At 74.2% G+C, this 55,997-nt stretch carries 53 protein-coding genes and 1 tRNA gene; 33 read left to right on the top strand and 21 right to left on the bottom strand.

Features of this window, described 5'->3' with window-relative positions; translation table 11 throughout:
* Positions 1–25: 25 nt before the first annotated feature.
* On the bottom strand, positions 26–1,612 hold the full coding sequence (locus ABD899_RS16435) for a DEAD/DEAH box helicase (RefSeq protein WP_425474986.1): 1,587 nt from the start codon (positions 1,610–1,612) through the stop codon (positions 26–28).
* A 176-nt stretch (positions 1,613–1,788) separates the two neighbouring features.
* Here ABD899_RS16435 and ABD899_RS16430 point away from each other — a divergent pair, with 176 nt between their 5' ends.
* Positions 1,789–2,457 (top strand): ferritin-like fold-containing protein, encoded by a 669-nt coding sequence (locus tag ABD899_RS16430; protein ID WP_345207971.1) that lies wholly within the window; start codon positions 1,789–1,791, stop codon positions 2,455–2,457.
* Positions 2,458–2,526: 69 nt separating this feature from the next.
* Here the strand turns inward: ABD899_RS16430 and ABD899_RS16425 are convergent, their stop codons facing one another.
* The 3 genes from ABD899_RS16425 to ABD899_RS16415 all read right to left on the bottom strand — a co-directional run bounded on the left by ABD899_RS16425 (position 2,527) and on the right by ABD899_RS16415 (position 3,948).
* Entirely contained in the window at positions 2,527–2,796 is a 270-nt protein-coding gene (locus tag ABD899_RS16425) for a GlsB/YeaQ/YmgE family stress response membrane protein (RefSeq protein ID WP_345207969.1), read from the bottom strand.
* Positions 2,797–2,984: 188 nt separating this feature from the next.
* A complete protein-coding gene (locus ABD899_RS16420; protein ID WP_345207966.1) occupies positions 2,985–3,206 on the bottom strand; it encodes a DUF3107 domain-containing protein in 222 nt (73 codons plus the stop codon).
* A 121-nt stretch (positions 3,207–3,327) separates the two neighbouring features.
* Positions 3,328–3,948 (bottom strand): TetR/AcrR family transcriptional regulator, encoded by a 621-nt coding sequence (locus tag ABD899_RS16415; protein ID WP_345207964.1) that lies wholly within the window; start codon positions 3,946–3,948, stop codon positions 3,328–3,330.
* A 93-nt stretch (positions 3,949–4,041) separates the two neighbouring features.
* On the opposite strand from ABD899_RS16415, the gene moeB reads away from it, so the two are divergent.
* From moeB to ABD899_RS16400, 3 genes are all read left to right on the top strand, one after another.
* Positions 4,042–5,241, top strand: coding sequence for a molybdopterin-synthase adenylyltransferase MoeB (gene moeB / locus ABD899_RS16410; protein ID WP_345207962.1), 1,200 nt, complete (start codon positions 4,042–4,044; stop codon positions 5,239–5,241).
* Between the two features lie 93 nt (positions 5,242–5,334).
* On the top strand, positions 5,335–8,427 hold the full coding sequence (locus ABD899_RS16405; RefSeq protein ID WP_345207960.1) for an ATP-dependent helicase: 3,093 nt from the start codon (positions 5,335–5,337) through the stop codon (positions 8,425–8,427).
* Positions 8,424–11,726 carry an ATP-dependent helicase gene (locus ABD899_RS16400; RefSeq protein ID WP_345207958.1) on the top strand — a complete coding sequence of 1,101 codons (3,303 nt, stop codon included), beginning with the start codon at positions 8,424–8,426 and terminating at the stop codon, positions 11,724–11,726. The genes ABD899_RS16405 and ABD899_RS16400 overlap by 4 nt, the downstream gene beginning before the upstream one ends.
* Here ABD899_RS16400 and ABD899_RS16395 read toward each other — a convergent pair.
* Positions 11,692–13,074 carry a phosphotransferase gene (locus tag ABD899_RS16395; protein ID WP_345207956.1) on the bottom strand — a complete coding sequence of 461 codons (1,383 nt, stop codon included), beginning with the start codon at positions 13,072–13,074 and terminating at the stop codon, positions 11,692–11,694. The genes ABD899_RS16400 and ABD899_RS16395 overlap by 35 nt on opposite strands.
* 41 nt (positions 13,075–13,115) lie before the next feature.
* Here ABD899_RS16395 and nudC point away from each other — a divergent pair, with 41 nt between their 5' ends.
* Positions 13,116–14,051, top strand: a complete 936-nt coding sequence (nudC, locus tag ABD899_RS16390; RefSeq protein ID WP_345207954.1) for an NAD(+) diphosphatase — start codon at positions 13,116–13,118, stop codon at positions 14,049–14,051.
* 24 nt (positions 14,052–14,075) lie between these two features.
* Here the strand turns inward: nudC and ABD899_RS16385 are convergent, their stop codons facing one another.
* On the bottom strand, positions 14,076–14,345 hold the full coding sequence (locus ABD899_RS16385; protein ID WP_345207952.1) for a mycoredoxin: 270 nt from the start codon (positions 14,343–14,345) through the stop codon (positions 14,076–14,078).
* Between the two features lie 201 nt (positions 14,346–14,546).
* Here ABD899_RS16385 and ABD899_RS16380 point away from each other — a divergent pair, with 201 nt between their 5' ends.
* The 4 genes from ABD899_RS16380 (at position 14,547) to ABD899_RS16365 (ending at position 17,812) form a co-directional block, all read left to right on the top strand.
* Positions 14,547–16,667 (top strand): ATP-dependent DNA helicase UvrD2, encoded by a 2,121-nt coding sequence (locus tag ABD899_RS16380; RefSeq protein WP_345207950.1) that lies wholly within the window; start codon positions 14,547–14,549, stop codon positions 16,665–16,667.
* A gap of 177 nt (positions 16,668–16,844) precedes the next feature.
* Positions 16,845–17,075, top strand: a complete 231-nt coding sequence (locus ABD899_RS16375) for a hypothetical protein (protein ID WP_345207948.1) — start codon at positions 16,845–16,847, stop codon at positions 17,073–17,075.
* A gap of 152 nt (positions 17,076–17,227) precedes the next feature.
* Positions 17,228–17,635: a WhiB family transcriptional regulator gene (locus ABD899_RS16370; RefSeq protein ID WP_425474985.1), complete on the top strand. Its 408-nt coding sequence runs from the start codon at positions 17,228–17,230 to the stop codon at positions 17,633–17,635.
* 45 nt (positions 17,636–17,680) lie between these two features.
* Positions 17,681–17,812 carry a hypothetical protein gene (locus ABD899_RS16365; RefSeq protein ID WP_345207946.1) on the top strand — a complete coding sequence of 44 codons (132 nt, stop codon included), beginning with the start codon at positions 17,681–17,683 and terminating at the stop codon, positions 17,810–17,812.
* Positions 17,813–17,892: 80 nt separating this feature from the next.
* On the opposite strand, the gene ABD899_RS16360 is transcribed toward ABD899_RS16365, so the two are convergent.
* Entirely contained in the window at positions 17,893–18,642 is a 750-nt protein-coding gene (locus ABD899_RS16360) for an SDR family oxidoreductase (protein WP_345207944.1), read from the bottom strand.
* Between the two features lie 79 nt (positions 18,643–18,721).
* Here ABD899_RS16360 and ABD899_RS16355 point away from each other — a divergent pair, with 79 nt between their 5' ends.
* On the top strand, positions 18,722–19,294 hold the full coding sequence (locus ABD899_RS16355) for an HhH-GPD-type base excision DNA repair protein (RefSeq protein WP_345207942.1): 573 nt from the start codon (positions 18,722–18,724) through the stop codon (positions 19,292–19,294).
* Between the two features lie 2 nt (positions 19,295–19,296).
* The gene (locus ABD899_RS16350; RefSeq protein ID WP_345207940.1) at positions 19,297–19,539 is read left to right on the top strand and encodes a hypothetical protein; all 243 of its coding nucleotides are present in this window, start codon (positions 19,297–19,299) and stop codon (positions 19,537–19,539) included.
* Between the two features lie 4 nt (positions 19,540–19,543).
* On the opposite strand, the gene ABD899_RS16345 is transcribed toward ABD899_RS16350, so the two are convergent.
* From ABD899_RS16345 to ABD899_RS16335, 3 genes are all read right to left on the bottom strand, one after another.
* Positions 19,544–20,878 (bottom strand): ABC1 kinase family protein, encoded by a 1,335-nt coding sequence (locus ABD899_RS16345; protein ID WP_345207938.1) that lies wholly within the window; start codon positions 20,876–20,878, stop codon positions 19,544–19,546.
* Positions 20,875–21,405: a hypothetical protein gene (locus ABD899_RS16340; RefSeq protein WP_345207936.1), complete on the bottom strand. Its 531-nt coding sequence runs from the start codon at positions 21,403–21,405 to the stop codon at positions 20,875–20,877. The genes ABD899_RS16345 and ABD899_RS16340 overlap by 4 nt, the downstream gene beginning before the upstream one ends.
* 137 nt (positions 21,406–21,542) lie before the next feature.
* Positions 21,543–21,704, bottom strand: a complete 162-nt coding sequence (locus ABD899_RS16335; RefSeq protein WP_013493366.1) for a DUF5679 domain-containing protein — start codon at positions 21,702–21,704, stop codon at positions 21,543–21,545.
* Between the two features lie 204 nt (positions 21,705–21,908).
* Here ABD899_RS16335 and ABD899_RS16330 point away from each other — a divergent pair, with 204 nt between their 5' ends.
* Positions 21,909–22,445, top strand: coding sequence for a M48 metallopeptidase family protein (locus tag ABD899_RS16330; protein WP_345207930.1), 537 nt, complete (start codon positions 21,909–21,911; stop codon positions 22,443–22,445).
* On the opposite strand, the gene ABD899_RS16325 is transcribed toward ABD899_RS16330, so the two are convergent.
* Both ABD899_RS16325 and ABD899_RS16320 read right to left on the bottom strand, forming a co-directional pair.
* Positions 22,413–23,030, bottom strand: coding sequence for an NUDIX domain-containing protein (locus ABD899_RS16325; protein WP_345207928.1), 618 nt, complete (start codon positions 23,028–23,030; stop codon positions 22,413–22,415). The genes ABD899_RS16330 and ABD899_RS16325 overlap by 33 nt on opposite strands.
* Positions 23,027–24,388, bottom strand: a complete 1,362-nt coding sequence (locus tag ABD899_RS16320; RefSeq protein ID WP_345207926.1) for a zinc-dependent metalloprotease — start codon at positions 24,386–24,388, stop codon at positions 23,027–23,029. Before ABD899_RS16320 ends, ABD899_RS16325 begins: the two co-directional genes overlap by 4 nt.
* Positions 24,389–24,487: 99 nt before the next feature.
* Here ABD899_RS16320 and ABD899_RS16315 point away from each other — a divergent pair, with 99 nt between their 5' ends.
* Together ABD899_RS16315 and ABD899_RS16310 are read left to right on the top strand one after the other, a co-directional pair.
* The gene (locus ABD899_RS16315; RefSeq protein WP_345207924.1) at positions 24,488–24,922 is read left to right on the top strand and encodes a molybdenum cofactor biosynthesis protein MoaE; all 435 of its coding nucleotides are present in this window, start codon (positions 24,488–24,490) and stop codon (positions 24,920–24,922) included.
* On the top strand, positions 24,919–26,082 hold the full coding sequence (locus tag ABD899_RS16310) for a YlbL family protein (protein ID WP_345207922.1): 1,164 nt from the start codon (positions 24,919–24,921) through the stop codon (positions 26,080–26,082). Before ABD899_RS16315 ends, ABD899_RS16310 begins: the two co-directional genes overlap by 4 nt.
* Before the next feature lie 10 nt (positions 26,083–26,092).
* Here the strand turns inward: ABD899_RS16310 and ABD899_RS16305 are convergent, their stop codons facing one another.
* Complete coding sequence (locus ABD899_RS16305; protein WP_345207920.1) at positions 26,093–26,632, bottom strand: PPA1309 family protein; 540 nt, start codon at positions 26,630–26,632, stop codon at positions 26,093–26,095.
* Between the two features lie 125 nt (positions 26,633–26,757).
* Between ABD899_RS16305 and ABD899_RS16300 the strand changes: the two genes are divergently transcribed.
* Together ABD899_RS16300 and ABD899_RS16295 are read left to right on the top strand one after the other, a co-directional pair.
* Entirely contained in the window at positions 26,758–29,796 is a 3,039-nt protein-coding gene (locus ABD899_RS16300; RefSeq protein WP_425474988.1) for a UPF0182 family membrane protein, read from the top strand.
* 103 nt (positions 29,797–29,899) lie between these two features.
* Positions 29,900–29,973 (top strand) — tRNA-Met (locus ABD899_RS16295).
* 72 nt (positions 29,974–30,045) lie between these two features.
* Here ABD899_RS16295 and ABD899_RS16290 read toward each other — a convergent pair.
* Together ABD899_RS16290 and ABD899_RS16285 are read right to left on the bottom strand one after the other, a co-directional pair.
* Positions 30,046–30,876, bottom strand: coding sequence for a class II glutamine amidotransferase (locus tag ABD899_RS16290; RefSeq protein WP_345207916.1), 831 nt, complete (start codon positions 30,874–30,876; stop codon positions 30,046–30,048).
* A gap of 94 nt (positions 30,877–30,970) precedes the next feature.
* On the bottom strand, positions 30,971–33,817 hold the full coding sequence (locus ABD899_RS16285) for a cation-translocating P-type ATPase (protein ID WP_345207914.1): 2,847 nt from the start codon (positions 33,815–33,817) through the stop codon (positions 30,971–30,973).
* Between the two features lie 101 nt (positions 33,818–33,918).
* On the opposite strand from ABD899_RS16285, the gene ABD899_RS16280 reads away from it, so the two are divergent.
* From ABD899_RS16280 to ABD899_RS16265, 4 genes are read left to right on the top strand one after another with little or no spacing between them, the layout of a single operon-like run.
* Positions 33,919–35,316, top strand: a complete 1,398-nt coding sequence (locus ABD899_RS16280) for an NAD(P)/FAD-dependent oxidoreductase (protein ID WP_345207912.1) — start codon at positions 33,919–33,921, stop codon at positions 35,314–35,316.
* Between the two features lie 25 nt (positions 35,317–35,341).
* On the top strand, positions 35,342–36,658 hold the full coding sequence (locus tag ABD899_RS16275) for a M16 family metallopeptidase (RefSeq protein WP_345207910.1): 1,317 nt from the start codon (positions 35,342–35,344) through the stop codon (positions 36,656–36,658).
* A complete protein-coding gene (locus tag ABD899_RS16270) occupies positions 36,655–38,004 on the top strand; it encodes a M16 family metallopeptidase (RefSeq protein WP_345207908.1) in 1,350 nt (449 codons plus the stop codon). The genes ABD899_RS16275 and ABD899_RS16270 overlap by 4 nt, the downstream gene beginning before the upstream one ends.
* Positions 38,005–38,022: 18 nt before the next feature.
* Positions 38,023–38,520, top strand: a complete 498-nt coding sequence (locus ABD899_RS16265) for a methylated-DNA--[protein]-cysteine S-methyltransferase (RefSeq protein ID WP_425474984.1) — start codon at positions 38,023–38,025, stop codon at positions 38,518–38,520.
* Positions 38,521–38,535: 15 nt separating this feature from the next.
* Here the strand turns inward: ABD899_RS16265 and hisN are convergent, their stop codons facing one another.
* Entirely contained in the window at positions 38,536–39,321 is a 786-nt protein-coding gene (hisN, locus tag ABD899_RS16260; RefSeq protein WP_345207906.1) for a histidinol-phosphatase, read from the bottom strand.
* A 242-nt stretch (positions 39,322–39,563) separates the two neighbouring features.
* On the opposite strand from hisN, the gene ABD899_RS16255 reads away from it, so the two are divergent.
* The 5 genes from ABD899_RS16255 (at position 39,564) to ABD899_RS16235 (ending at position 45,579) form a co-directional block, all read left to right on the top strand.
* The gene (locus ABD899_RS16255; RefSeq protein ID WP_345207904.1) at positions 39,564–41,222 is read left to right on the top strand and encodes a peptide ABC transporter substrate-binding protein; all 1,659 of its coding nucleotides are present in this window, start codon (positions 39,564–39,566) and stop codon (positions 41,220–41,222) included.
* A gap of 212 nt (positions 41,223–41,434) precedes the next feature.
* Positions 41,435–42,364, top strand: a complete 930-nt coding sequence (locus ABD899_RS16250; protein ID WP_345207902.1) for an ABC transporter permease — start codon at positions 41,435–41,437, stop codon at positions 42,362–42,364.
* The gene (locus ABD899_RS16245; protein WP_345207900.1) at positions 42,357–43,283 is read left to right on the top strand and encodes an ABC transporter permease; all 927 of its coding nucleotides are present in this window, start codon (positions 42,357–42,359) and stop codon (positions 43,281–43,283) included. Before ABD899_RS16250 ends, ABD899_RS16245 begins: the two co-directional genes overlap by 8 nt.
* 15 nt (positions 43,284–43,298) lie before the next feature.
* Positions 43,299–44,345, top strand: a complete 1,047-nt coding sequence (locus ABD899_RS16240; RefSeq protein WP_345207898.1) for an ABC transporter ATP-binding protein — start codon at positions 43,299–43,301, stop codon at positions 44,343–44,345.
* On the top strand, positions 44,338–45,579 hold the full coding sequence (locus ABD899_RS16235) for an ABC transporter ATP-binding protein (protein WP_345207897.1): 1,242 nt from the start codon (positions 44,338–44,340) through the stop codon (positions 45,577–45,579). Before ABD899_RS16240 ends, ABD899_RS16235 begins: the two co-directional genes overlap by 8 nt.
* Before the next feature lie 46 nt (positions 45,580–45,625).
* Here the strand turns inward: ABD899_RS16235 and rsgA are convergent, their stop codons facing one another.
* From rsgA to ABD899_RS16220, 3 genes are read right to left on the bottom strand one after another with little or no spacing between them, the layout of a single operon-like run.
* On the bottom strand, positions 45,626–46,648 hold the full coding sequence (rsgA, locus tag ABD899_RS16230; protein ID WP_345207896.1) for a ribosome small subunit-dependent GTPase A: 1,023 nt from the start codon (positions 46,646–46,648) through the stop codon (positions 45,626–45,628).
* Positions 46,648–47,940, bottom strand: a complete 1,293-nt coding sequence (aroA, locus tag ABD899_RS16225) for a 3-phosphoshikimate 1-carboxyvinyltransferase (protein WP_345207895.1) — start codon at positions 47,938–47,940, stop codon at positions 46,648–46,650. Before aroA ends, rsgA begins: the two co-directional genes overlap by 1 nt.
* The gene (locus ABD899_RS16220) at positions 47,927–48,469 is read right to left on the bottom strand and encodes a DoxX family protein (protein WP_345207893.1); all 543 of its coding nucleotides are present in this window, start codon (positions 48,467–48,469) and stop codon (positions 47,927–47,929) included. Before ABD899_RS16220 ends, aroA begins: the two co-directional genes overlap by 14 nt.
* 83 nt (positions 48,470–48,552) lie before the next feature.
* Between ABD899_RS16220 and ABD899_RS16215 the strand changes: the two genes are divergently transcribed.
* The 4 genes from ABD899_RS16215 to rsrA all read left to right on the top strand — a co-directional run bounded on the left by ABD899_RS16215 (position 48,553) and on the right by rsrA (position 51,106).
* On the top strand, positions 48,553–49,386 hold the full coding sequence (locus ABD899_RS16215; protein WP_345207891.1) for an SOS response-associated peptidase: 834 nt from the start codon (positions 48,553–48,555) through the stop codon (positions 49,384–49,386).
* Positions 49,383–50,069 carry an alpha/beta hydrolase family protein gene (locus ABD899_RS16210; RefSeq protein WP_345207889.1) on the top strand — a complete coding sequence of 229 codons (687 nt, stop codon included), beginning with the start codon at positions 49,383–49,385 and terminating at the stop codon, positions 50,067–50,069. Before ABD899_RS16215 ends, ABD899_RS16210 begins: the two co-directional genes overlap by 4 nt.
* 135 nt (positions 50,070–50,204) lie before the next feature.
* Positions 50,205–50,840, top strand: coding sequence for a sigma-70 family RNA polymerase sigma factor (locus tag ABD899_RS16205; protein ID WP_345207887.1), 636 nt, complete (start codon positions 50,205–50,207; stop codon positions 50,838–50,840).
* Positions 50,837–51,106, top strand: coding sequence for a mycothiol system anti-sigma-R factor (rsrA, locus tag ABD899_RS16200; protein ID WP_345207885.1), 270 nt, complete (start codon positions 50,837–50,839; stop codon positions 51,104–51,106). Before ABD899_RS16205 ends, rsrA begins: the two co-directional genes overlap by 4 nt.
* A gap of 227 nt (positions 51,107–51,333) precedes the next feature.
* On the opposite strand, the gene ABD899_RS18995 is transcribed toward rsrA, so the two are convergent.
* The gene (locus ABD899_RS18995) at positions 51,334–51,408 is read right to left on the bottom strand and encodes a 50S ribosomal protein bL37 (RefSeq protein WP_009775747.1); all 75 of its coding nucleotides are present in this window, start codon (positions 51,406–51,408) and stop codon (positions 51,334–51,336) included.
* Between the two features lie 159 nt (positions 51,409–51,567).
* Here ABD899_RS18995 and ABD899_RS16195 point away from each other — a divergent pair, with 159 nt between their 5' ends.
* The 4 genes from ABD899_RS16195 to manA are packed head-to-tail and all read left to right on the top strand — an operon-like array spanning position 51,568 to position 55,522.
* On the top strand, positions 51,568–51,705 hold the full coding sequence (locus tag ABD899_RS16195) for a hypothetical protein (RefSeq protein ID WP_345207884.1): 138 nt from the start codon (positions 51,568–51,570) through the stop codon (positions 51,703–51,705).
* Between the two features lie 14 nt (positions 51,706–51,719).
* Entirely contained in the window at positions 51,720–53,006 is a 1,287-nt protein-coding gene (locus ABD899_RS16190; protein ID WP_345207882.1) for an HD-GYP domain-containing protein, read from the top strand.
* Positions 53,003–54,334, top strand: a complete 1,332-nt coding sequence (locus tag ABD899_RS16185; protein ID WP_345207880.1) for an HD-GYP domain-containing protein — start codon at positions 53,003–53,005, stop codon at positions 54,332–54,334. The genes ABD899_RS16190 and ABD899_RS16185 overlap by 4 nt, the downstream gene beginning before the upstream one ends.
* Before the next feature lie 33 nt (positions 54,335–54,367).
* Positions 54,368–55,522 (top strand): mannose-6-phosphate isomerase, class I, encoded by a 1,155-nt coding sequence (gene manA, locus ABD899_RS16180; RefSeq protein WP_345207878.1) that lies wholly within the window; start codon positions 54,368–54,370, stop codon positions 55,520–55,522.
* 59 nt (positions 55,523–55,581) lie between these two features.
* On the opposite strand, the gene ABD899_RS16175 is transcribed toward manA, so the two are convergent.
* A partial coding sequence (locus ABD899_RS16175) for a hypothetical protein (protein ID WP_345207875.1) occupies positions 55,582–55,997 on the bottom strand: 416 nt, incomplete at its 5' end.

Here is a 55,997-nt window from a genome sequence, read left to right as displayed (position 1 = left end):
CGACGACCGCGCCGAGCCGGGTCGGTCAGCCCGAGGACTCGCCCGCGGGTCGGCCGCCGCGGGTGCGGCGACGGGTGCGGCCGCGTGCGGGCCGGTCGGCGCCGCCCTCGGGGCGGGTCGCTCCGCTGCCCTCGCGGGACTCACCCCGCGCGTCGCGCGACTCGCCGCGACCGCCCGCCCGACCCCCGGGACGGGCTCCGGCGCGACCGCGGCCCCCCGGCCCGGACCCGCCCGCACCGGCCGCCGACCCGCGACGCCCGGCACCCTTGCCGGTCTCGCCGAGGTCCTCGAGCACCTCGGCGTCCAGGCCCTCCCGCGTCTGCCGGGACCGGGGCAGGCGTCCCTTGGTGCCCGCGGGGATGTCGAGGTCGGAGAACAGGTGCGCACTCGAGGAGTACGTCTCGAGCGGCTCGGGGATGCCGAGGTCGAGGACCTTGTTGATCATCGCCCAGCGGTGCAGGTCGTCCCAGTCGACGAAGGTGACCGCGATGCCGGTGTTGCCGGCGCGGGCGGTGCGCCCGATGCGGTGCAGGTAGGTCTTCTCGTCCTCGGGGCACTGGTAGTTGATGACGTGCGTGACGTTCTCGACGTCGATGCCGCGCGCGGCGACGTCGGTGGCGACGAGGATGTCGACCTTGCCGTTGCGGAAGGCCCGCAGCGCCTGCTCGCGGGCGCCCTGGCCGAGGTCGCCGTGGATGGCCGCCGCGGCGAACCCACGGTCGGCGAGCTCGTCGGCGACCTTGGCCGCGGTGCGCTTCGTGCGGCTGAAGATGATGGTCAGCCCCCGGTCCGTGGCCTGGAGCATCCGGGCGAGCATCTCGACCTTGTCCATCGCGTGGGCGCGGTAGACGAACTGCTCGACGGCCTTGACCGTGTGCGCGTTCTCCTGGTCGTCGCCCATGGCGCGGATGTGGGTCGGCTGGCTCATGTACCGGCGGGCGAGCGCGACGACGGCGCCCGGCATCGTCGCCGAGAACAGCATCGTCTGGCGGGCGGCCGGGGTGAGGGACAGCAGCCGCTCGACGTCGGGGAGGAAGCCGAGGTCGAGCATCTCGTCGGCCTCGTCGAGCACGACGATGCGCGCGTGCCCGAGGTCGAGGTGGCCCTGCTTCGCGAGGTCGATGAGGCGCCCGGGGGTGCCGACGACGACCTCGACGCCCCGCTGCAGCGCCTCGACCTGCGGCTCGTAGGCGCGCCCGCCGTAGACGGTGAGCACCCGGATGCCGCGCTTCCTCCCGGCCCGCTCGAGGTCGCTCGCGACCTGCACGGCGAGCTCGCGGGTCGGTGCCACCGCGAGCGCCTGCGGCTTCCCCGGGGCCGCCAGCGTCTCGAAGGCCTCGTCGCGCGGGGAGACGACCCGGTTGAGGATCGGGATGCCGAAGCCGAGGGTCTTGCCCGTGCCGGTCTTGGCCTGTCCGATGATGTCGTGCCCGGAGAGCGCGACCGGCAGGGTCATCGCCTGGATCGGGAAGGGGCTCGTGATGTCGTGCTCGGCGAGCGCGGCGACGATGTCGGGGTGGATCGGGAAGTCGGAGAAGGAGGGGGCCGCCGCGACCGTGGGGGAGGCGGCGTCGGCCCCGTCGGTCGTGGGGGTGTCGGTGACGTCGGTCAAGTCGGTCTCTTCCGGTCGGCCGGCGCGGGCGCGCCGGCGCAGGGGCTGCGGGCCGATCGGAGGTCTTCGGGGGGGGCGGGCCGCGCCGGGACACCGGGCGTCCGCCACGTCAAGCTGCTCTGCGTGCCGACCGGGCACCGTGGACGCTCGCCACTCTACCGTTAGGCTCCGAGGACATGGAGCACACGCCGACCGGGGACCCCGCCTACCACGCCGCCGTCGTGGACCTCCTGGGCGTCCTCGCCTACGGGGAGCTCACGGCCTTCATCCGGATGGCGGTCGACTCCGACCTCGCCCCGACCCTGTCGCTCAAGTCGGCGATGGCCGGCCTCGCGCACGCCGAGTACGTCCAGTACACCCAGCTCGTCGAGCACATGCGGGCGCGTGGCATCGACCCCGAGGCGGCCATGGCGCCGTTCGTCGTGCCGTTCGCGTCCTACCACGAGCGCACCCGGCCCCGCGGCTGGATCGAGGGGCTCGTCAAGGCCTTCGTCGGCGACGGCATCGCGAAGGACTTCTACCGCGAGATGAGCGCCTTCGTCGACGACGACACCCGCGCCGTCATGGGCCACGCCCTCGACGACGCCGGCCAGGCCGACTTCGTCGTCGGGGTCGTGCGCGACACCCTCAAGACCGACCGCACCGCGGCCGGGCGCCTCGCGCTGTGGGGGCGCCGGCTGCTCGGCGAGGCGCTGTCCCAGGCGCAGGCGGTGGCGGTCGAGCGCGACGCGATGTCGGCGCTGCTCGTCGGCGGTGGTGTCGACCTCGCCGAGGTGGGTCAGATGTTCACCCGGCTCACCGACAACCACCAGAAGCGGATGGCCCTCATGGGCCTGTCCGCCTGAGCGACCCCACACCGGACACGGTGCGGCCCCCGCCCGGACGGACGGGGGCCGCACCGGCGTGCGCTGGGGTCAGACCTGCTTCCTGCCCGTGATCGACCCGTAGGCGACGACGAGCAGCGCTGCGGCCGCGATCGAGATGAACCAGCGGATCCAGTCGATGCCGCTGGTGTCGCCGCCACCGACGAGTCCCCACAGCCAGTAGCCGATGAGCGCGCCGAGGATGCCGAGGATGACGGTGATGACCGCGCTGATGTTCTGCTTGCCGGGCAGCACCAGACGCGCGAGGACGCCGATGACGGCACCGAAGATGATCGTGCCGATGATCTCGCCGATGTCCATGGGGTCGAGCTCCTTCCGAAGGTCAGGCGGACCTGACGTGCGGTCCGACACCGCGGCGGGTGCCGCGCGTGACACCCGTTTCGACCGGGTGCGTCCAGAATGTATTCCCGTCGGGGCCGCGGATGGGGGATGCCGACCGACCGACGTCGCGTCGGCCGGTCAGACTGCGCAGGATGCCGGGCCCGTCGTCAGGGCGTGAAACCGACGCGGCCCTTCTCGGAGTCCCCGACCTGGACCCAGCCGATGACCCCGGCCGGGACGAAGACCGACCGGCCGCGGGTGTCGGTGAGGCGGAGCACCCCCCCGTCGGCGAGGGCCTTCTCGACCGCCGCGTTGACCTCTGCGGTGGGGGACTCGGTCTCGACCGTCAGCTCGCGGGCGACGTTCTGGACGCCGATGGTGACCTCCACGGGTGCACACCTTTCGTCGGGGCGGGTGCGGTCGGGCCGCACCCCTTCGGCTCAGGCTAACCCGAGCGTCCCGGACGGCATTCCGGCATCCGCCACGAGCGAACAGCGCGCGGTTGGGCCGTCAGCCGTCGATCTTGGGGAACGAGCCGAGACCGCGCCACGCGAGGGTGCTGATCATCGCCGCCGCCTCGCCCTCGGGCACCTCGCCGCCCTGGGCCAGCCAGTGCCGGGCCGCGACCTGGGCCATGCCGGCGAGGGCGGAGCCGAGCAGGAGGGCGCGTTCGTCGTCGACGCCGGTGTCCTCCGCGATGACCTCGGCGATGGCCTCCGCGCAGCTCATCTCGACGCCGTCGAGCCGGGCGCGCACCTGCGGCACGCTCGTGAGGTCGGACTCGAAGACCATCCGGAAGGCCGCCCCCTCGCGGGTCACGAACTCGAAGTACGCGGCGACGGTGCGCTCGACGCGCAGCTCGTTGTCGCCCCCGACCTCGAGCGCGGCGCGCACGAGCGACTCGAGGGTGTCGCAGTGCTTGTCGAGCAGGGCGAGGTAGAGGTCGAGCTTGCCGGGGAAGTGCTGGTAGAGCACGGGTTTGGAGACACCGGCCCGGTCGGCGATCTCGTCCATCGCGGCGGCGTGGTAGCCGGACTGGACGAAGACGGCCTGGGCGGCCTCGAGCAGCTGGGCGCGGCGCTCGCTGCGCGGCATCCGCTGACCGCGGGGGGGAGTGTGCGTCGTCGTCATGGGTGTCCTTCGGGCCGGCGTCAGGCCAGCATCCTACGGACGGGTGTCACCCGGGACCCGCAGGTGGGGACGGCCGGTTGTTATCGTCGCGCCATGGCACGTCCGCCGCTGGTGCCACCGGGTCCCGACCTCACCGCGCAGGAGCGCACGCGCTACGCCCGGCACCTCCTCCTGCCCGACCTCGGCGTCGACGGCCAGCGGCGGCTGCGGGCCGCCCGGGTGCTCGTCGTCGGGGCCGGTGGGCTCGGCTCGCCCGCGCTGCTCTACCTCGCCGCCGCCGGGGTGGGCACGATCGGCGTCGTCGACGACGACGTCGTCGACGTGACGAACCTCCAGCGCCAGGTCGTCCACGGCGTCGCCGACGTCGGCCGGCCCAAGACCGGGTCCGCCGCCGACGCCGTGCACGCGATCAGCCCGTCGACCGAGGTCGTGCAGCACACCGCGCGCCTCGACGCCTCGACGGCGCTGTCCGTCGTCGCCGACTACGACCTCGTCCTCGACGGGGCCGACAACTTCCCCACCCGCTACCTCGTCGGCGACGCCTGCGCCCGCCTCGGCGTGCCGCACGTGTGGGGCTCGGTGTTCCGCTTCGACGGCCAGGCCAGCGTGTGGTGGGCGGGCGAGGGGCCCTGCTACGCGTGCGTGTTCCCGCGCCAGCCCCCGCCGGACGCCGTGCCGTCCTGCGCGGTCGGCGGCGTCCTCGGCGCGGTGTGCGCGAGCATCGGCGCGGTCATGGCCACCGAGGCGGTCAAGCTCGTCACGGGCGCCGGTGAGCCGCTCGTCGGACGGCTGCTCGTCCACGACGCGCTGCGCCAGACGTGGGATGCCGTGCCCGTCGCCGCCGACCCCGGATGCCGGGTCTGCGGGTCGGGCGCGGACGCCACGCGGCCGCTCGGCTGGGCGACGACGCCCGCCGTCACCGAGGGCGCGCCGGGGGCGGGAGGCGACGACCCGGCATCCGTCCGCCCGGCCGTCGGGGTCGAGGACCTGCGCGTGCTGCTCGAGGACGGCGCGCTCGACGGCTCGCGCGGGCTGCTCCTCGACGTGCGCGAGGCGGGGGAGCGCGAGATCGTGACCATCCCCGGGGCCGTCTGGCTCACGATGGGCGACCTTCGGGCGGGGGCGCCGGTGCCCGTGCCCGACGGGGGGCGGGTCTACGTCCACTGCAAGACCGGGGCCCGCTCGGCGGAGGCGGTCGACCTGCTCCGGGCGCGGGGGGTCGACGCGGTGAACGTCGAGGGCGGCGTGCTCGCCTGGGTCCGTGACGTCGACCCGCACCTGCCGACGTACTGACGCCGCCTCGGAGGCCGGGCGGACGGGGGCCGACCCGCGCGACCGCCGTGCCCGCTCCCGGCCGGTGTCGGTGCGTCGTGGTGGAATCCGGGGGTGCTCGTCCTCCGCCGTCCCGTCGTCGCCGCGGCCACCGCGCCGTCGCTCGACGCTGCGCAGCGGGCCGCCGTCGCCGCCGGCGGGCCGGTGGTGCGGGTGCTCGGCGCTCCCGGCACCGGCAAGAGCACCGTGGCCGTCGAGCGGGTCGTGCGGGCCGTGGGCGACGGGGTGGCGGCCGACGCGTGCCTCCTGCTGGCCCCGACCCGGGTCGCCGCGGCCAGGCTGCGCGACGCCGTCACGGCCCGGCTCGGGGGCACGACGACCACCCCGCTCGCCCGCTCGCACCAGTCCTTCGGCTTCGGCGTGCTCCGCGAGGCCGCCGCGCTCGCCGGGGAGCCGGCGCCGCGGCTGCTCAGCGGCCCCGAGCAGGACGTCATCCTGCGCGAGCTGCTCGCCGGGCACGCCGGGGGCGCGAGCCCCGCCCCGCCGTGGCCGGCATCGCTCGAGCCCGCGCTGGCCACGCGCGGCTTCCGGGCCGAGCTGCGCGACCTGCTCATGCGCGCCGTCGAGCTCGGACTCGAGCCGGGCGACCTCGCCGCCCTCGGCACCGCCCACGACCGCCCGGAGTGGGTGGCGGGGGCCGCGGTGCTGCGCGAGTACGACGAGGTCACCGCGCTCTCGGCGGCGGGGGCCTACGACCCGGCGTGGGTGCTCACCGCCGCGGCCGACCTCCTCGACGACGACCCCGACGCCCTCGACCGGCTGCGCGCCGCGCTGCGCCTCGTCGTCGTCGACGACGCCCAGGAGCTCACCCCGTCGGCCCGCCGGCTGCTGGCCACCGTCGCCGGCGACGGTGCCGTGCCGCTCGTCCTCGTCGGCGACCCCGACGCCGCCACCCAGACCTTCCGGGGGGCCGACCCACGGCTGTTCTCCGACGCGTGGCCGACCGCGCGCACCCTCGTCCTCGACCGCGGCCACCGCTGCGGGGGCGAGGTGGCGGTGGCGGCCACCCGGGTCGTCGGGCACATCGGTGTCGTCGGGACCCCGGCCCACCGCGAGCCCACCCCCCGACCGGGTGGGCCGGGGTCCGTCGAGGCGCACCTCCTGCGCACCGTCGCCCAGGAGGCCGCGTTCGTCGCCGGGGTGCTGCGCGAGGCCCACCTGCTCGAGGGCACGCCGTGGTCGCGGATGGCGGTCGTCGTGCGCGGTGGGGCGCGCACGGCCACGCTGCGCCGGGTGCTGCGTGGCGCCGGGGTCCCCGTCGACACCGCGGCGGCCGAGCTGCCGGTGCGTGACGAGGCGGCCGTGCGCCCCTTCCTCGCGCTCCTGCGCTGTGCCCTCGACGTCGTCGCGGGGGCCGAGCAGCTCGACCCCGGCGTCGTCGTCGACGTGCTCGGGTCGCCGGTCGGGGGCGCGGATGCCGTCGGGCTGCGACGGCTGCGCCGGTCGCTGCGCCGCGTCGAGCTCGACGCCGGGGGCGGACGCCCGAGCGACGTCCTGCTCGCCGAGGCGGTGCTCGCGCCGTTCTCCCTCGGGCGGATCGGCCCGGAGGCGGCTCCGGCCCGCCGGGTCCACCGCGTGCTCGCCGCCGCCGTCGACGCGCTCCGCGACGGCGCGGGTGCCGAGGAGGTGCTGTGGGCGATGTGGACCGCGTCCCGGCTGGCCGGGCCGTGGCGCGACACCGCCCTGGCCGGCGGCCCCGCGGGCGGACGGGCCGACCGCGACCTCGACGCCGTGCTGGGGCTGTTCGACGCGGCCGCCCGCTTCACCGACCGGCTCCCGGCATCCGGTCCGGTCGACTTCCTCGAGCACGTGCTCGGCCAGGACGTCGCCGGCGACACCCTCGTCGCGCGGGCCCCCGCGGGCGAGTCGGTCGCGCTGCTCACCCCGGCGGCGGCCGCGGGCCTCGGGTGGGACCTCGTCGTCGTCGCCGGGGTCCAGGACGGGGTGTGGCCAGACCTGCGCCTGCGCGGCTCGGTCCTCGGCTCGAGCGAGCTCGTCGACGTCGTCACGGGTCGACCCACCGAGCCCCGGGCCGCCCGCGCCCAGGTCCGCCACGACGAGACCAGGCTGTTCCACGTCGCCGTGACCCGGGCCTCCCGGCGGCTCGTCGTCACCGCCGTGCGCAGCGAGGACGAGCAGCCCTCCCCGTACCTCGACGTCGTCGACCCCCGGTCCGAGGCCCGCCCCTTCACCGACGTCCCTCGCCCGTTCACCCTCGCCGGCCTCGTCGCCGAGCTGCGGCGCTCCCTGCTCGACCCCGAGCCGGCCACCCGCGGCGCGGCCGTCACGACCCTCGCCCGGCTCGCCCGCGAGGGGGTGCCCGGGGCCGACCCCGCTCAGTGGTGGGCGCTGCGCGGCGTCAGCGACGACCGCCCGCGGCGCGAGCCCGGCGCCCCCGTGCGGGTCTCGCCGTCGGCCATCGACCCCTTCGCCCGCTGCGGCCTGCAGTGGGTGCTGCGGGCCAGCGGCGGCGACGGCCCCTCGATGGGCGCCCAGGACATCGGCACCCTCGTCCACGAGCTGGCCCACGAGCTCGGCGACACCGACGCCGCGACCTACGCCGCCGAGCTCGAGCGCCGGTGGGGGCGCCTCGGCCTGGCGCCGGGGTGGCTCTCGCGGCGCGACCTGTCCCTCGCGACCCGGATGACCGAGCGCCTCGTCCGGTACACGGGCGAGGCCCCCGCGGAGGGGTGGCGCCGAGCCGCGTCCGAGGAGCGCCTGCGAGTGGCCCTCGGGCGGGCCGTCGTGAGCGGCACCGTCGACCGCGTCGAGGTCGGACCGGGCGGGCAGGTCCGCGTCGTCGACCTCAAGACGGGCAGCACCAAGCCGACCCGCGACGAGGTGCGCCGCCACGGCCAGCTCGGCGCCTACCAGCTCGCCGTCGAGGCCGGGGCGTTCGCCCGGCACGGCGAGCGGGCGGGCGGGGCCGCGCTCCTGCAGCTCGGCAGGGCGGCCACGACGACGACGACCCTGCAGGCCCAGGTGCCCCTCGCCGACGACGACGACCCGCACTGGGCGCACGAGCTGCTCGCGGGCACCGCCGACGCCATGGCGGCCGCGACGTTCAGCGCGACCCCGGGCAGCCACTGCGGCACCTGCCAGGTCAAGGACTCGTGCCCGGCGCTGCCCGAAGGGCGGCGGCTGTGACCACCTCCACGACGTCGGGGGTGGCCACCGGCATCCGGTGGTCCGCGGTCGAGCTCGCGCGGGCCCTCGGCCAGCCCCACGCACCGACGCCGGAGCAGGCCGAGGTCATCGAGGCCCCCCTGCGCCCGCTCCTCGTCGTTGCGGGAGCCGGCTCGGGCAAGACCGAGACGATGGCGGCCCGCGTCGTCTGGCTCGTCGCCAACGGGCTCGTGCGCCCCGACGAGGTGCTCGGTCTCACCTTCACCCGCAAGGCGGCCGGCGAGCTCGCCGAGCGGCTCGCGGCCCGGCTGGCCACCCTGCGCGAGACCGGGCTGTGGACGCCGGACGACGACGACGGCGCTGCCGTGCTCGACGACGTGCCCACCGTCTCGACCTACCACGCGTACGCCGGCCGGATCGTGCGCGAGCACGGGCTGCGGCTCGGCGTCGAGCCCGAGAGCCGGCTGCTCACCGAGGCCGCGGCGTGGCAGGTGGCGCACGAGGCCGTCGTGTCGTGGGACGGGCCGATGGACGGCGTCGACAAGGCCGAGTCGACCGTGACGACCGCCGTCGTCGACCTCGCCGGCGAGATGGCCGAGCACCTCGTCGACGCCGACGCCCTCGCGGCCCACCTCGACGAGGTCTGCGCGGCGCTCGACGCCGTGCCGAAGGGGGAGGGCACGCGCAAGCGCGCCAACCCGATGCGTGCGGTCGCGAGCGTGCTCCGGGAGCGGGCCGCGGTCGTGCCGCTCGTGCGCCGCTACGCCGAGCTCAAGCGGTCGCGCGACGCCCTGGACTTCGCCGACCAGATGGCGCTCGCGGCCCGCATCGCCACGACCGTCCCGCAGGTCGGCGCGGCCGAGCGGGGTCGCTTCAGGGCCGTGCTCCTCGACGAGTTCCAGGACACCTCGGAGGCCCAGCTGCAGCTGCTGCGCGCGCTGTTCGTCGCGGCCGACGAGCCGGTGCCGGTCACGGCCGTCGGCGACCCCCACCAGTCCATCTACGGGTGGCGCGGCGCCTCGTCGACGACCCTCGACCGCTTCCGCACCGACTTCCACGACGACGCGGGCCCGGCCCGGGTGCTGCACCTGTCGACGAGCTGGCGCAACGACCGGGCGGTGCTCGACGCGGCGAACGTCGTCGCGGGCCCGCTCACGGCGACGAGCCGGGTCGCCGTGCGTCCGCTCGCCGTGCGCGAGGACGCCGGCCCGGGCCACGTCGCCGTCGCACGCCTCACGACGACCGAGGCCGAGGCACGCCACGTCGCGCGGTGGGTGCGGGCCCGGCTCGAGCGCCCCGGCCGGCGCACCGCGGCCGTGCTGTGCCGCCGGCGCTCGCAGTTCTCCCCCGTCGTCGACGCCCTCGAGGCCGAGGGCGTGCCCTACGAGGTCGTCGGCCTCGGTGGCCTGCTCCACATGCCCGAGGTCGCCGACCTCGTGGCCCTCCTCCACGTCGTCCAGGACCCGACCCGGGGCGACCGGCTCATGCGGCTGCTCACCGGCCCGTCGTGCCGGCTCGGTGCCGCCGACCTCGACGGCCTCGGCGCCTGGGCGCGCACCCGGCAGCGCCCGGGCGGGCGGGCCCGCGGCGCCGACCTCGCCCCGGACGCCAGTGAGCGGGCGAGCGTCGTCGAGGCGCTCGACGACCTGCCTCCCGCCGGCTGGGTCGGCGACGACGGCGAGCGGCTCGGCCCGGTGGCCCTCGAGCGGCTGAGCGGTCTCGGCGCCACGGTCCGGCGCCTGCGGGCGCTCACCGGCCTCGGGCTCGCCGAGCTCGTCGCCGAGGCCGAGGTCGCCCTCGGGCTCGACATCGAGGTGCTCGCCCGCCCGGGGTGGACCCCCGGCGCGGCCCGGGCCCACCTCGACGCGTTCGCCGACGTCGCGGCGACCTTCTCGGCGAGCGCCGACCGGCCGACGCTCGGCGGCTTCCTCGCGTGGCTCGAGGCCGCCGTCGACGAGGAGCGCGGCCTCGACCTCGGATGGGTCGAGACGCGGACCGACGCCGTCCAGGTCATGACCGTGCACGCGGCCAAGGGCCTGGAGTGGGACGTCGTCGCCGTGCCCGGGCTCGTGGAGTCCTGCTTCCCGGCCCACTCGGCCACCCAGGGCAAGGTCGTCGCAGACGCCTGGGGTCATGCCGAGCCGAGCGACAAGGGGTGGCTCGTCGGGCTCGCCTCGCTCCCGTACGACCTGCGCGGGGATGCCGCGGGCCTGCCCCGCTTCCGCTGGGATGCCGACCTCGACTGGGACACCGCGGCCGAGGCGCTCGAGCGGTTCACCTCGGCGGTCGCCGACCACGGCATCACCGAGGAACGGCGCCTCGCCTACGTCGCCCTGACCCGTGCCCGGCTCGACCTGCTGCTCACCGCGCACGTCTGGGGCGCGGCGACGACGCCGCGGGTCACCTCACGCTTCCTGGACGAGCTGCGCGACAGCGCGCTGCCCCTCGCCCGGGGCCCGTGGGACGACCTGCCGCCCACCGACGACCCGAAGCCCCAGAACCCCCGCACCGCGCGGGCGGTCAGCGTGCTGTGGCCGACCGATGACCACGTCGAGCGACGCGGCCTGCTGCTCGGGCCCGCACAGGCGGTCGCCGACGCGGTCGCCGACGGGAGCCCACCGGATCCCGGCGCGCCCGCCACGCCGTGGGACGCCGAGGTGGCGATGCTGCTCGGGGAGCGGGCCCGCCGCCGGGCGGGGGGAGACGTCCCCGTCGAGCTCCCGCCGCACCTGTCGACCTCCGCGCTCGTCTCGCTCGCCGAGGACCCCGATCGGTTCACCCTCGACCTGCGGCGTCCGATGCCGTCGCCTCCGGCCCCGGCCGCCCGCCGGGGCACGGCGTTCCACGCCTGGGTCGAGGAGCACTACGCCCGGGCCGCCATCGTCGACGTCGACGAGCTGCCCGGGTCCGCCGACGACGGGGCGGGGGACGACGACCTCGCGGCCCTGCGGGCCGCGTTCACGACGAGCGAGTGGGCCGACCGCACCCCGGTCGAGGTGGAGACGAGCGTCGAGACCGTCGTCGACGGCATCGCGGTCCGGGGACGGATCGACGCCGTCTTCGAGGAGCCCACCCCCGACGGCGAGCCGGGATGGGTCGTCGTCGACTGGAAGACCGGCGCCCCGGCGTCGGGGGCGCGGGCGGTGGCGCGCGCCCTGCAGCTCGGCGCCTACCGGCTCGCGTGGGCGCGGGTCCGGGGGGTGCCCGAGGAGCGGGTTCGGGGCGCGTTCTTCCACGCGGCCACGGGTGAGACGGTGTGGCCCGAGCTGCCCGGCGCCGACGAGATCACTCGGGTGCTGCGCGCCGCTCGCCCGGGGTGACCTCGTCCTCGGCGTGCTCGATCTCGAGCCACGCCGGGACCTCGCGGTCGGTGTCACCGGGTGAGCCGCCGACGTCCTCCGGCTCCGCATCCGGGTCCGCGTCGTCCGCCGGCCGCTCGGGGTCCGCGTCGGCGTCTGGCTCCGCCTGGTCGGCCGGCCGCTCGGGGTCCGCGTCGGCGTCCGGCTTCGCTCGGTCGGCCCGCCGCTCGGGGTCCGGCTCCGCCTGGTCGGCCGGCCTCTCGGGTTCCGCGTCGGCGTCCGGCTCCGCGTGGTCCGCCCCGCGCCCGGCATCCGGCTCGGCGCCACCCACTTCCGGCAGCTCCTCCTCGTCATCGTCGTCGACGAGGGCCGGCGGGCGGGTCGTGCGGCGCGCGACACCGACGGGGGCGAGCGAGGTGCGGCGGTAGTCGTCCGGCTGCTCGTCCGCGTGGACGGCGTCGTCGAGGCGGCGCAGCTGGGTCGTCAGCACCTCGACCACCCCGGCGTCCTTGCGCGTCAGGGCCGCCATGAGCGTCGCGAGGAGACCGAGCTCGGCGACGAGGCGGGCGCGCACGAGCAGGTTGGGGTCGGGGCGCTCGACCCGGGCGTGGGCATACGCCTCGAGGACGGTCTCGACCGCCTCGGGACGGCCATCGGCGACGAGCGCCGCGAAGTCGTCGGCCGGGTCGGCGACCTTGGCGTCCTCCCACCCCGTCATCGCCCGGATGCGGCCCGTCGAGGCGTCGGAGTCGTCGGTGAACACAGCGAGCACCTGGTCACCCGTGAGGTCGCCGTGGGTGGGGGTGGGCGCGAACCGCCACAGGCTGACGTCCTCGAGCGCGGTCTCCCACCGGGTGAGCAGCGTCGTCGGGACCCGCCCGCTCTCGGCGGCCCGGTCGAGCTCGGCGAGCCGGCGGCTGCGGTAGGCGTCGGCGTCGTAGCTCGGCAGGCCGGCCTCCTCGAAGACCGCGGGGTCGGTGTTGTGGAGGGCGGCGATCGCGCGCCCCAGCTCCGCCGCGATGCCCGGGCCCGGCGGCAGCTCGGCGAAGTCGAGGTGGAGTCCCGGCAGGTACGGGTAGACCGCGGCGCGGCCGCCCTCGGCGAGGGCGACGAACCCCTTGGGCGCGGGCACCGCGAACGGGAGCCGGCGGCCGAGGAGCCCGAGGAGCGGGACGGTGCGGTCCATCTCGGCACCGGCGACGTCGGTGCGCGGGGCCCGCACGACCCAGCGGCGGTGCTCGCCGTCCTGGACGAACGCGACGTCGAACGACTGCTCCGGGGTGCTCGGGAGGGCCTCGACGCTCACCGGGTCGAGCCCGGGGACCGCCGCGCTGGCGAGGGCGGCGAGGAAGGCGGGGCTGCGGTCCACGTGCCCACGGTAGGCCGTGCGCCCCCCATAGGCTGGGAAGCGTGCCCCGAGCCGACCGAATCCTTCCCGGCCTGCCCCCGGGCCGGGCCCTCCTCGACCGCCGCGGGGACCTGCGGGCCGACCCCGGCCTGCTGCCCCGGCTGCTGCGCGACCCGGGCACCCGGGTCCTGCGCCTCGCCGGCGACCGGGCCCCGGTCGAGCACGCCGGCCCCGGCCGCGCCCGCCTCGTGCTCGGCGCCGCGGACGACGCCGATGCGGCTCGCCTCGCCCTCTACCTCGGGGAGGCCGGCGGCACGGCGTACGTCGGGGTCGTCGTGGCCGACGCACCGGCCCCGGACGAGGACGACCCGGGCTGGCGCACGCTGCGGCAGGTCGGGGCCGACCTCGACCCGCTGGGCGCGGAGGTCCTCACGACGACGCTCGCGCTCGCGAACTGGCACGCGACGCACACGCACTGCCCGCGCTGCGGCGCCCCGACCGAGCCGAGCCTCGGCGGCTGGATCCGGCGTTGTGCCGTCGACGGCAGCGAGCACTACCCGCGCACCGACATGGCCGTCATCGTCGCCGTCGTCGACGCCGACGACCGGCTGCTCCTCGCGCGCGGGCGCGGGTTCCGACCGGGAGGGATGTCGGTGCTCGCCGGGTTCGTCGAACCCGGCGAGCCGCTCGCCGCGGCGGTCGTGCGGGAGGTGGAGGAGGAGAGCGGGGTGCGGGTCACCGACGTCACGTACCTCGGCGACCAGCCGTGGCCGTTCCCGGCCTCGCTCATGATCGGCTTCACCGCGCGGGCCGAGACGACCGAGCTGCGGTTGCAGGAGGACGAGATCGAGGACGCGCGCTGGTTCAGCCGCGACGAGCTCGTGGGCGCCGTCGAGGCCGGCTCGGTCCACCTCCCGGGTCGGCTGTCGATCGCGCGCAAGCTCGTCGAGCACTGGTTCGGTGGCCCGGTCGACGCCCCCGAGGTGCCGCTGCGGTGACCCCGAGCGACGCCGAGGCCGGCGTCAGGCGAGCCGCTCGCGGACCTGCGCGATCGTCGGGTTCGTCGCGGCCGAGCCGTCGGGGAAGAGCAGGGTCGGGACGGTCTGGTTGCCGCCGTTGACCGACATGACGAAGCGCGCGGTGTCGGGCTCGTGCTCGATGTCGACCTCGGTGAAGCCGATGCCCTCGCGCTGCAGCTGCGACTTGAGGCGGCGGCAGTAACCGCACCACGTCGTCGTGAACATCGTGACGGTGCCCGGCTCGGGCAGGGTCCGGGTCGACGTGTCGGGCATGCAGGGCTCCTCGGGCGGGGTCGTGGGTGCGGCGGCTCGGTGGTGGTGAACGCGCCGGGACCGCTGATCCTTCCCGGGTCGTGCCACGGGCGGCGGGCCCTCGACGCGGTGGGCCCTCGACGCGGTGGGCCCTCGACGCCGTCCCCAGGGCCGGCCCGGGTCGGTGCCGTGCCGTCGGTGACCCCACCTAGGATCGAGCCGATGACGAGCCTGCCCGTGCACCCCGGCGCCGACGCGGTCCTCGACGCGCTCGACCCCGAGCAGCGCGAGGTCGCGCAGCACCCGAGCGGCCCGATGTGCGTGCTTGCCGGGGCCGGCACCGGCAAGACCCGCGCCATCACCCACCGCATCGCCTACGGCGTGCTCTCCGGCGTCCACCAGCCGCAGCGGGTGCTCGCCGTGACGTTCACGGCGCGCGCGGCCGGCGAGATGCGCACCCGACTGCGCGACCTGGGTGTCGGGGGGGTCCAGGCGCGCACCTTCCATGCGGCCGCGCTGCGCCAGCTCCACTACTTCTGGCCCCAGGCCGTCGGGGGAGCCTCACCCGAGGTCATGCCGCACAAGGCCAGTGCGGTCGCCGAGGCGGGGGCGCGCCTGCGCCTGCGCCTCGACGGCCCCGCCGTGCGCGACCTCGCGGCCGAGATCGAGTGGTCGAAGGTGTCGCTGCTCACCCCCGACTCCTACCCCGCGGCTGCCGCCGCCCAGCGCCGTGAGCCGCCCGCGGGGCTCGACCCCACGGCGATGGCGCGGCTCGTCTCCGCCTACGAGGACGTCAAGACCGAGCGGGGGGCCATCGACTTCGAGGACGTCCTGCTCCTCATGGTCGGCATCCTGAGCGAGCACGAGGAGGTCGCACGGGCGGTGCGCAGCCAGTACCGCCACTTCGTCGTCGACGAGTACCAGGACGTCAACCGGCTGCAGCAGTCCCTCCTCGACCTGTGGCTCGGCGAGCGGCGCGACATCTGCGTCGTCGGCGACCCCGCGCAGACGATCTACTCCTTCACCGGGGCCTCCCCCGAGCACCTGCTGTCCTTCCGCACCCGGCATCCCGATGCCCGCACCGTCGAGCTCGTGCGCAACTACCGCTCGACCCCGCAGGTCGTCGGCCTCGCGAACCTCGTCCTGCGCGGTCCGGGTGGCCAGCGCCGCTCCGGCTCGGTCGAGCTGCGGGCCCAGCGGCCCGACGGCCCGCCGCCGGAGCTCGTCGTCGCCGACAACGACCCCGAGGAGGCCGCGGCCGTCGCCACCCGCATCACGGCCCTGCTCGACGCGGGTCACCCGCCCTCCGAGATCGCCGTGCTCTTCCGGACCAACGGGCAGAGCGAGTCCTTCGAGTCCGCGCTCGCCGAGCGCGGCATCCCCTACCTCGTCCGGGGCGGTGAACGCTTCTTCTCGCGCAAGGAGGTCCGCGACGCGATCGTCCTCCTGCGCGGGTCCGCACGCTCCGACGACGGGTCGGTCCCGCTGCCCGACCTCGCCCGTGACGTCCTCCTCGGGGCGGGCTGGAGCCGGAAGGCGCCGACGGCTGGCGGTGCCGCACGTGAGCGCTGGGAGTCGCTCTCGGCCCTCGCCGCTCTCGCCGACGACCTCCACGCACTCGACCCGGAGGCGCAGATGCCGGCGCTCGTGCGTGAGCTCGACGAGCGGGCCGCCGCGAGCCACGCACCGACGGTCCAGGGCGTCACCCTCGCGTCGTTCCACGCTGCGAAGGGCCTGGAGTGGGACACCGTCTTCCTCGCCGGCTGCTCCGACGGACTGCTGCCCATCACGATGGCCGACACCCCCGAGGCCGTCGAGGAGGAGCGAAGGCTCCTCTACGTCGGCGTGACCCGGGCCCGGGAGCGGCTCGTCCTGTCGTACGCCGCCGCCCGCACCCCCGGCGCGAGGGCCACGCGGCGGCCGTCGCGGTTCCTCGACGGCACCGCCGCGGTGCTCGGGGACGCCGCGCGGGCGCAGACCCGACGCCGGTCGGCCCCCGGCTCGGGGCGTGGGGGACGGCCGGCGGCGCGGTCGACGTGCCGCAGCTGCGGTACCGGCCTGGGGACGGCTCGTGAGCGCACGATCGGCCGCTGTGCCGCCTGCCCGCCCACGTTGGACGAGCGGCTCTTCGAGGCCCTTCGCGAGTGGCGGCTCGAGACCGCGCGGGAGGCCGACGTGCCGGCGTTCGTCGTCTTCACCGACGCCACCCTCACGGCCATCGCCGAGCAGCTCCCGGCCGACGTGGCGGCCCTGTCGAGGATCACGGGCGTCGGACCGGCCAAGCTGGAACGTCACGGAGCCGCCGTCCTCGAGGTTCTCCGACAATTTTCAGACGGTGGATAGCGTTGTGGGGCAGCGGTTCTCGTGGATCCTGGGTAGGCCCCCGCCACATTCTCCGTTTAATTCCGTTGCCACCCGCCACGCGCCTCCCCTAACCTGATCGGCATACCTCGTGTGCCCCTGTCGGGCGCGCGGACGGACCGAGACACGGTGAGGAGGTTGGCCCTGATGGAGACGACGATGACCACGGACCTGGCGATGACCGCTGTCCGCGAGACCTGCGAGCGTCCCTGGCGCGGCGCCGACACCACTCACGCAGGCACCGGCCGGGCCGTCCAGGGGCGCACTGTGCCCTTCGCCGGGTCCACCCGTTGTGACGTCCTCGTGACGGACGTCCGTCCCGCCGGCGTCGTCGGCGCCACCCCGATCACGGGAGTCGTGTATCCACGCCTCGAGGCACCACCTGTCTGACACCACGACAGGTCACCTCGAGGCCGCGGATCCCGACACCGGGATCCGCGGCCTTTCTCGTACCCGACGCAGGCCGCACCGCACCCGCACCGCACCGCACCCGCACCGCACCGCATCCGTACCGACCGAGACGACACCCGAGGCCGACGCCCATGACCACCACTGTTGAGCGGACCGACACCGACCGCCCACCGAGTACCCCGCGCCCCACCCGGCGCACCGAGAAGACCGAGCGCCCGACCGGGCGCGACGACCGAGGAGGTGACCACCCGATGCAGCTGACCGAGCTCCTCGACCTGCACGAGGCGTCCACGACGACCCGCGAGGGCATCCCGTGCCGCGAGAACGACGCCGAGCTGTGGTTCGCCGACACCCCGCAGGGTGTCGAGTTCGCCAAGGCCCTGTGCGGGACGTGCCCGGCGCGCGCCGCGTGCCTCTCGGGTGCCCTCGGACGTGGGGAGCCCTGGGGGGTCTGGGGCGGCGAGCTCTTCGTCCAGGGCGTCATCGTCGCCCGCAAGCGTCCGCGGGGCCGTCCCCGCAAGACCGAGGTCGCGGCGTAGCGCGGCCCATCCATCGAGAACCAGTGACCACCAAGGAGATCCGAGATGTACAGCAGGCGAATGCAGCGCATCCGTCGCACCGCGCACCAGCGCCGCGTCCACGAGGCGCAGCGTCAGGTGCAGGTCGCGGCCGAGCGCGAGCAGATGCGGGCCATCATCCACGCGCACGCGCGATGAGCCCGGCGTGAGGCCCGAGCGCGCCGCCCCCGACGAAGCGTCGGGGCGGCGCGCTCGGGCGGCTCACGCGCTCGGTCGGCTCACCAGGCGCAGAACCCCCCGTCGACGAGCAGGTCGGTGCCGGTGACGAACGAGGCCCGGTCGCCGAGCAGGAACACGACCGGTTCGGCGACCTCCTCGACCTGGGCCAGCCGCCCGAGCGGCGTCTGGGCGGCGAAGCCGGCGTTCACCTCCGGGGGGTTGCGCCGCGTCATGGCGGTGAGCGTGTACCCCGGGCTGAGCGAGTTGACCCGGATGCCGAGCGGGGCCCACTCGACCGCGAGCGCCTTGCTGAGGTGGATCACCCCGGCCTTGGCGGCGCTGTAGGCCGCGTGGGTCACACCCCGGTTGACGATGTGACCCGACATCGAGGCGATGTTGACGATGGAGCCGCCGAGCCGGCCCATGGCGTCGTGCTCGGCCTGGCACGCGTACATGACGCCGTCGAGGTCGACGTCGACGACCCGGTTCCACTCCGAGGCGCTCATCCCCGCCGACTCGACGAGACCGTCGACGCCCGCGCAGTTGACCGCGTACGACACCCGCCCGAGGTCTCGAGCCCCGGCGACGGCGTCACGCACGGCGGCCTGGTCGCGCACGTCGACCCCGACGCCCCGCGAGGCCACCCCCGCGGCTCGGCATGCCGCATCGAAGCCGTCGAGGTCGGCGTCGGGCGTGTCGAGGCACACGACGGCCACCCCTCGGGCCGCGATCGCCTCCACGACGGCGAGGCCGATGCCCCGGGCTCCTCCGGTGACCACGGCCACCCGCCCTGCGATGAGCTCGTCCACGTGGTCCTCCTGCTCGCCGCCGTCGCGCCCGCACCTCGCAGGGTAGGGGCCCGGCCACGTGCGATGGCTACCCTGAGTCATGGTCTCGCTGACGATCGCCCAGGACCCCACGGCCGACCGCGTCCTCTCCGAGGACCCCTTCGCCCTCCTCGTCGGCATGCTGCTCGACCAGCAGTTCCCCATGGAGCGCGCGTTCGCCGGTCCGGCGAAGGTCCTCGAGCGGTTCGGGACCCTCGAGCCGGCTGCCGTGGCCGGGGCCGACCCCGAGGCGTTCGCCGACCTGTGCGCGACGCCGCCCGCGGTCCACCGCTACGGGCGCTCGATGGCGGGACGGATCCAGGCCCTCGCGGCCGTCGTGCGCGACGGCTACGGCGGTGATGCCGCGGCGATCTGGCGTGACGCCGCCACCGGGGCCGAGCTCGTCGCCCGACTGCGGGCGCTACCGGGCTTCGGCGAGCAGAAGGCGAGGATCTTCGCGGCCCTGCTCGGCAAGCAGCTCGGCGTACGCCCACCGGGCTGGCAGGAGGCGTGCGGCGCCTACGCCGACAGCGGGTCGTTCCGCTCGGTGGCCGACGTCGTCGACGCGGACTCGCTCCAGAAGGTCCGCGACTTCAAGAAGGCCGCGAAGGCCGCGGCCAGGGCCGGGAGCTGACGGTGTCGGACGGGGGCAAGGACCGCGAGCCCGGTGCCGGGCCGGACGCCACGGCATCCGATGCCGGCCGTGACGTCGTGTGTGCGACGTGCGGTGCCGCTCCGGGCGACGAGGACGCCCTCGCCCTCGCGCGCATCACGTGGACGCGGGGGGTCGAGAACGGGCGCGACACGTGGACGTGCGACACGTGCAGCCGCCGGCACCTGCGCAGCATCGAGGGGAAGCTCGACTCGGCCTGGTGGTGACCGCTCAGGGCGACGGTGGCAGACGTGCCTCGTCGATGCCCGGGAGGTGGGCGCACACGAGCTCGCGCAGCGGCACCGTGCCGCCGACCTGGCTGAGCACCCCGATCCCGCCGAGCCACACCCGGTGGATGAGGAGGTACTCGGGCGGCAGGTTGAGCTTGAGCCCGATGAGGAACTGTGGCCGGCGGGGGTCCTGCAGCGTCGCCGCCGCCCCGCGCAGCCACTCGCGCGACGGGGTGAACTCGTCGTGGAGCAGCGGCTCGACGAGGGGGCTGAGGTAGGCGAGGAGGGCCTCGGGGTCGACGTCGATGTTCCGGCGGATGAACCCCTCCTCGCGCAGCACGGCCTCGAGCGCGTGGGCGTCGCCGGCGAGCGCCTCGGTGAGCACCCGGCCGAGGGACGTCGGCAGCCCGTGGGGCAGCCGGTTGACCGCGCCGAAGTCGAACACGGCGAGCCGGCCGTCGTCGGTGATCCGGAAGTTGCCGGGGTGCGGGTCCGCGTGCAGCATGCGGGCCCGGTTCGGTGCCCGCAGGAGGAACTCGAGGTAGAGGGTGGCCGCCTCGTCGCGCTCCGCCTGCGTGCCGCGGGTGATGACGTCGGCCAGGGGGGTGCCGTCGACCCACTCGGTGACGATGACGTGGGTGGAGTCGACGAGCACGTCCGGCACGAGGACGTCCTCGTCGCCCCGGAAGGCGCTCGCGAAGTGCCGCTGGTTGCGGGCCTCGAGGTGGTAGTCGAGCTCTTCGCTCATCCGTGCCTTGAGCTCGTCCATGATCGGCTTGATGTCGATGCCCGGCACCCACGACCCGGCGAGGCGCGCGACGCGGGAGAGCTGGTTGAGGTCGGAGAGCAGGGCCTCCGCGGCGCCGGGGTACTGGAGCTTGACGGCCACCTCGCGTCCGTCGCGCCAGACCCCCTTGTGCACCTGGCCGATCGACGCGGCCGCCGCCGGGACGTCGTCGAACTCGACGAGCTTCGTGCTCGCCCAGCGCGGCCCGAGCTCGCGGGCGAGGATCTCGTGGACCCGCTCGGCGCCCATCGGTGGGCCGGACTCCTGCAGCCTGGTGAGCGTCGCCCGGTAGGGCCCGGCGAGCTCCTCGGGCATCGCCGCCTCCATGACGGACAGCGCCTGCCCGAACTTCATCGCCCCGCCCTTGAGCTGCCCGAGCACGGAGAAGAGCTGCTCGGCGGTGCGGGCCTGCAGCTCGGCGGCCACGGCCTCGGCCGGCCGCCCGCCCACCCGCTTGCCGACCCCGAGCGCGGCCCGCCCGGCGTGCCCGAGGGGCAGCCCGACGAGCTTGGCGGTGCGGGCGATCGAGCTCCGCGGGATGTCGGTCACCCGGCCATTCTCACCCGAGCGCACCCACAGCCGTGACGCATCGGCCACAGCCGGTGCGTCACGGCCACCTCGTCGAGCCCGATCTCGGTCGAGATCCCGGCGAGTGAGGCGTCCCCGCGCCGGGCCGCGAGCACCGTCACGGTCGCCACGGCGCAGGCGAGGACGAGTGTGCCCGGCGGTACCTCGCCCGCCGCGCAGGCCCGCGAGGAGTCCCATGCGCCGGCGGCGCACCGCAGGCAGGCGGTGCGGCCGGGCAGGACGAGGGGGCCGACGACGACGGCGTCGGACTGCAGGACGAGGGGGAGGTGGGGGATGCCGCGTGCCTGCCACGGCGCGCCGGCCCACCCCGGGGCCCGGCCCTCGGCGACGACGACGACGGCGGCGGGCGGACCGTCGGCCGCGAGGGCGAGCTCGGCCGAGTCGGCCGCGTGGCGGCCCCCGAGCACCGGCACGGCACAGCGGCGCAGCTGCGACACGAGCTCGTCGGCGAGCGACCCCCACCCGTCGACGACGACGTGCCCCTGCATCGGCATCCCCCTCGTCGCACCGTCCGTCGCCGCCATCCTGCCGTGCCGGGCGCCGCGCCGGCCGTCGTCCACAGGTCCGGACGGCGAGCGGCCCCGGTCCGCCACGGACCGGGGCCGACCTCGTTCGAGACCCGGGCTCAGGCCTTGCCGAGGATGCGGTTGAGGTTCGTGCCGCAGACGGGGCACTGGCCCTTGGCCATCCGACGGCCGTTCTCGGAGACGACGACCTTCCCCTCGGCCTCGCGCTTCTCCTTGCACTTCACGCAGTAGAACTCGCCCTTGTAGGTCTCGTCAGCCATGAATGCTCTCCTTGTCGTCGACCCCCGGCTGCTGCGCCGCGTCGATCCGGTGTTGCCGCCGCGGGGCGGCCTGGACGGCCCAACCCTAGCCACGCCGGTGCGGCCGGAGCCCGTGACGCGCTGGGCCGCCGCGCCGTCCGGCGCATCGGGCGCCCCATGGGCACCATCGGCACCAGCAGCGCCACACGGCCTACCCTCGTGCCTGTGAGCAGGGAGGGCGTCGAGGTCCGGCGGAGCCGACGCCGGCGCCGCACGGTGAGCGCGTACCGCGACGGCGGGCGCACCGTCGTGCTCATCCCGGCGACCTTCAGCGCCGAGGAGGAGGCGCACTGGGTCGAGCGGATGCTGGCCCGGCTCTCGGCCGGAGACCGGCGCCGGGAGTCCGGCGACGAGCAGCTCGCCGCGCGGGCCGCCCAGCTGTCGAGGCGGTACCTCGGCGGGCACGCCCGGCCGACGAGCGTGCGGTGGGTCTCGACGATGGGCCGACGGTGGGCCTCGTGCACCCCCGCCGAGGGGACCATCCGGGTGTCGGACCGGCTGCGCGACGTGCCGGACCACGTCCTCGACTACGTGCTGCTCCACGAGCTCGCCCACCTGCTCGTGCCGGCGCACGGCCCGGCCTTCTGGCGCCTCCTCGCGTCGTACCCGCGCCTCGAGCGGGCCCGGGGCTTCCTCGACGGCCTGGCCCATGCGGAGGGGCTGCCCCTGTCAGACGAGGTCGAGGGCGTCGCGGGCGAGTGACACGAGCGGTGCCAGCTCGTCGCGGGTTCCCTCGGGGAGCGCGTCGACCGGCCACCAGGCGACGGCGTGCGACTCCGCGCTCACCCGCGGGCGCGCGCCGGCCGGGGCGAGCGCGGCGTACCGCACGTCGAGGTGCTCCCGGCAACGACCGAAGGACCCGACGAGCTCGTGCCGGTCGAGCTGCACGGGGCGGGGGAGCGGCTCGAGCGCGTCGAGGCCCGACTCCTCGCGTGCCTCGCGCCGCGCGGCGGCCCACAGCGAGCGGTCGGCGGCCTCGAGGTGCCCGCCGAGCTGGAACCAGGCACCGGCGCGCCGGTGCAGGGTGAGGAGGACGCGCTCCCCGGCGTGGTCGAGCACGAGGCACGACGCGGTGAGGTGCGCCGGCGGGCCGTCCTTCGCCACACCGTCCGGGTGCCGGAGGAGGTGGGCGAGGTGGTCGCGGCGCAGCCGGTCCTGGCCGGCGTCCGGCGCGGTCCACGCCGTGAGCACCGCGACGGCATCCTCGTGGAGGTGGCGGTGCGCGGCGGCGACGGCCGGGTCGGCGACCGGGTCACCGCCTCCCAGCCGCGGGGCGGCACCGATCACGCGTCGTCCTCGCCCCGCAGGAGGCGGTCGAGCTCGACATCCATGGCGTCGGTCTCGGGCCGGGCCGAGCGCTCGACGTAGCCGAGGGGGTCGTCGAGGTCGGAGGTCCCCGGCGCGAGGTCGGGGTGGCGCCACGCCGCGTCCCGCGACGCGGGGCCGCCGGAGTCCTCGAGCGCGGCGAACAGGTTCGCCGCGTCCCGCAGCCGGCGCGGCCGCAGCTCGAGACCGACGAGGGCGCCGAACGCCTTCTCGGCCGGCCCGCCCGTGGCCCGGCGCCGGCGCACGGCCTCTCCGAGCGCGTCGGCCTGGGGCAGGTGGTCTCGCGTCGCCCGCTCGGTGACGACGTCGACCCACCCCTCGACGAGGGCGAGCAGGGTCTCGAGCCGGGCGAGGGCGGCCCGCTGGGCGGGGGAGTGCTGGGGGGCGAACATCCGGCCCTGGAGGGCCTGCTGCACGGCCTCGGGGTCGGCGGGGTCGATCGAGCGGACGGCCTCCTCGATGCCGGCCATGTCGATGCTGATGTCGGCGGCGTAGTCGCGCACCGCCGCGAGCAGCGCCGGGGCCAGCCACGGGACGGCGCCGAACAGGCGGACCCGGGCCACCTCGCGCACCGCGAGGTAGAGCCTGGCCTGCGGCTCGTCGACCTCGAGGCCCTGTGCGAGCTCGCGCAGCGCGGCGGGCAGCAGCGCGACGGTCGGCGCCGGGACGAGCGGCAGCGACACCTCGCACCCGGTGAGCACCTCCGCCGCGAGCGTCCCGGTGCCCTGGCCGAGCTGCATCGAGAACATCGACCCGTGCATCCGGCGCAGCATCGGCGCGGCCTGGTCGAGCATCCCGGGGGGCAGCCCGGTGTCGCCGAGGTCGCCGAGCTGGCCGAGCTGCGCGGTGAGGGCGGTGCCCACTGCGTCGGTCACCGCGGCCGCGACCGGCTCGACGAGGTCGGTCCAGACCGGCATCGTCGCCTCGACCCACTCGGCGCGGCTCCACGCCACCCCGGTCAGCCCGGGCTCGGTGAGGTCGGTGACGGCGTCGAGCCACAGGCCGGCGACCTGCACGGCCTCCGCCGCGGCGCGCCGGTCGGTCTCGCCCACGATCTCGTCGCCGCCGGCGGCGACCGTCTTGCGGGCGATGTCGGTGGCGAGCACGGCGTTGACGGCGGTGTCGCTCTCCGGAGCCGCGAACATGGCCTGGACCTGGCCCATGACCATGGCGAGCATCTGGGGGTCGACCTTGTCCAGGCCCATCCCCTGCATCATCGACGCGAGCTGCGGGTCGAGCTCGCCACCGGTGAGCCCGCGCAGGAGCTTCTCGATCTCCGGGGGCAGCCCGGGTGCGTCGTCGTCGTCAGGATCGGTCACGCCGGGCTCCTCGGGATGGGGTGAGAGGATGTCGTCTCGAGACAAGCCAACCACGATCCGGGCCGGAAGGTTCCGCCCGGTCGCCCGCCGAGGAGCTCCATGACGACCGACCACGACGCGGTCGCACTCGTCGCGCTGCGCGACGAGCCGCTGTCCGTCGACGAGGCGCTGCACGCCGTGCGGCACCCGACCTGCGGCGGCATCGCGGTGTTCGTCGGTGTCGTGCGCGACCACGACCACGGTGACGCGGTGTCCGCCCTCGACTACGAGGCGCACCCGAGCGCGCTCGACACGATGGGGCGGGTCTGCGAGGTCGTGGCCGGTCGGTCCCAGGCGGTGCGGGTTGCGGCGGTGCACCGCACGGGCGCGCTGCGGGTCGGCGACCTCGCCGTCGTCGTCGCTGCCGCGGCGCCGCACCGCGGGCAGGCCTTCGACGCCTGCCGCGACCTCATCGACACGCTGAAGTCCCAGACGCCGATCTGGAAGCACCAGCGCCTCGGCGACGGCTCCACCGAGTGGGTGGGCCTGCCGTGAGCCACCCGTCCCACGACGTGCTCCCGGGCGGGGCTGCAGGTCCTCCCGGCCACCCGGCCGGCCCCGGGGGTGGCCCGGTCCGCTGGCGCGGCCGCGGTCCGGGCCAGGGCCCCGGGCGGCCGGGGCTCGTGCCGGCCGCCCTGCTCACCGTCACCTTCGTCGCGATCGCCCTGGCCGCTGCCCTGACCTTCGTCGGTGTGCCGTACGTCGTCATGTCGCCCGGTCCGGCGACGAACATCCTCGGCGAGGCCGACGGCAAGCCCCTCCTGGCCGTCGAGGGGGCGACGACGTACCCCACGAGCGGCTCCCTCGACTTCACCACGGTGAGCGTCGACGGGGGGCCGGGGGTCACCGTCACCGTCTACGACCTCGCCCGCGCCTGGCTGTCCGACGACGAGGAGGTGCTGCCGGTCGACCAGGTCTTCCCGCCCGAGTCGAGCAAGCAGGAGGTCCAGGAGGAGGGCGCCGCGGAGATGGCCGGGTCGCAGAGCGTGGCCACGGCCACCGCCCTGCGCGCCCTGGGTCGCGACGTCGACCAGACCGTCGTCGTCGCCGGGGTCGCGGACGACGGCCCGTCGAACGGCATCCTCGAGGTCGACGACGTCCTCGTCTCGGTCGACGGCGACCCCGCCACCTCCGCGGATGCCGTGCGCACCGCCGTGCGTCGGCACGAGCCGGGTGACACCTTCCCGGTCGTCGTGCGGCGCGACGGCGCCGAGCGCACCGTCACCGCGCGGGCGGGGGAGTCCGAGGGCCAGACGGTCATCGGCGTCGGCCTGAGGCTCGACTACGACCTGCCGGTCGACGTCACCCTGCGCACCGGCAGCGTCGGGGGACCCTCGGCCGGGCTCATGTTCAGCCTCGCGATCTACGACGTGCTCACACCCGGTGAGCTCACGGGGGGTGAGAGCATCGCCGGCACCGGCACGATCGAGGACGACGGAACCGTCGGCCCGATCGGCGGCATCCGGCAGAAGCTCGTCGGCGCGCGGCAGGCCGGGGCCGGCTACTTCCTCGCCCCGGCCGAGAACTGCGCCGAGGTCGTCGGCGCCGTGCCCGACGGGCTGCGGGTCGTGCGGGTCGCGACGTTCGACGACGGCCTCGACGCCGTGCGCGACATCGCGGCGGGCGACGTCGAGGCGCTGCCCGGCTGCGGCTGAGGCCGGACCGTCAGTCCGGGCCGAAGGTCGCCCGCAGGGCGTGCACGAGGCCCGGTGCGATGTCGTCGCCGAGGGCGACCCGGTCGTCGCTGTCATGGGCCCGCTGCCGCAGCAGGCAGCGGGCCGAGCCGTCGCGGGTCACCGCGACGAGCAACCGCACGTCGGCCCGGTCGGGGTGGTCGGCGACGGCCCGCAGCGCCGCCTCGTCGTCGTGGGGCAGGTCGCGCTCGGCCTCCGGTGGGACGACGATCCGCTCCACGGCGACCGCGCACCCGGCGACCTGCTCGGGCCAGGCGATCCGCGCGAGGAGGTCCTCGAGGCCCGGGCCCGACGGGAGGTCCTCCTGCTCGACGGCGCTCAGCGCGCCCGCGACGGCGTCGTGGGTGGCGAGCCCCTCGGCCAGCTGGGGCTCGCGAGCGAGGAGGTCGGCGGTCGGGACGAGGGCGAAGAGGCGCACCGGCTGGTCCCACCCCGAGCGCGCCACGTGCCGCTCGGTGTCGAGGGCCGCGAGGGTGAGCGGGTCGGTCACGGGCCGCGGGGTGTCGTCCACCGGACCATGGTGCCTGATGGAACGTCCAGACGGCCCATGTACGTTGTCGTCACGGTCGACGCGGGGGTTGTCCCCGCCGACGGACGAGGAGAGCAGTGAGTCGCTCGGAGTGGTTCGACGGACCCATGGGTCCCGGTGACGGTTCGCCACGCCCGGAAGGGCCGGACGGGGGGCCGGGCGGCCCCTCCGGACCCGCCGTCCGTAGGCGGCGGAGGGGGCCGCTCGGCACGACGCTGCTCGTCATGCTCGGGCTCGTCATCCTCGGGGGGATCGTCGCCGACGTCCTGACCGACGTCTGGTGGTACGACTCGGTGGGCTTTCGCGGGGTCTTCGTCAAGGAGCTCACCGCCAAGCTCGGCATCTTCGTCGCGGCCGCCCTCCTCACGGGTGGGGCGGTCGCCGCGAGCCTCGTCGCGGCGTACCGGACCCGTCCGCTGTACATCCCCGTCACCCCCGCGCAGCAGGTGCTCGAGCAGTACCGCCAGGCCATCGAGCCGCTGCGGCGGGTGGCCGTGTGGGTCATCCCGGTCGTCCTCGGCCTGCTCGCCGGGTCCGGGTCGATGGGGGCCTGGCGGACCTTCCTGCTCTGGGCCAACCGGGAGCCCTTCGGCGCCCTCGACCCGCAGTTCGGGATGGACGTCGGCTTCTTCGTCTTCACGCTGCCGTGGCTGCGCTTCCTCGTCAGCTTCGTGACCGTCGTCCTCGTGCTCGCGTTCGTCGCGGGCGCGTTCACCCACTACGTCTACGGCGGCCTGCAGCTGCCGGGCCGGGGGCCGACGACGCGGGCCGCGTACGTCCACCTCGGCGTCCTCGGCGCCCTCATCGCGCTGACCCGGGCCGCGTCCTACTGGCTCGACCGGTACACCCTCGCGACCCAGAAGGGGTCGCTGCTCACCGGCATCACGTACACCGACGACAACGCGGTCCTGCCGACGAAGGCGATCCTCGCGGTCGCCGCGCTCATGTGCGCTGCGTTCTTCCTCGCAGCGATCTGGAGCCGCAGCTGGCGTCTGCCGCTCACCGGCGTCGCGCTGCTCGTCGTCACGGCCGTCGTGGCCGGGGGCGCCTACCCGGCGCTCATCCAGAGCCTGAAGGTCAACCCCTCCCAGAAGTCCCTCGAGGCGCCCTACATCGAACGGAACATCACGGCCACCCGCACGGCCTTCGGGCTCGACCGGGTCAAGCGGATCCAGAACCCCCCGCCCGACGAGGCCGAGGACAAGGACATCCTGCGCGCCGCGGCCAACGACATCCCCGGGGTGCGCGTCATCGACCCCAACGTCGTCGCCCCGACGTTCCGCCAGCTCGAGGGCCAGCGCGACTACTACGCCTTCCCCGACACCCTCGACGTCGACCGCTACACCATCGACGGACAGACCCGCGACGCCGTCGTCGCCGTGCGCGAGATCAACCTGGACGGCCTGCCCGACAACCAGCGCAACTGGCTCAACGACCACACGGTCTACACGCACGGCTACGGCTTCTACGCCGCGTACGGCAACCAGCGCACCGCCGAGGGCGACCCGGTCTTCTTCGAGGGGGGCGGGCGCACCGCGCTCGGCGAGTACGAGCCGCGGATCTACTTCGGCGAGCTCTCGCCGACCTACTCCGTCGTCGGGGCGCCCGAGGGCGCCTCTCCGCGCGAGTTCGACTTCCCCGCCGGGGGCGACGGCGACGTCGCGGTCAACAACACGTACACCGGCGAGGGCGGCGTCGAGATCGGCTCGCTGCTGCGTCGCACCGCCTACGCGATCAAGTACCGCGAGGCGAACTTCCTCCTCTCGGATGCCGTCAACGGCTCGTCGCGCCTGCTCGACCACCGGTCCCCGACCGAGCGCGTCGAGCGCGTGGCGCCGTGGCTGCGCCTCGACGGCAACGTGTACCCGGCCGTCGTCGAGGGCCGCGTCCAGTGGATCGTCGACGGCTTCACGACGTCGGCGAGCTACCCCAACAGCCGCCTCATCGAGCTCGCCGACGCCACGTCCGACTCGGTGACGCAGCGCTCCAACGTCGTCACGGTCGGGGCCGGTCAGGTCAACTACGTGCGCAACGCCGTCAAGGCGACGGTCGACGCCTACGACGGCAGCGTCCGGCTCTACGGCTGGGACACCAAGGACCCGATGCTCAAGGCGTGGAGCAAGGCCTTCCCCGGCTCGGTGCGTCCGCTGTCGGACATCTCCGGCGAGCTCATGGCCCACATCCGCTACCCGCAGGACCTCGTCAAGGTGCAGCGCGAGCTGCTCAACGAGTACCACGTGACGAACCCGGGCGACTTCTACTCCAACTCCGACAAGTGGCGCGTCCCGCGCGACCCGGCCCAGACCGCCCAGGACCAGCCGGTCGTGTTCCAGTCGATCGCGATGCCGGGGGAGGACGAGGCGGCGTTCTCGATCACGACCCCCTTCGTTCCCGCGAGCAACAACGAGGCCGGCCGGGAGATCCTGCGTGGGCTGCTCGCCGTCGACGCCGACGCGGGGTCGGAGAAGGGGCGGCCCGCCGAGGACTACGGCTCCCTGCGGCTGCTCGAGTACGGCTCCACGACGCCCGCGGGCCCGGGGCAGGTGCTCAACCAGATCCAGAACTCGCCGGTGCGCTCCCAGAACTCCGCCGAGCAGCTGTCGCTCGCGCAGTACATCACGAACAACTCCGGCGGCGGCAAGACGCTGACCTTCGGCAACCTGCTCTCCTTCCCGCTCGAGGGCCGGATGTTCTACGTGCAGCCGATCTACGTCCAGGCGGCCGCCGGCTCGGGCTCGTTCCCCCAGAACAAGATCACCGTCGCGGTGTACGGCACGACCGTCGCGTGGGGCGACACGCTCGAGCAGGCCGTGAGCGGGCTCTTCGGCCAGGGCGACGGCAGCGAGGAGCCGACCGATCCGGGGACGCCGAGCGAGCCGGGCGAGCCGAGCGAGCCCACCGGGTCGGCGGCCTCCCAGCTGGCGGCCGCGCTCGCCGAGATCTCCGCGGCCTACACGGCGGGCCAGGAGGCGCTCAAGACCGGCGACTTCACCGCCTACGACCAGGCCCAGAAGCGGCTCGACGCGGCGATCCGCCGGGCCACCGCCCTCGCCCCGCAGCTCGACCCGGGCTCGGTGACGCCCTCGCCCGGCCCGTCACCGACCGGGTCGGCGGCACCGTCCCCCACCGCGTCGCCGTCGGGCTGACGCCTCGGGATGCCGGGAGCGACCGCCGATTTGGCCGCGGCGGGGTCCGTCACGTACTGTCGTGTTCACCGAGCGCGGCTCTTCGGAGACGTGACTCACTCGACGCGGGGTGGAGCAGCTCGGTAGCTCGCCGGGCTCATAACCCGGAGGTCGCAGGTTCAAATCCTGCCCCCGCTACGACAAGGGCCCCCGTACCCGCACCCACCGGTGCGGGTCGGGGGCCCTTCCCGTCTCCGCGGGGGCGGCCGCTCAGGGCAGCACGGGTGCGAACGGACGCACCTCGTCCTCGCCGCCGTGCACGATGACGCTGGACGCTTCCGGCACCTCGCGCCACGCGCCGCGCAGGTCACCGAGCGGCTCCGACACCACGAGCCGGGCGTCGTCGCTCAGCTCGTGCAGCGCCGGGTGGTCCGGGTACTGCTCGCGCAGGGTGGAGACGTCGGTGCTCTGGTAGAGCGAGCGGGAGCGTCCCTCGCTGGAGTAGCGGAACGCCCAGGTCGTGTCTCCGTCCGTGGTGGCGACGGTCATCTGCACGGGGTACTCGATCCCGTGCCTTCCCGCGACCTCCTCGACGAGGCCCACCGCCCGGGCCACCCCCGCCCGGGCATCGTCCTTGAGGCCGAACGTCATGGCGAGGAAGAAGAACATCTCCGAGTCGGTGGACCCCTCGATGTCCGGGAAGAGCTCCGGGTCCACCGCCATCGCCAGCTCGCGCTTCATCTCCCGGAAGCCGGCCAGGACCCCGTTGTGCATCCACAGCCAGCGACCGTGGCGGAAGGGGTGGCAGTTCGTCTGCTGCACCGCGGAGCCCGTCGAGGCCCGGATGTGCGCGAACACCCGACCCGCGCTGGCGTGGGCGCACAGCTCACGCAGGTTGCGGTCGTTCCACACCGGGTCGGTGCTCCGGAACAGGCCTGGGGTCTCGACGGCGCCGTACCAGCCGACGCCGAAGCCGTCACCGTTGGTGGTCGTCGCCCCCAGGCGCGAGTGCTGCCCCTGGACCACCAGCGAGTTCTTGGGCTTGTAGAGCAGGTCCTCGAGCAGCACCGGCGAACCCGAGTAGGCGAGCCATCGACACATGTGGCCTCCCGGTCATTGAAGCGGCGGGATGTGACCCGCCCGGCGGAGATGGAGCTGACGGCACCAGCACACCGCCCCGCCGGGGCCCGCGGCATCATCCGCGGAGGGCGATACCCGGCGCGGCATCCACCGGACTCCCACGACGGCTCGCGCCCCGGGCCGCGGCGCGCAGGGCGACCTTGCGCAGCTCGGCGGCCCACAGCACGGTGCTCGCCATGAGGACGCAGAGGAGCCACTGCGACCCCGTGAGCGGCGTCGTCGAGAACGCCTCGTTGAGCACGGGAAGGTGGACGACCGCGACCTGGAGCAACGCCGACCCGGCGAGCGCCAGCCACAGCCACCCGTTGACGAACAGCCGGTGCCCCGCCGACGACGTCTCCGACCGTGAGCTCAGCGCGTTGAACAGCTGGGCGAGGACGAGCACGGTGAAGGCGGCCGTCCGGGCGGTGTCGAGGGACTGGGTGCCCTCGAGCAGGCCGCCGGGCAGGTGGAGGTCGAGGGTCGTCAGGGTGGCCCCGGCCATGACGAGTCCGATCAGGAGCACGCCTCGCCACATGCGCGCGTCGATGACCCGGTCGGTCGGCGCCCGCGGCGGACGGCCCATGACGTCGTCGGTCTCGGCGTCCATCCCCATCGCCAGCGCGGGGGCGCTGTCGGTGAGGAGGTTGATCCACAGGATCTGGGTGGCCAGGAGGGGCAGGACGAGGTCGCCGTCCCCGTGGGTGAGCCCGATGACCCCGCTGAGGACGACGCCGAGGAAGACGGTGAGCACCTCGCCCATGTTCGAGGAGAGCAGGTAGCGCAGGAACTTCCTGATGTTGAGGAAGATGCCGCGCCCCTCGCGCACCGCCCGCACGATCGTCGCGAAGTCGTCGTCGGCGAGGATCATGTCCGCCGCCTCCTTCGTCACCTCGGTCCCGGTGCGGCCCATGGCGATCCCGATGGCCGCGGCCTTGAGCGCCGGGGCGTCGTTGACCCCGTCCCCGGTCATGGCGACGATCGCCCGGTCGGCCTGGAGTGCGCCGACGATCCGCAGCTTGTGCTGCGGGGCGACCCGGGCGTACACCGACCTGCGCCGCACCGTCGCGCGGAAGCCGTCCTCGTCGAGGGCGTCGAGCTCGGCGCCGGTGACGGCCACCGGCTCGTCGGGCGCGATGCCGAGGTCCCGGGCGATCCGGGCGGCGGTGCGGGGATGGTCGCCGGTGATCATGACGACCCGCACGCCGGCGCGGTGGGCCTCGCGGATGGCGGTGGCCGCCTCCTCGCGCGGCGGGTCGATGATGCCGACCATCCCGGTGTAGACGAGCCCGTGCTCGAGGGACTCGTCCACGGGGGGCGGGTCGGTCACCGCGAGCGGACGGTAGGCGACGGCGAGGGTACGGAACGCCTCGTCGGACAGGCGCTCGACGTCGGCGAGGATCCTCGCGCGCCAGCCCTCGTCGAGCGGCTCGACGCTGTCGCCGACCTGCACGTGGGTACAGCGCTCGAGGAGCACGTCGGGCGCGCCCTTGGTGACGACCGCGATCCGACCGGCGCGGTCCGCGTCGGCCGCGAGGCTCGTCATGAGCCGCCGCTCCGAGGTGAACGGGATCTCGCCGACCCGGTGGAACCGTCCCTCGCGCAGCGCCCGCGTGCCGAGCTTGACCTCGGCGACGAGGAAGGCGGCCTCGGTGGGGTCGCCCTGCACGGCCCACCCGCCGTCGGCCTCCTGGCGCAGCACCGCGTCGTTGGTCAGGCTGCCCCCACCCACGACGAGAGCGGTCTGGCGCCACACCGCACTGCCGGGCTCGAGCGGGACGCCGTCGTGCTCGAGGGTCCCCTCCGGCCGGTACCCCGCGCCCGCGACGACGACCTCGCCGGCCGCGGTCACGACGCGGCCGATCGTCATCTCGCCCCGGGTGAGGGTCCCCGTCTTGTCGGTGCAGATGACCGAGGCGGACCCGAGCGTCTCGACGGAGGACAGGCGCTTGACGACCGCCTGGTGCGTGGCCATCCGCTGCACGCCGAGGGCCAGGACGACCGACAGGATCGCCGGCAGGCCCTCGGGGACGGCCGCGACGGCGAGTGAGACGCCGAGCAGCAGCGTCGTCACGGCGTCCTGCGTCGAGTCGACACCGAAGAAGACGAGCACCGTCGCGACGACGACGACGGCGATGACGACCACCGCGGTGCCGAGCATCCGGCCCACCCGCGCGATCTCGACCTGGAGCGGGGTCGGGGTGTCCACGGTCTCGTGGAGGAGGTGCGCCACCTGCCCCATCTGGGTCGCCATCCCCGTCGCCGTCACGACGGCGCGTCCGACGCCCTGGGCCACGGCCGTGCCGTCGAAGACCATGGGGAGCCGGTCGCCGAGCGGCGCCGGCGCCGGGAGCGTCGAGGGGTCCTTGAGCACCGGCTGGCTCTCACCGGTGAGGGCGGCCTCGGAGACGGTGAGCGCGGCCGCACGCAGCAGGCGCGCGTCCGCGGCAACGGTGTCCCCCTCCGCGAGGAGGAGGACGTCGCCGGGCACGAGCTCGCGCGTGGGGATGCGCACCTGCTGCCCGTCACGCACGACCGTGGCGGCCGTCGCGCTCATCCGCCGCAGGGCGGCGACGGCATCCTCGGCCCGGGCCTGCTGCACGAACCCCAGGACCGCGTTGAGCACGACGATGACGGCGATGACGACCGCATCGACGGGCAGCCCGTCGGCCCCCTCGACCGCCCATGCAGCGACCGAGACGGCGATCGCCGCGAACAGGAGGTAGACCAACGGGTCGCGGAACTGCTGCGCCACCTTGCGCCACGTCGGCACCGCGGGGGTGGCGTCGAGCTCGTTGGGGCCCACCACGGCCAGGCGCCGGGCGGCCTCGGCGCCGGAGAGGCCGACGTCGGGGTCGGCGCCGAGGAGGGCGAGCACCGTGCCGGGCTCGAGCGTCGAGGGGTCGTCGGGGAGTGACCGCATCACGGCCATTCTCGCAGGGCGCTGCGCGACGTCGCCGCCGTGACCTCCACCACGCCGCGCGGACCCGGCATACCCGGGGTCGGGCCCGCGTTGGACCCCCCGTGACCACCCCCCACCGCGTCGTCGTCATCGGTTCCGGCTTCGGAGGGCTCTTCGGCACCCAGGCGCTCCGGCGTCGCAAGGACGTCGAGATCACCCTCGTCGCGAAGACGGCCCACCACCTGTTCCAACCGCTCCTCTACCAGGTCGCGACCGGCATCCTGTCGGAGGGCGAGATCGCACCGAGCACCCGTGAGGTCGTCGCCCGGCAGAAGAACGCCCGCGTCGTGCTCGGCACGGTGACCCACATCGACCTCGAGGCCCGAACCGTGACCTCCGAGGTCCTGGGCCGGGAGACGGTCACCCCCTACGACAGCCTCCTCGTCGCGGCCGGGGCCGGGCAGTCGTGGTTCGGCAACGACCACTTCGCCCGCCACGCCCCCGGGATGAAGTCGATCGACGACGCGCTCGAGCTCCGCGGCCGGATCTTCGGGGCGTTCGAGCTCGCCGAGCTCGCGAGGACGCCGGCCGAGGCCGAGCGCGCCCTCACCTTCGTCGTCGTCGGTGCCGGCCCCACGGGGGTCGAGATGGCCGGCCAGATCGCCGAGCTCGCGCACCGCACGCTGAAGAACGACTTCCGCCGCATCGACCCGACGAAGGCGCGGATCATCCTCGTCGACGCCGTCGACACCGTCCTGCCCTCGTTCGGGGAGCGCCTCGGCGAGGCGGCGCGGCGGCGCCTCACCCGGATGGGCGTCGACGTGCGACTCGGCACGATGGTGACCGACGTCGACGCCACCGGCATCACCGTGCGGGAAGCGGACGGCTCGACGACCCGGATCGAGGCCCTGACCAAGGTGTGGGCCGCGGGCGTGCAGGCGAGCCCACTGGGTCGCCAGATCGCCGAGCAGAGCGGCGCCGAGGTCGACCGCGCCGGGCGGGTCAGGGTGCTGCCCGACCTCACCGTCCCCGGCCACCCGGAGGTCCACGTCGTCGGCGACATGATGGCGCTCGACGACCTCCCCGGGGTCGCGCAGGTCGCCATCCAGGGGGCCCGGTTCGCGGCGGGGCAGATCACCCGCCGCCTCGACGGGGCACCGCCGAAGGAGCGCTTCGAGTACTTCGACAAGGGGTCGATGGCCACCATCTCGCGGTTCAGCGCGGTCGCCTCGATCGGGAGGCTGCGCTTCTCCGGGTTCGTCGCCTGGCTGCTCTGGCTCGCCATCCACCTCGTCTACATCATCGGGTTCAAGCACCGCGTCACGACCCTGCTCCACTGGGCGGTCAGCTTCCTCGGCCGTGGTCGCGCCGAGCGGGTCGCCACCGAGCAGCAGGTGTTCGGGCGGCACGCCATGGACGTCCTGCCGGACGGGGAGGCCCCCTCGCTTCCGAGCGACCCCGCCGACGGCGAGGTCAGCGGGGTCGCCGAGCTCGAGGATCGCCACCGCGCCTCCGCCTGACCGCCCTGGACGTAGGGTGACGGCCATGCCGCTGGACTACCCGATCCACCGCCGGACGCTCCCCAACGGGCTGCGTGTCGTCGTGAGCCCCGACCACACGGTGCCCAACGTCACCGTCAACCTGTGGGTCGGCGTCGGCTCACGGCACGAGGCGCCCGGCCGCACCGGGTTCGCGCACCTCTTCGAGCACCTCATGTTCCAGGGCTCGCGGGGGGTGCGCAGCGGCGAGCACTTCGAGGCGCTCATGGCCGAGGGCGGCCGCCTCAACGCGACGACGTGGTTCGACCGCACGAACTACTTCGAGACGGTGCCCACCGGGGCGGTCGAGCTCGCGCTGTGGCTCGAGGCCGACCGGCACGGCCACCTCCTCGACGCCGTGACCCAGGAGAACCTCGACAACCAGCGCGACGTCGTCAAGGAGGAGAAGCGGCAGCGGTACGACAACCAGCCGTACGGCACCGCGCTCATCGACGTCTACGCCGCGGTCTTCCCCGAGGGGCACCCCTACCACCACCCGACGATCGGGTCGATGGAGGACCTCGACGCCGCCAGCCTCGAGGACGTCCACGGCTTCTTCCGGGCGCACTACGGCCCCGACAACACGGTGCTCACCCTGTGCGGCGACATCGCACCCGACGACGGCTTCGCCCTCGTCGAGCGGTACTTCGGTGACCTGCCGGCGAGCGCGCAGGAGCGGCGCCCGGACCACCCCCAGCTCGAGCCGCTCGCGACCCCGGTGCGCGTCGACCGGCGCGAGGTCGTCCCGAACGACCGGCTCCACATCGCCTTCCGCCTGCCCGTCGACGAGACCGACGAGTTCCTCGCCGCGGCCGTCGCGCTCGACTGCGTCGGCGGGCTCGCGACCTCCCGCCTCGTGCGGCGCCTCGTGCGGCGCGAGCAGACCGCGCTCGGGGCGCACGCGACGGCCTGGGGCTTCGTCGACGGCGCCTCGCTCGGCTTCGTCGTGCTCGACGTGGCCCCCGGCACCGACGCCGACGAGGTCGAGGCGGCGTTCGTCGAGGAGCTGTCGACCTTCCTCGAGCAGGGCCCGACCCACGTCGAGCTCGAGGCCTCGCTCGCCCAGTCGGAACGCTCGTGGCTCTCCTCGCTCGCGAGCCAGGAGGAGCGGGCCGACCTCATCAGCCACCACCTGCTCCTCCACGGCGACCCCGAGGTCGTCAACACCCACCTCGACCGGCTGCGCGGCATCACCGCCGACGAGGTCGTGCGGGCCGCGCGCCGCTGGCTGCGCCCGGAGAGCCGCGCGGTCGTCGCCTACCTCACGGCGGACGACGAGGATGCCGGGGCGGATGCCGGCACCGGCGCGGAGGCGGTCGCGTGAGCCTGCCCCGCCCCGCCGTCGCCCCGCCGCAGCCGTGGGCCTTCCCCGCCCCGACCGAGCACCTGCTCGGCAACGGCCTGCGCGTCCTGCTCCACGACCTGCCGGGCCAGTACGTCCTGTCCCTGCGGCTCGTCGTGCCCACCGCGCTGTCGGCGGAGCCCTCCGGGAAGGAGGGCATCGCCGCGATGACGGCGCGCCTCCTCGACGAGGGGACGGCCCGGCACGGCGCCGACGAGTTCGCCGAGCTCATGGAGCGGCACGGCATGGTGCTCGGCGCAGGGGTGTCCGACGGCGGCATCCTCGTCGACGTCGACGTGCCACAGCGCCACCTCGCGACCGCCGCGGACCTGCTCACCCAGGCGCTCGCCGAGCCGGCGTTCCCCGACGACGAGGTGCGCCGCATCCTGCGCAACCGGATCGCCGAGATCGAGCAGGAGCGAGCCTCCTCGGGGCACCGGGCCGCCAAGGAGCTGGCCCGCACCATGTGGGACCCCGCCGACCGGGCGAGCCGCCCGACCGCGGGCACCCCCGAGTCGGTCGGGTCCCTGACCCGCGACGACCTCGTCGGGTTCCACGCCACCGCGGTCGGCCCGCAGGGCGCGACGGCCGTGCTCGCCGGCGACCTCTCCGGCACCGACGCGCTCGGGGCTCTCGAGGCGACGCTCGGCACGTGGGCGGCTCCCGCGCACCGGCCGCCCGGCGCGCCGTCGGCGCCCGTGCCCGCCACGGATGCCGCGCGGGTCGTCGTCGTCGACCGGCCCGGCTCGGTGCAGACCGAGATCGCCGTCGGCCGGCCCGGTCCCGACCGCTCGACCCCGCACGGGTGGGCGCCGCACCCCGTGCTGTCCTTCGTCCTCGGCGGGTCCCCGAGCGCGCGCATCGACGCCGTGCTGCGGGAGGAGAAGGGCTACACGTACGGCATCCGCACGACCTTCCGCCCACGGGTCGCCGGGGGGTCGTTCGTCACCTCGGGATCGGTGCGCTCCGACGTCACCGGCGAGGCCGTCGAGATCCTCCTCGGCATCCTCGACGACGCCCGCGAGGGCTTCACCGACGCCGAGCTGCGCTCCGGCGTCGACTACGTCGCCAAGACCGCACCCGGTCGCTACGCCACGGCGGATGCCGTCGCCGACGAGACCGCGGCGCTCGCCCTCGAGCGCCTCCCGCTCGACTTCACGACCCGCAACCTGCGCGCGGTGGCGACGCTGACCCGCGACGACCTCGACGCCGCCTACCGGCGCGTCGCCTCGGGGGAGTGGACCGTCGTCCTCGTCGGCGACGCCGCGACCGTCGTCCCCGCGCTCGAGGGCCGGGTCGACGCCCCGGTGGCCACGGTCGCCCTCTGAGGCTTCGGGGACCTGCTCGTGAGCCGCTCGGTCGTCATGGCCTCGCCTGTCGGCCGGCTCGAGCTCGTCGAGGATGCCGGGGCGCTCGTCGCGATCCGCTTCGACGCCGCGGCCGACGGCTCCCCGGAGCACGAGCGCGGCGGGTCGCCCCTCCTCGTCGAGGTGCGCCGCCAGCTCGCCGCCTACTTCGCCGGCGACCTGCGGGTCTTCGAGCTGCCACTGCGCCCGGGGGGCACCGACTTCCAGCGTCGGGTGTGGGCGGTGCTCGCGACCGTGCCGTGGGGGACGACGACGACGTACGGCGCCCTCGCGGCCCGGCTCGGCCTGCCGCCGGGGGCGTCCCGTGCCGTCGGGGCGGCCAACGGCGCGAACCCGATCCCGGTCGTCCTGCCGTGCCACCGGGTCATCGGCGCCGACGGCACGCTCACCGGGTACGCCGGCGGGATGGAGCGCAAGGCCCTGCTGCTGCGGCTCGAGGGCGTGCCGACGCAGGCCGACCAGGGCGCCCTGTTCTGAGCCGGATGGTGGGGGTCACCCGGTGCCGATGCGGCGCAGCACCTCGTCGTGGAGCAGGCCGTTCGTCGCGACCGCGTTGCCGCCGTACGGGCCGTCCACCCCGGCGAGCGAGGTGAAGCGGCCCCCCGCCTCCGTGACGACCGGCACGAGGGCCGCCATGTCGTGCAGCCCGAGCTCGGGCTCGGCGGCGATGTCGACGGCGCCCTCGGCGAGGAGCATGTACGACCAGAAGTCGCCGTAGGCGCGCTCGCGCCAGCACGACCGGGCGAGGTCGAGCACCTGGCGCTCGCGGTCGACGGCGGCCCACGACGTCCAGCTCGAGCACGAGATCGAGGCGTCATCGAGGCGCGCCACCTGCGAGACGTGGATCTGCCGGGCCGAGGTCAGGCTGCGCCCCGCCCAGGCACCCGAGCCCAGCGCGGCCCACCAGCGACGTCCGAGGGCCGGGGCGGCGACGAGGCCGAGCACGGGGTGCCCGTCGTCGACGAGCGCGATGAGCGTCGCCCACACGGGCACCCCCCGCACGAAGTTGTGCGTGCCGTCGATCGGGTCGACGACCCACTGTCGAGGGCCCGACCCGGTGGGGGCGAACTCCTCGCCGATGACGGCATCGCGCGGCCGGGTCCGCTTGAGCTGGCCGCGGATGAGCTCCTCGGCGTCCCGGTCGGCGTCGCTGACGAGGGTGAGGTCCGGCTTGGCCTCGACCCGCAGGTCCTCGGCACGGAAGCGGGAGGTCGTGACGCGCTCGACGGCATCCGCCAGCACGTGGGCGAGTCGCAGGTCGTCGTCGTAGCCGGGCACGCGCCCCAACCTAGCGGCCGGCGACCGAAGAATCTTCGGCCCGGAGACGATCCGGTCGCGCTTCGGTCACAATCCCATCTCGGCGGCACCTAATGCTTCCTTTGGGGGCGGGCATGGTCTTACATGGACCACGCACGCCGGAGGGCGCTGCACCGAGAGCCGTGCCCGATCGGGTGCAGCCCACGGACCGACCACCCGACCAACGGGTGGTGACACCACCTTTTTCACGTAGGAGGACATCCATGCGAGGAACCACTCGCACGGTCGCGGTCGCGGCAATGTCTGCCGTCGCACTGCTCGCCGCCGGTTGTGGCAGCGGCGACAGCGACGACACCGAGACCACGGCAGCCGGCCAGACGGGCGGAGAGATCACCGTCCGCGGCTGCAACCCGGAGAACCCGCTCGTCCCGAGCAACACGACCGAGACCTGCGGTGGCACTGTCATCGACGCCGTCTTCGCCAAGCTCGTCCACTACGAACCCGAGACGGCTGCCCCGAAGAACGACATCGCCGAGTCGATCGAGACGACCGACAACCAGACCTTCACCGTCAAGCTCAAGAAGGGCTACAAGTTCCACGACGGTACCGAGGTCAAGGCGAAGAACTTCGTCGACACCTGGAACTACGCCGCGTTCGGCCCGAACGCGCAGGCGAGCGGCTACTTCATGGAGCCGATCGAGGGCTTCGCCGACCTCCAGTGCGCCGGCACCGCCAACCCGGACGACCCGTGCGAGGGCTTCACCCCGCCGGCCAAGGAGATGTCCGGCCTCAAGATCGTCGACGACCACACCTTCACGATCACGACGACCGAGAAGGTCTCCAACCTCCCCGTCCGCCTCGGCTACTCGGCGTTCGCGCCCCTCCCGGACGCGTTCTTCGCCGACCCGGTGGCGTTCGGTGACAAGCCGATCGGCTCGGGTCCCTTCAAGCTCGACTCCTGGACCAAGGAGCAGAACATGGTCCTGTCGAAGTTCGCCGACTACTCCGGTGAGTTCGGGGCCAAGCTCGACAAGATCACCTACAAGATCTACCAGGACGCCGACTCGGCCTACAACGACGTCATCGCCAACAACCTCGACGTCACCGACGAGATCCCCGCGAGCGCGCTCATCGACGACAAGTACAAGTCGGACCTGCCCGACCGCAACGCGCAGAAGGAGGAGGGCGTCATCCAGACGGTCACCTTCGCGCCGGTCAAGGTCGACCCGAACTACGCGGACCCGAAGATCCGCCAGGCGATCTCGATGGCGATCGACCGCGAGACCATCATCAAGCAGATCTTCAACGGCACCCGTGTCCCCGCCACCGGCTGGGTCTCCCCGGTCGTCGACGGCTACAAGGCCGACCAGTGCGGTGAGTACTGCGTCTACGACGCCGCGAAGGCGAAGGCGCTCCTCGACGAGGCCGGCGGCTTCAAGGGCGACAAGATCACCCTGGCCTACAACGCGGACGCCGCCCACAAGGAGTGGACCGAGGCCACCTGCAACAGCATCAAGCAGGCGCTGGGCGTCGAGTGCGTCGCGACGGGTGTCGTCGACTTCGCCACCCTCCGCAGCGAGATCGGCGACCGGAAGATGAAGGGCATGTTCCGCACCGGCTGGCAGATGGACTACCCGTCGATCGAGAACTTCCTCACCCCGATCTACAAGACGGGCGCCTCCTCGAACGACGGCGACTACTCCAACCCGACGTTCGACAAGCTGCTCGTCGACGCGGCTGCCGCGACCGACCCCGCCCAGGCCAACCAGACCTACCAGGAGGCCGAGGCGCTGCTCGCAGCCGACATGCCCGCGGTCCCGCTCTGGTACGGCAAGGCCACCGTGGGTTGGTCCGACCGGGTCACCGGTGTGAAGATCACCGCCTTCGGGACGATCGACTACTCGTCGCTCGCCCTCAAGTGAGGTAACCCCGAACCAATCGGTTCACACCACCACGCGTCGTCGGCCTGTCAGCGCTCGCTGGCAGGCCGACGACCGTCTGGGGCACGGGCCCCCCGCCGGCCGCCGGGGCGTCGGGTGTTGGGCTGCCCCGCTTTGGACTAGGTTCATCCCCGGTACATCCGTGACGCTGCCGTCCCGCCCCCTCGTGACGGCCCGAGACGCAGGGAGGTGACGTGGGCACCTACATCATTCGACGACTGCTGCAGATGATCCCGGTGATCCTGGGCGCGACGTTCCTCATCTTCGCCATGGTCTTCGCCCTCCCGGGCGACCCACTGGCCGGGAAGTGCGGAGAGCGGCCGTGCCCGCCGGCATACGCCGCGGCATTCCGCGAGAAGTACAACCTCAACGACCCCCTGCCGATCCAGTACGGCAAGTACGTCGCCAACCTCGCCCGGGGCGACTTCGGCGAGACGACCAACGGCATCCCGGTGCTCGACCAGCTCAAGGCCCGCTACCCGGTCACGGCGCAGCTCGCCCTCATGGCCATCCTCTTCGAGTCGGTCATCGGCATCTTCGTCGGAGTCCTCACCGCACTGCGAAGAGGTGGCTTCCTCGACAACCTCGTCCTCGTGTCGACGCTCGTCGTCATCTCGATCCCCGTCTTCGTCATCGGTGGCGTGAGCCAGTACTTCCTCGGGGTCAAGCTGGGGATCTTCCCGGTCACCGTGACGTCGGCCAACCCCTCGTTCTACGAGCTGATGCTCCCGGCCATGGTGCTGGGCTCCCTGTCGTTGGCCTACGTGTCCCGGCTCATGCGCACGAGCCTCGTGGAGAACCTGCGCGCCGACTACCTGCGCACCGCGGTCGCGAAGGGGCTGACCCGCCGTCGCGCCGTCGGCCTGCACGCCCTGCGCAACTCCCTCATCCCGGTCATCACGTTCATCGGCTTCGACTTCGGGGCGCTGCTCGGCGGCGCCATCGTCACCGAGGCCATCTTCAACATCCCCGGGATCGGCGGCTACCTCTTCCGCTCCATCCGGGCACGGGACGGCGCCTCCGTCGTGGGCACGGTCACGGTGCTCGTCATCGTCTACCTGTTCGTCAACCTGCTCGTGGACCTGCTCTACGGGCTGCTCGACCCGAGGATCAGCCATGACTGAACAAGCCATCGTCGAGGTATCCGTCTCCGACCTCCCCGAGGGCGCGTCCGAGGACTCCAGGTCGCTCGCCTCGGACGCGTGGCGGGCCCTGCGGTCGAACCCGATCTTCTGGGTCTCGGCGGTCATCATCACCGTCTTCGTGGTCATGGCGATCTGGCCCAGCCTGTTCACGAACACCGACCCGCGCGAGGCGATCCTCGCGGAGTCCCGGTCCCGCCCCGGCGACGGCACGTGGTTCGGCCGTGACATCCAGGGGTACGACATCTACGCGCGGTGCATCTACGGGGCTCGTGCCTCGATCATGGTGGGCGTGCTCACGACGATGTTCACCGTCCTGCTCGGCGGGCTCATCGGCGTCATGTCGGGTTACCTCGGCGGTGCCTGGGACGCCACGATGTCGCGCATCGGCGACATCTTCTTCGCGATCCCGCTGCTGCTCGGTGCCATCATCTTCCTCGTCTCGCTCCCCGACTTCTTCAACTCCAACGCCTTCCTGTCGGGCCTCAAGGTCGTGATCGCGCTGGCGGTGCTGGGCTGGCCGAGCATGGCCCGGCTCATGCGCAGCAGCGTCATCCAGGTCAAGCCGAACGACTACGTCCAGGCGGCCCGAGCCCTCGGTGCGAGCCCGTCGCGCATCGTGCGGTCGCACATCCTGCCGAACTCGTTGGCTCCCCTCATCGTCGTGGCGACGATCTCCCTCGGCGGGTACATCGCCGTCGAGGCCACCCTGTCCTTCCTCGGGATCGGCCTGCAGGCACCGGCCATCTCCTGGGGCATCGACATCAGCGCGGCGATCGTCGGGCTGCGCACGACGCCGCACATGCTGTTCTTCCCCAGCCTCTTCCTGTCGCTGGCGGTGCTCGGCTTCATCCTCCTGGGTGACGCCGTGCGCGACGCCCTCGACCCGAAGAACCGCTGACCCGACGGAGAGACGATGACCACCCAGGACACCACCGCCCGGGCCAAGACCTCGGGCACCACCCGCACGTACGCCCCCGTCGACGGGCTGCTCCTCGACGTCGAGGACCTCTACGTCGAGTTCCACACGACGGACGGCGTCGCGACGGCGATCAACGGCGTGACGTTCCAGCTCCACCAGGGCGAGTCGCTCGCGATCCTCGGCGAGTCCGGGTCGGGCAAGTCGGTGACCGCCCAGGCGATCATGGGCATCCTCGACATGCCGCCGGCCGTCATCCCCTCCGGGCACATCCGCTACTGCGGGCAGGACCTGCTCTCCATGCCGGAGGACCAGCGGCGCCTGACGCGCGGGCCGGAGATCTCGATGATCTTCCAGGACGCGCTGTCCTCGCTCAACCCCGTCTTCCCGGTCGGCTGGCAGATCGCCGAGATGTTCCGCGTCCACCGCGGGCTGAACAAGTCCGACGCCCTGGAGCAGGCGATCCGGCTCATGGAGCGGGTGTCGATCCCTGCGGCGCGCGATCGCGTCAGGGCGTACCCGCACCAGTTCTCCGGCGGGATGCGCCAGCGCATCATGATCGCGATGGCCATCGCGCTCGACCCGGCCGTCCTCATCGCCGACGAGCCGACGACGGCCCTCGACGTCACGGTCCAGGCCCAGATCATGGCGCTGCTCCAGGAGCTGCAGGAGGAGCGCCAGATGGGGCTCATCCTCATCACCCACGACCTCGGTGTCGTCGCCGACGTCGCCGACCGGATCGTCGTCATGTACGCCGGGCGCCTCGTCGAGACCGCCGAGGTCCACGAGCTCTACCGGTCGCCCGCCCACCCGTACACCCGGGGCTTGCTCGAGTCGATCCCCCGCCTGGACCAGAAGGGCCAGACGCTCGCGGCGATCGGGGGCCTGCCGCCGAACCTCATGCGGATCCCGCCGGGCTGCGCGTTCAACCCCCGGTGCCGGATGGCGCAGGACGTCTGCCGCACCGACCGCCCCGACCTGCGCGAGATCGTTCCCGGCCGCTTCTCGGCCTGCCACTTCGCCGAGGAGGTCATCAATGCCTGAGGTCATTCTCAGCGCGCACGACCTGGTCAAGCACTACCCCATCAAGCGGGGCGTGCTGCGCCGCACGGTCGGGCAGGTCAAGGCCGTCGACGGCGTGAGCTTCGACCTGCACAAGGGCGAGACGCTCGGCATCGTCGGCGAGTCCGGCTGCGGCAAGTCCACCCTCGGCCGCCTCCTCATGCGGCTCGAGGAGCCGACCTCGGGGAAGGTCGTCTTCGAGGGGGCCGACTGGAGCAACGCGACCGGGCGCGACCTGCGGCGGATGCGCCGTGACATCCAGATCGTCTTCCAGGACCCGTACACCTCGCTCAACCCGCGGATGACGGTCGGCGACATCATCGGCGAGCCGTTCGAGATCCACAAGGACGTCGTCCCCAAGGGCGGGCGCCGCAAGCGCGTCCAGGAGCTGCTCGACCTCGTCGGGCTCAACCCCGAGCACATCAACCGCTACCCCCACCAGTTCTCCGGTGGGCAGCGGCAGCGCATCGGCATCGCCCGCGGCATCGCCCTCAACCCCAAGGTCCTCGTCTGCGACGAGCCGGTGTCGGCGCTCGACGTGTCGGTCCAGGCGCAGGTCGTCAACCTCATGGAGCAGCTGCAGAACGAGCTGGGGCTGGCCTACGTCTTCATCGCCCACGACCTGTCGGTCGTGCGGCACATCTCCGACCGGGTCGGCGTCATGTACCTCGGGCGGATGGCCGAGCTCGGCGAGGAGGACGAGGTCTACAGCCGCCCGACGCACCCGTACACCCAGGCGCTGCTCTCGGCGGTGCCCGTGCCCGACCCGACGCTGCGCGGCAAGCGGGAGCAGATCGTCCTCCAGGGCGACGTCCCGTCGCCCGCGAACCCGCCCTCTGGATGCCGGTTCCACACCCGCTGCTGGAAGGCGCAGGAGGTCTGCAGCGTCGAGGAGCCGCAGCTCGAGCCTCGCGACGACGGTGCCGGGGCGCACCTGTCGGCGTGCCACTTCGCCGAGCCGCGCGTCATCGTCGAGACCGTCGACGTCTCGGACGTCGAGCCGGACGCGCGGTTCGCGACGACCGGGGCGGTCGATCGCGACGACGTCGGTGCCGGCTTCGGCGCGGCGGGCGGCGGTGAGGACCTCGGCTCCTCGGCGGCCGACGCGGGTGCGGAGCGATCCCGGGCGATGCACGCCGACACCGACAGCGCACCGCAGGACGTGACCCGGCTCGTCGACGAGCAGCCCGACGACCACCGGCCGCCGACCGCGTGACCGAGCGGCACGGCATTCTGCGGGCTCTCGCGGATGCCGGCCGCACTCACTCCGTCGGTGCCGACCGGGCGCGCAGGAGGCGGCGCAGCGAGTCGAGCCGGGCCGGCCCGGCCGGCCCCGCGGCGCCGCTGGCCACCCACGCGTCGAGGCCGCACTCCTCCTCGTCGTGGGTGCAGCCCCGGGGGCACCCCGCCGTGCCCGGCTCGAGGTCGGAGAAGTGCTGGACGATCCGGGTCAGGTCGACGTGCGCGAGGCCGAACGAGCGCACGCCCGGCGTGTCGATGACCCACCCGTCGTCGTCGGGCAGGGCGAGGGCCACCGCGGACGACGACGTGTGCCGGCCCCGGCCGGTGACGACGTTGACGACCCCGGTCGCCCGCAGCGCATCCGGCACGAGGGCGTTGACGAGCGTGGACTTGCCGACCCCGGAGTGCCCCACGAGCACGCTGACCTGCCCGGACAGGGCCGCCCGCAGCTCGTCGAGCCCGTCGGTGCCGTGCTCGCGTCGTGCGGTGACGACGTGGCGGACGTCGAGTGGGGCGTACTGCTCGAGGAAGGGCGCCGGGTCGGTGAGGTCGGCCTTCGTGAGCACGAGGAGCGGGTCCATCCCGGCGTCGTAGGCCGCGACGAGGCAGCGGTCGATGAGTCGCGGTCGGGGCTCGGGGTTCGCGAGCGCCGACACGACGACGAGCTGGTCGGCGTTGGCGACGAGCACCCGTTCGACCGGGTCGGTGTCGTCGGCGGTGCGGCGGAGCACGGTGACGCGTGGGGAGACCCGCACGATCCGGGCCAGGCTCCCCTCGGTGCCGGACGTGTCGCCGACGAGGTGCACGGCATCCCCGACGACGATCCCCTTGCGCCCCAGCTCGCGCGCCCGCATCGCGAGGACGACTCGCCGTTCGGTGCCCTCCCCGACGAGGGTCGTGTAGCGGCCCCGGTCGACGGTCGTGACCCGGCCGGGCACGGCATCCTCGTGGGCGGGACGGTCCTTGCTGCGCGGGCGTGACCCGCGCCGGTTCGGGCGGATCCGGACGTCGGACTCGTCGTAGTCCCGTGCGGACCGCGCCATCAGGCTCCCGCCGGCACCGGGTGCCCGAGCATCTCGGCCCACAGCTCGGTGAAGCGTGGCATCGTCTTCGCGACGGTGCCGACGTCCTCGACGACGAGTCCCGGGACGACGAGGCCCAGCACGGCCGCGGCCATGACCATGCGGTGGTCCGCGTAGGTGCGGAAGGTGCCGCCGTGCAGGGGCCGCGGGGTGATCCGCAGCCCGTCGTCGGTCTCGTCGACGTGCGCGCCGAGCGCGGTGAGCTCGGTGCGCAGCGCGGCGAGGCGGTCGGTCTCGTGACCGCGGACGTGGGCGACGCCGCGGATGACGCTCGGGGAGTCCGCGAGGGCGCACAGGGCGGCGACGACGGGGGTGAGCTCGCTCGAGCCGCGCAGGTCGACGTCGACCCCCGAGATGCCGTCGCCCCCGCTCACCGTGAGCCCGGCCCGGTCGAGCACGACCTCGGCCCCCATCATGTCGAGCACCTCGCGGACGTGGTCACCGCCCTGGGTCGTGTACTGCGGCCAGCCGGGCACGTGCACCCGCCCGCCCGTGACGAGGGCCGCGGCGAGGAACTGGGCGGCGTTGGACAGGTCGGGCTCGACCTGGACGTCGAGGGCGTTGACCTCGCTCGGCTCGACCCGCCACGTGTGCGCGTCGAGGTCGTCGACGACGACCCCGGCGTCGCGCAGCGTCTCGACCGTCATCTCGATGTGGGGAAGGCTCGGCACCGCCCCGCCGACGTGGTGCACCGTGACACCCCCGTCGAAGCGCGGCCCGGAGAGCAGCAGGCCCGAGACGAACTGCGAGGACTGCGACGCGTCGAGGGTGACCGCGCCGCCCCGTACCGCCCCCCGCCCGTGGACCGTGAAGGGCAGGCCGCCGCGGTCCGCGTCGTCGACCTCGACGCCGAGCGTGCGCAGCGCCTCGAGCACCGGAGCCATCGGGCGCCGGCGGGCGTGCGGGTCGCCGTCGAAGCGCACCGGCCCGTCGGCCAACCCGGCGACGGGCGGGACGAAGCGCATGACGTTGCCGGCGAGGCCGCAGTCGACCTCGCCGCCGCCGACGAGCCGACCGGGCGTGACGAGCCAGTCGCCGTCCTCGACGTCGTCGACGACGGCGCCGAGGGTGCGCAGGGCCTGCGCCATGAGGAGGGTGTCGCGGGAGCGGAGGGGGGCGCGCAGGCGTGAGACGTCGCTCGCGAGGGCGGCGAGCACGAGGTAGCGGTTGGTGAGCGACTTGCTGCCCGGGAGGACGACGCGCGCGTCGACGGCCCGTGTGACGGTCGGTGCCGCCCAGTCAGCCGAGGGCATGCTGGGCCTGGACCGCCTTCAGCCTCGCCTCGCGGGCGGCGGCCCGGGCCGCGTGCCGCGCCTCCCGGCGGGTCGTGCGGGCGGCCCGGTGCGCGCTCGCGCTGACGAGCTTCGCGCGGTAGGCCAGGCCCGGTCGCCCCTCGGTGTCGACCGCGGCGAGCAGGAGCCCACCGAGCAGGCCGAGGTTCTTGAGGAACTGCACCTGCTGCTGCGCCCGCCGCTCGGGGTCCTGCTCGTCCCAGAACGGGTGGGCGGCGAGCGTCGTCGGCACGAGGGTGGCGGCGAGCACGCTCGACGCGAGGCGGGGGAGCCGGCCGAGCGCGAGGAGGGAGCCGGCCGCCACCATCGCGACCCCGTTGGCCCGCACGAGCAGCTCGGGGTCGTCGGGCAGCCCGACGGTGGGACCGACCTTCTCGAGCAGCGGCCGGACCGTGTCGGTCTTGCGGCCGGGGTGCTTGAACTGGTCGAGGCCGCCGACGACGAACATCGCGGCGAGCATCGGTCGGGCGACGCGTCGCACCAGGGTCATGGGGTCCTCCGGTCGGTTCGTGCTGGTCAGGCCTCGTGGTGCCTACGGTAGTTGCTCGGGGGGCGGGTGCGTAGATTGGACCCATGTGTGGTCGGTACGCCGCGACGGCCAACCCCGACGAGCTGGTCGAGGAGTTCGGGGTCGACGACGACCGCTCCGGTCAGCCCGGCCGCAGCGTGCTCGCGGCCCCGCAGGACCCCCCGCCCGGGCGACCGGACCACAACATGGCCCCGACGAAGCAGGCCCCCGTCGTGCTCGCCCGCCCGCCCCGTGAGGACCGCCTCGCCCCGGCCCGCCGGCAGCTGCGGCTGCTCACGTGGGGGCTCGTGCCGAGCTGGTCGAAGGACCCGCGCGGCGGTGCCCGGATGATCAACGCCCGGGTCGAGTCCGTTGCCGACAAGCCCGCCTTCGCGCGGGCACTGGCGTCCCGGCGCTGCCTCGTCCCGGCCCACGGCTGGTACGAGTGGCAGGCCTCCCCGACCGCCCTCGACGCGAGGGGGAAGCCGCGCAAGCAGCCCTTCTTCACGACCCGGGTCGACGGCGCGAGCACCGCGATGGCCGGGCTCTACGAGTTCTGGCGCGACCCCGCCGTCGCCGACCCCGACGACCCGCTCGCCTGGCTGAGCACGTTCACCGTCATCACCGGACCGGCCGAGCCGGGGCTCGACCGCATCCACGACCGCCAGCCGCTCGTCCTGGAGCGCGAGGAGTGGGCCCACTGGCTCGATCCCGCGACCGGGGCGGCCGACGTCCTCGGCCTGCTCGAGCGGCGTCCGCCGGGGCGGTTCACGGCCTACCCGGTCTCGACGGCGGTGAGCAGCAACCGGTCCAACGGCCCGCACCTGCTCGACCCCGCTCCCGTCGACGACCTCGTCGGTGTCGTCGACCCCGTGACCGGCGAGGTCATCGGGACGTGACCGGCATCCCCGCCGACCCGGCCGACCCGGCCGATCCGCCCGCGCCCGCCGTCCCGGCCGTCACCGCCGAACGCCTCGTCGCCACCCCCGAGGGCGCGGCGCGGCTCACGACGAGCGCGCCGCCCGGCATCCCCGTCGGCCTGCTCGTCCTCGGTCACGGGGCGGGAGGCCGGCGCTGGACCGACGACGTCGTCGCGACCCGGGACACCGCAGTGGCGTGCGGGTGGGCGGTCGTGCTCGTCGACCAGCCGTGGCGGGTCGCGCAGCGTCGCGTCGCAGGCCCGCCGGCCTCCCTCGACCGGGCCTGGCTCGCGGTGATCGCCGCGCTCGGTCCCGACCGCCCGGCCGGGCCGCTCGTCGTCGGCGGCCGCAGCGCCGGGGCCCGGGTCGCCTGTCGCACCGCCGTCGCGACGGGGGCCGACGCCGTCGTGGCCCTCTCCTTCCCCCTCCACCCGCCGGGCCGCCCCGACCGCTCCCGGGCGGGCGAGCTCGCGCTGCCGGCCGCCGCCGGCATCCCCGTCCACGTCGTGCAGGGGATCACCGACCCCTTCGGGACCCCCGACGAGGTGCGGGGCGTGCTCCCGCCGCACGCCACGCTGGATGCCGTGCCCGGCCCGCACGCGCTCGAGCGGGCCGCCGCGCAGGTGGCCGCGGCCGTGCTGACCCGGTTGCCCGAAGGCTGAGCCGGGGCTTCGCGGGGAATGGGTCGGCGGTCCGTGGCGTTGACCGCCCTGTCCGCACCCGCGTCGGAAGGCCCCGCCCTCGTGTTCGTCCTCGACACCTCAGCCCCCAGCCGGGCCCGGATAGGCTGGGAACCGATGAGCACACCACCCACGCCCGTCGACGACAGCCCAGCGGTCGAGACCGACGTCGCCACCGAGACCCCCGCCCAGCGCCAGGCCCGCTTCGAGCGAGAGGCGCTGCCGCTGCTCGACCAGCTGTACGCCGCCGCGATGCGCACGACCCGCAACCCGGCCGACGCCGAGGACCTCCTCCAGGAGACCTACGCCAAGGCCTACGCGGCGTTCCACCAGTACCAGCCGGGCACCAACCTCAAGGCGTGGATGTACCGCATCCTCACGAACACCTACATCAACACCTACCGCAAGAGGCAGCGCGAGCCGCTCCAGTCCGACGCCGCCGAGGTCGAGGACTACCAGCTCGCCCGCGCCGAGTCCCACACCTCGGCCGGGCTGAAGTCCGCCGAGGCGCAGGCGCTCGAGCACCTGCCCGACACCGAGGTCAAGCGCGCCCTGCAGGAGCTTCCCGACGACTTCCGGATGGCCGTCTACCTCGCTGACGTCGAGGGCTTCGCCTACAAGGAGATCGCCGAGATCATGGGCACCCCCATCGGCACCGTGATGTCGCGGCTGCACCGCGGGCGACGCCAGCTGCGCGGCCTGCTCACGGAGTACGCCCGCGAGCGCGGCTTCGGGACCCAGGAGGAGTCATGACCCACGACGACCACGCCGGTCACGGCGACTGCTCCGAGGTCCTGCACCGCATCTACGAGTACCTCGACGGCGAGATGAGCGCCGACGACGTGCGCCGCGTCGCCGCGCACCTCAACGAGTGCCAGCCCTGCCTGGCCGAGCACGACCTCGATGTCGCGCTCAAGCAGGTCGTGCGCCGGTCGTGCTCGGGCGAGACGGCGCCGGCCGCGGTGCGGATGCAGATCATGCAGCGCATCACGACGGTGCGCTTCGAGTCCGAGGCCTGAGCCGCACGCGAGCCGGCCCGTGGTCGGGCGTTTCGCCGAGCCTTCCCCGGGCGTTTCGCCGGGCCTTCCCCGGGCGTTTCGCCGGGCCTTCCCCGGGCGTTTCGCCGGGCCTTGCCCGGGCGCTCACCCCGGCCTGTCCTGTCCCCGGAGCCCTTGCTCCGGCCCCCACTGACGCGATCACCCGGTCCGCCGCGCGGCGTACCGGGTGATCGTGCGTCGAGTCGTGCTCAGGCGTTGGGCTTGCGGCCGTGGTTGGCCTTGTTGCCCTTGCGCGAGCGGCGCTTGCGGGCGCGCTTGCTCATCAGGCTGCCTTTCGTCGGGGGAGTCGGCTCCGGGTGAGGACCGTTGCGGTCGTCACCGGTCGTGTCGATTGTCGCACACGGCAGTGCATGGGAGACTCGGAGCATCTCGGACCCCCGCCGTCCCGGGGCCGGGTACCGCCTCTGAAAGGAACACCCATCATGAGCAGGATGCGCACTCTCGTCGCCGCAGCGATCCTCGCAGCCATGGCAGTCATCGCTCCCAGCGTCGCCGCCGCCGGTCCCCCGAGCTTCGGCGACGCCGTGGCGTCCGTCGAGACCTGGACCTGGAAGGGGTAGTGACCACCTGATCCATGTCGACTGACGCCTCCCGAGCGGAGGGTGCCGCAGCCCGGCGCGTCGGTCACGCGACGACCGCGTACGTCGTGCTCGTCGTCGCCGTCGGGCTCGGTCTCACCGCGACGGCGGTGCGGGTCGACGGCATCGTCCTCGACGCCTCCTTCGGTGTCATGGTGCTCCTTGCCGTGCTCACCTGGTGGCTCGGGTCCGTCGAGGTCGACAACGACCGGGTCCAGCTGTCGTTCGCGAGCATCATCCTGCTCGCGTCGATGGCGCTGCTGGGGCCCGCGGGTGCCGGTGTCATCGGCATCATCGTGGGCCCGCTCCAGCGTGGGCAGCTGCCGTTGAAGGCACGCTTCTTCAACACCGGCATGTCGGCCATCCTCGGCGTCAGCGGAGCCGCCATCTACCTCGCTGCGGGTGGCCCGCGGGACGCCGAGGGTGTCGTCGGCACGTGGGAGATCGTCCGTCAGATCGGCATCCCCATCCTCGTCGCCGACCTCGCCCAGGCGCTCGTCAACCTCGTCCTCATCGCCGGGGTCGTGCGCCTGTCCCAGGGCGTGCCGATGCGCACCCAGATGGGTCGGCTGCTCGGCACGAGCGGCCCGGCCTACCTCGGCTACGGCGTCATCGCCTTCATCATGGTCGTGCTCTGGGAGCCCGCGGGGCTCGGTCCGGCGAGCGTCGTGCTCGTCCTCCCACCCCTCGTCGTGGCCCAGTGGGCCTACCGGCAGTACGCCGAGGAGGTCACGGGACATGAGCGGGCCCTCGAGGTCCTCGTCGCGGCGGTCGAGGCGAAGGCACCCCACCTCATCGGCCACAGCGCTCGGGTGGCCCAGCTGTGCGCCCACATGGCCGAGCACCTCGGGCTGCGCCCCCAGGTCGTCGCCGACATCCGGACCGGCGGGATGCTCCACGACCTCGGCCTCACGGCCCTGCCGACGGCCCTCGTGCGGGGCTCGGGGATCGGCGGCGTCGGCGCGCTCCGGCACTACCCGGCCCGGGGAGCCGACCTCCTCGTCGACCTCAGCTTCCTGTCCGGGTCGCTCGACGCCATCCGGCACCACCGGGACGCCGTCACCCCGGGGATCTCGACAGGGGACTCGCTCGGCCTCCCCGCCCTCGTCGTCGGTCTCGCCGACGAGTACGACCTCCTCACCGAGGTCGGGACGCCGGACGGCATCCGCCTGTCCCACGACGAGGCCCTCGCCGTCCTGCGCACGACCCCCGCCGGTCGTGAGGACCTCCTGCGAACCCTCGAGCAGGCGCTGACCCGCCGGGCGAGCGTGGCGGCCGGATGACCGCGCCGACGACCCGCCCGGACGGGCCCCGCACGTGGGGTACCCTCGCCGTCGGCGCGCTCGTCCTCGGGGGGGCCCTCTACGCCGACGCGGGATCCCTGCGGTCGCTGCTCACGGTGCACGAGCGGACCGTCCTCGCGTTCGTGCTGGCCGTCACGGCGGGCGAGCTCTTCCGGCTCCGGATGCCGAGCGGGCGGATGGCGGCCCCCCTTGCGTCGGCGTCGGCGCTCGCCACGGCGTTCGTCGGCCGCATCCACGGTGAGCCGACGTTCGACGTCGACGCCGGCTTCGTCGTCCTCGTCGTGGCCGGTGGCCTGCTGCTCGCTGCGGCCGTGCGCTGGGTGCGCGGGCGGGCCGTCGAGATCGACCAGGTGGCGGCCCGCCTCGTCGGCGTCGGCGTCGCCGCCTGGCTGACGCGGGGGCTCGGCCCGGAGGGGCAGTCGCTCTGGGATCTCGAGATCGACCGGACGGTGCCGTTGTCGGTCATCGCCTGCGTCATGGCGGTCGTCGCGGCGGTCGGCGTCATCGTCGAGATCATGCTCACGGCGGCGGTGCAGTCGGAGCGGCAACGCACCCCGTGGTCGGCCGCCCTGCGTGACGAGATCGGTGAGGTCGCGCCGCTCACCTTCGCGGTCGTCACCACCGGTCCCCTCGTCGCGCTCATGGCCCCGGTGCTGGGGCTGCTCGCCCTCCCGACGGCCCTGTTCCCGCTGGCCATCACGTACGTGGCGGTGGGTCGCTACGCGCGCAACCGGCAGACGTACCGTCAGACGATCGCGACCCTGTCCCGCCTGACCGAGGAGGGCGGGTACACGCCGCGACACCACGCGGAGCGGGTGGCCGACCTCAGCGTCCGCATCGGGCGCGTCCTCGGCCTGTCCGCCCGCGAGCTGCGCGAGGTCGAGTACGCGGCGCTGCTCCACGACCTCGGCCAGATCTCGCTGCGCGACCCCATCCCCGGGGGTGCCACCGTGCTGGCCGCACCGAGCGACCAGCTGGACATCGCGGTCGAGGGGGCCCGCATCATCCGGCACGCCGAGGGACTCGAGGCCGTCGCCGACTACGTCGAGGCCCAGACGACCCCGTACCGCCAGGTGCGCGAGTTCGGCGACGACGTCCCCGTCGCGAGCCGCATCATCAAGGTGGCGAACGCCTTCGCCGACCTCACCGGGCGGCGCGAGGACCCCTCCGAGGTCGCGGCGGCCCTCGAGCGGATCCACCTCGGCCTCGGCTACCAGTACGACCCCGAGGTCGTGACGGCCCTGGCCGTCGCCACCTCGGACGCGGGGGCCGGGCGGGTCGACGACCGGGCGGCCGTCGCGCGTTAGCATCGGGTGCCCAGCCCCGCCCCCGGAGGATCCGTGGACCGACTGACACCCGTCGTCTTCACCGACGCCTGGGGATCGCACGTGTCCATCGCGAGCCTGCAGGGGCGGCCCATCCCGAGCCCGCAGCCGGAGTCGGAGCTGTGGATGGGGGCGCACGAGGAGGGTCCGAGCGGCACGGACCGCCCGGGCTCACCCGACCTCGCCGCCGTCGTCGCCGCCGACCCGGTCGCGGAGCTGGGCGCCGAGTGCGTCGAGCGGTTCGGGCCGCGGCTGCCCTTCCTGCTCAAGGTCCTGGCGCCGGGGCGTGCCATCTCCATCCAGGCGCACCCCACGGCCGAGCAGGCGACAACCCTGCGCGCCATGACGGGTGACGCCGTCTACGTCGACGGCTGGGCGAAACCTGAGCTGCTGCTCGCCATCGCGCCCTTCGAGGTGTTCGTCGGGATGCGCACCCATGCGCAGGTGGCCGAGCTGGCCGCCCGCCTGCACGTGCCACGGCTCACCGAGCTGGTCGAGAAGGCAGCGAGTGCGACCGACCCTGCGCACGCCCTGCTCGCCGGTGTGCTCGCCACCCCGGAGCACGAGGTCCCCGACCTCGCCCGCGAGGTCGTCGCCGCATGCGTGCGCCTCGAGGCGGCGGGTGACGCGCTCGGTGACGACGCCGCCGCCGTCGTCGGAGTCGCCGAGGGCCACCCCGACGACATCGGGCTCGTCGTGCTGCTGCTCATGCACCACCGCGTGCTCCAGCCGGGGGAGTACATCGACGTCGCGGCCGGCGTGCTGCACTCCTACGTGCGTGGACTCGGGATCGAGGTCCTCGCCAACTCCGACAACGTCGTGCGCGCGGGTCTCACCTGCAAGGAGGTCAACGTCCCGGAACTTTTGCGGATCGTCAACCCGCGGGCCGACGGCGTCGCCGGCCGCGGTCGGGTCGTCGAGCCCGGCCTCGAGCTGTTCGAGAGCGCCTCCGACCGCTTCGTGCTCTACCGCGTCACGCCGGGACGGGTCCTTCCATCGGGTCACGGGCCCCGCATCGTCTTCTGCCTGCGGGGGAGCGTGGTGCTGACCTCGGCATCGGGCACCGTTGAGCTCGGGGACGTGGGCTCGGTGTTCCTGCCTGCGAACGAGGGGGCGGTCCAGCTCGAGGGGGTGGGTGAGGTCTACGTCGTCACGGCCCCACCCGGCTGAGGCGTCCCAGGGCGACCCCGTCGGACCCGGGCTCCTGGGGTGGTTCGTCCACAGGGCCGTCAGTCGTTGTCGTCGTCCACAGGGTGCGGTGGTGGGAGCGGGTCGGTGTCGGTGGACACCTGTACGGTTTTCTCATGGCGGGGGAACTGGGGTGTGAGGGTCCGGGCGGCAGCCCGGGGAGTGGTGTGCCGCGGCCGGTTCTGGATGCCGTGCCGCCCGGTGAGCAGGTCGCTGCGGCTGGGTTCGGCGGTCAGGTCGCCGCCGCCGGCGGCGGGGATGCCGTGCCGCCCGGTGGTTCGGATGCCGCGCCGTGCGGGTCCGTGGATGCCGTGCCGTGCGGTGGTGGCGGTGTCCCGCCTGGGGGCGGCGGTCAGGCCGCCGCTGCCGGTAGCGGGGATGCCGTGACCGAGGGTGCCGTGGCCCGACCGGTGTCGGAGGCAGTGCCGCCCGGCGGGGACGCCGCCGCGCCTGGTGG

The sequence above is a fragment of the Fodinibacter luteus genome, assembly GCF_039541575.1.
In the GTDB taxonomy this organism is placed as follows: domain Bacteria; phylum Actinomycetota; class Actinomycetes; order Actinomycetales; family Dermatophilaceae; genus Fodinibacter; species Fodinibacter luteus.
The sequence above is the reverse complement of the archived record's forward strand: the minus strand, read 5'-3'. Positions and strand labels throughout refer to the sequence as shown.

What these genes read in the sequence shown, in the direction of transcription:
- ABD899_RS16425 (WP_345207969.1), bottom strand. Translation starts at nt 2,796, where the DNA reads ATGGACATCGGCGAGATCATCGGCACGATCATCTTCGGTGCCGTCATC.
- ABD899_RS16220 (WP_345207893.1), bottom strand. Translation starts at nt 48,469, where the DNA reads ATGACCCTGGTGCGACGCGTCGCCCGACCGATGCTCGCCGCGATGTTC.
- ABD899_RS16335 (WP_013493366.1), bottom strand. Translation starts at nt 21,704, where the DNA reads ATGGCTGACGAGACCTACAAGGGCGAGTTCTACTGCGTGAAGTGCAAG.
- rsgA (WP_345207896.1), bottom strand. Translation starts at nt 46,648, where the DNA reads ATGGCGCGGTCCGCACGGGACTACGACGAGTCCGACGTCCGGATCCGC.
- ABD899_RS16415 (WP_345207964.1), bottom strand. Translation starts at nt 3,948, where the DNA reads ATGACGACGACGCACACTCCCCCCCGCGGTCAGCGGATGCCGCGCAGC.
- ABD899_RS16235 (WP_345207897.1), top strand. Translation starts at nt 44,338, where the DNA reads ATGCCTGAGGTCATTCTCAGCGCGCACGACCTGGTCAAGCACTACCCC.
- ABD899_RS16190 (WP_345207882.1), top strand. Translation starts at nt 51,720, where the DNA reads ATGTCGACTGACGCCTCCCGAGCGGAGGGTGCCGCAGCCCGGCGCGTC.
- ABD899_RS16275 (WP_345207910.1), top strand. Translation starts at nt 35,342, where the DNA reads ATGCCGCTGGACTACCCGATCCACCGCCGGACGCTCCCCAACGGGCTG.
- rsrA (WP_345207885.1), top strand. Translation starts at nt 50,837, where the DNA reads ATGACCCACGACGACCACGCCGGTCACGGCGACTGCTCCGAGGTCCTG.
- ABD899_RS16385 (WP_345207952.1), bottom strand. Translation starts at nt 14,345, where the DNA reads ATGCCCGACACGTCGACCCGGACCCTGCCCGAGCCGGGCACCGTCACG.
- ABD899_RS16195 (WP_345207884.1), top strand. Translation starts at nt 51,568, where the DNA reads ATGAGCAGGATGCGCACTCTCGTCGCCGCAGCGATCCTCGCAGCCATG.
- ABD899_RS16300 (WP_425474988.1), top strand. Translation starts at nt 26,758, where the DNA reads ATGGGTCCCGGTGACGGTTCGCCACGCCCGGAAGGGCCGGACGGGGGG.
- aroA (WP_345207895.1), bottom strand. Translation starts at nt 47,940, where the DNA reads ATGCCCTCGGCTGACTGGGCGGCACCGACCGTCACACGGGCCGTCGAC.
- ABD899_RS16240 (WP_345207898.1), top strand. Translation starts at nt 43,299, where the DNA reads ATGACCACCCAGGACACCACCGCCCGGGCCAAGACCTCGGGCACCACC.
- moeB (WP_345207962.1), top strand. Translation starts at nt 4,042, where the DNA reads ATGGCACGTCCGCCGCTGGTGCCACCGGGTCCCGACCTCACCGCGCAG.
- ABD899_RS16355 (WP_345207942.1), top strand. Translation starts at nt 18,722, where the DNA reads ATGGTCTCGCTGACGATCGCCCAGGACCCCACGGCCGACCGCGTCCTC.
- ABD899_RS16185 (WP_345207880.1), top strand. Translation starts at nt 53,003, where the DNA reads ATGACCGCGCCGACGACCCGCCCGGACGGGCCCCGCACGTGGGGTACC.
- ABD899_RS16375 (WP_345207948.1), top strand. Translation starts at nt 16,845, where the DNA reads ATGACCACGGACCTGGCGATGACCGCTGTCCGCGAGACCTGCGAGCGT.
- ABD899_RS16380 (WP_345207950.1), top strand. Translation starts at nt 14,547, where the DNA reads ATGACGAGCCTGCCCGTGCACCCCGGCGCCGACGCGGTCCTCGACGCG.
- ABD899_RS16315 (WP_345207924.1), top strand. Translation starts at nt 24,488, where the DNA reads ATGACGACCGACCACGACGCGGTCGCACTCGTCGCGCTGCGCGACGAG.
- ABD899_RS16370 (WP_425474985.1), top strand. Translation starts at nt 17,228, where the DNA reads ATGACCACCACTGTTGAGCGGACCGACACCGACCGCCCACCGAGTACC.
- ABD899_RS16285 (WP_345207914.1), bottom strand. Translation starts at nt 33,817, where the DNA reads ATGCGGTCACTCCCCGACGACCCCTCGACGCTCGAGCCCGGCACGGTG.
- ABD899_RS16215 (WP_345207891.1), top strand. Translation starts at nt 48,553, where the DNA reads ATGTGTGGTCGGTACGCCGCGACGGCCAACCCCGACGAGCTGGTCGAG.
- ABD899_RS16255 (WP_345207904.1), top strand. Translation starts at nt 39,564, where the DNA reads ATGCGAGGAACCACTCGCACGGTCGCGGTCGCGGCAATGTCTGCCGTC.
- ABD899_RS16290 (WP_345207916.1), bottom strand. Translation starts at nt 30,876, where the DNA reads ATGTGTCGATGGCTCGCCTACTCGGGTTCGCCGGTGCTGCTCGAGGAC.
- ABD899_RS16205 (WP_345207887.1), top strand. Translation starts at nt 50,205, where the DNA reads ATGAGCACACCACCCACGCCCGTCGACGACAGCCCAGCGGTCGAGACC.
- ABD899_RS16365 (WP_345207946.1), top strand. Translation starts at nt 17,681, where the DNA reads ATGTACAGCAGGCGAATGCAGCGCATCCGTCGCACCGCGCACCAGCGC.
- ABD899_RS16340 (WP_345207936.1), bottom strand. Translation starts at nt 21,405, where the DNA reads ATGCAGGGGCACGTCGTCGTCGACGGGTGGGGGTCGCTCGCCGACGAG.
- ABD899_RS16430 (WP_345207971.1), top strand. Translation starts at nt 1,789, where the DNA reads ATGGAGCACACGCCGACCGGGGACCCCGCCTACCACGCCGCCGTCGTG.
- ABD899_RS16245 (WP_345207900.1), top strand. Translation starts at nt 42,357, where the DNA reads ATGACTGAACAAGCCATCGTCGAGGTATCCGTCTCCGACCTCCCCGAG.